Below are 55635 nucleotides of genomic sequence, written 5' to 3'. Positions count from 1 at the left end.
GTATTGGCGACGCTGAAGCCGATATAGGCGACCAGCATGACGATCTCGCCCTGGGCGAAATTCACTACGCCGGTGGATTTGTAGATGATGGCGAAACCCATCGCGACGAGGCCGTAGGCCGCACCGGTCACCAGTCCGGTGGAGATCAGCAGGAGCAGGAAATCCATCAGGCCGCACTCCCGTAAATCGTGGCGATCTCTTCGCGGAATTTCTGTTCGATGATCTTGCGGCGTACCTTCATAGTCGCGGTCAGTTCGCCGTCGTCGTGGTCGAGTTCCTTGTTGAGGATGACGAATTTCCTCACGTTCTCGACCCGCGCGAAACGATCGTTGACCCGCTGAACCTCGCCCTCGACCAGGCTGCGGACCTTGTCGTTCTCGGCGAGCGTACGGTAAGTCGTGTACTGGATTCCCTGCTGCTGCGCCCACTTGCCCGTGGTTTCGAGATCGAGCTGGAGCAGTGCCGCAAGGAAATTGCGCCCCTCGCCGAGCAGGATCGCCTCGCGGATATAGGGCGAGTCCTTCAGCGCGTTTTCGATCAGCGACGGCGTGATGTTCTTGCCGCCCGATGTGATGAGAATGTCCTTCTTGCGGTCGAGCACGAAGGTCTCGCCGTTTTCCGCGAATTCGACGATGTCGCCGGTATGCAGCCAGCCGTCGGTGAAGGCGCGTTCGGTGGCGGCGTCATCGAAGAGATAGCCCTTGAAGATGCTGGGACCGCGCAGCAGCAATTCCCCGTCGTCGGCGAGTTTCTGTTCGACCCCGTCGATGACCTGACCGGACGAACCGAGCGATGTGGCACCGGGCCGCTGGCTGTGCGACACGCCGGCGCTCTCGGTCATGCCATAGATCTGGTAGACAGGAATGCCGATGATCCAGAAGAACAGCAGCACTTCGGGCGAAACGGTGGCACCGCCGCAGAAGCTGGCGCGGACCCGGTTGAGACCAAGGAAATGCTGGAGGCTGCGGAAGCTGGCGATCCAGAGCAGGGTGAAGGTCAGGCGATCGGTGAGCGACGCAAACGTGCCGCCGTTCTTCAGCCGGCGTTCGGCGACAGGCCGACCGATTGCCATGCAGCGCTCGAACACCCAACGCTGGAAGGGCGTCGTGTCCTTGACGCGATAGAGCACGTTCTGGCGCATCTTTTCCCAGATGCGGGGAACGCCGAGAAAACCCTTCGGCGCGATCTCTCGCAGGTTGACGACGACGGTATCGACGGATTCGGCGAAGCTGACGCAGCAGCCGGTGACGATCTGCATGACGGCGGAGAAGCTCCGCTCTGCGACATGGCAGAGCGGCAGGTAGCAGAGCACGGAATAGGTCTCGTGCGTCAGTCCGTGGATTGCGCAGACCTGGCCCGCCGAGTGCAGCATGTTGCGATGGGTGAGCAGCGCGCCCTTCGGCATGCCCGTCGTGCCTGATGTGTAGACGATAATGGCGACGTCGTCGGGCTTGCCATTGTCGATGGCGGCATCGACCATCGGGGCGAATTCGACTTCCTTTTGGCGGCCGAGCTCGACCACCGATTCGAAAGACATCAATCCCGGTTCTTCGTAATGGCGCATGCCTTTCATATCGACGCAGATGATGGCCTCGAGATCGGGCAGGCCGCCGTCCTTCGCCTTCGCCTCGAGCACCTTGTCGGTCTGTTCCTGGTCGCCGCAGACGATGATGCGAGACTTGGAATGGCGCAGAATATATTGCAGCTCCGGCCAGGGATTGGTCGGATAGATGCCCAGGCACGCCCCGCCATTCATCTGGGCCGCGATATCGGAAAACAGCCAGGCGGGATTGTCGTCACCGGCGACGGCCAGCCGGTCTCCTGGGCGAAAGCCGAGCGCATGGAGGCCGATGGCGAGCCAGCGCGCATTATCGTAATAGCCGCGCCAATCCGTCCGGCGCCACAGGCCGCGTTCTTTCACCCGCATGGCCAGCATGTCGCCGGCTGCCAGTGCGCGCTGCTTGACGATCTGCGGCATCGTCATCGATTGGATGGTGGCGGCGTCCAGCATCATGCAGCGCTCCGCTTGGTTCCGAGATAGGCTTCGACGACGGCGGGATTGGCGGCGACTTCGGCCGGCGTTCCCTCGGCGATCTTGCGGCCGTGATTGACGACGCAGACATGGTCGGAAATATCCATGACGATCCCCATGTCGTGCTCCACCATGAACACGGTCATGCCGAGTTCGCCCTTGAGATCGAGGATGAAGCGGGCAATGTCCTCTCGTTCCTCCTGGTTCATGCCGGAGACCATTTCATCGAGCAGCAGCAGGCGCGGCTGGACGGCGAGAGCGCGGCCGAGTTCGACGCGCTTCTGCTGGCCATAGGAAAGCGTGCCGACCGGATGATCGCGGATATCCTCGATTTCGAGGAACTCGATGATCTCTTCCACCCGCTCGCGCGCCCTGATCTCTTCGCGCCGCGCCCGGCCCCAGAAGAACGCGGCCGACAGCGGATCGGTGCGGAGGTGGCAATGCATGCCGACGAGCAGATTGTTGACGACCGTCTCGTGCTTGAAGACCGCGAGATTCTGGAATGTCCGGGCGATGCCGAGGCGGGCCAGAGCATGCGTCGGCAGCCTTGTGAGTTCCTTGCCTTCGAACAGGATGCGGCCGCTGGTGGGCGGAAAGACGGCGCTGATCAGGTTGAACAGCGTTGTCTTGCCGGCGCCGTTCGGGCCGATGAGGCTATAGATCTGACCCTCACGCACATCGAGGCTGACATCGTTGATGGCGGTCAGGCCGCCGAAGCGCTTGGTGACGCCTTCGAGCGAGAGAAAGGCGGTCATGACAGCCACCTCTTTCGGCGCTTGTAGTGCTTGACGTCGCGCATCGACTTGCGCTCGCCGCCGGAGAAACCGAGGTAAAATTCCTGCACGTCGTCGTTGGAGCGCAGTTTCTCGGCCGGACCATCCATGACGATGCGACCGTTCTCGATGATGTAGCCGTAGGAGGCGACCTGCAAAGCGAGATGCGCGTTCTGCTCGACAAGCAGCACCGTCAGCCCGGTATCGCGGTTGAGTTCGACAATGGTTTCGAAGATGACATCGATGATCTGTGGCGCAAGGCCGAGCGACGGCTCGTCGAGCATCAAGAGCCGCGGCCGGCCCATCAGCGCGCGGCCGATCGCCACCATCTGCTGCTCACCGCCGGAGAGATAGCCCGAGATCTGCGTACGCCGGTCTTTCACGCGCGGGAACATCGTGTAGACGCGCTCCAGCACCTCGGCGCTTTCGGCGCGCGTCCGGGTGATGCCGCCCATCAGGAGATTTTCCTCGACCGTCAGCGTCGCAAACAGCGCGCGGCCCTCGGGCACCTGGATCAGGCCCTGGGTGATAATCGACTGGGGCGAACGGCCGGAGATCGCGCCGCCATCGAACTGGATGCTGCCGCTGACGATCTCGCCGTCTTCCCGGTAGAGAATTCCCGATATCGCCTTGAGGATGGTGGATTTGCCAGCACCATTCGAGCCCAGCAATGCGACCATCGCACCGGCGGGCACGTCCAGCGACACGTCGCGGACCGCCTCGATGGCTCGGTTATAGAGAACCTGAATGTTTTTCAGCGAAAGCAAATCGTCTATTCCGGTTGCAGGGCGAAGGTGCCCGTTCTGATTTGTTGATGAATTAGATTTATCAAAAGATGGTCAGGAATTACTGAAGCCGCGATTGAACGTGGCGCACGAACGCACCGCGAAAAGCCTTACGCATCTGAAAAGCGCTGTAAATCGCATGCAGGAAACCTCCTCACCCACAATCATCATCTTTGTCCTCCTCGACACAACTAAACGCTTGCCTGAAAGCGAACGATGATGAATGATGCTCATTAACGGGCAAAGCTTTTCGTTTGTCAACGGCAAAATGCCGGACAGGGGTCAAGCTTTTGGAGGCAAAGACATGAACAGGCTCAACCCTGATACACATGAACACGACCGCATAGACGTGCGGCTGGACTGGCCGATCGAGGATGTCGCGCTGGTCACGCTATCGAGCCCGCAGACGCTCAATACGCTGACCAACGAGATGGTCCTGGCGTTGGATACCGCCATCAAGGAGGCCACCGCCGCACGGGCGCGGGTGGTGATCATCACCGGCACCGGCAAGGCGTTTTGCGGCGGCGCCTATGTCAAATATTTCACAGATCCGGCGTCGCCATATTCCAATGATCCGATGGCGATCCGCGACCTCTATGTACGACCGATCATCGATCTCTTCCGCTCGCTGCAGCATGCGCCATTCGCGACGATCGCCGCGATCAACGGCTTTGCGCTGGGCGGCGGCTGCGAACTGGCGCTGGCCTGCGATTTCCGGCTGATGTCGGCCGATGCGAAGATCGGCCTGACGGAGGCGCGGCTGGGTGCCGTGGCAGGCGCCGGCGGCATCCAGATCCTGTCGCATATTCTCGGCCGAGCAAGGGCGCTGGAGGTGGCGCTGCTCGCCGACCAGTGGCCGGCGAACGATGCTCTCCGGATCGGTCTGGTCAATGCCGTGTACGAAGCCGATGCGCTCGGCGATGCGGCGCTGGCGCTGGCGCGGCGGCTGCTTCTCTGCAGTCCAATCACGATCAACCTCACCAAGCGAGGCATCTACCGCGCCGAGACGGCCTCGCCCGATGAAGCCGATCAGCTGGCGCTCGATACGGTGGCTGTCGCAGCGGCCGGGCCGGACTGGAAAGAGGGCATGACAGCGTTCCGGGAGCGGCGGGCACCCGCCTTCGCCGTCAACGGCGCAGGCATGGGCGGAGCGGGCATTGCGTGAACCGAACGGCAGACGGCAGGTATTCCGGCTTTCCCGCGAGCGGCGGGTCTCCGACATCATGGAAGCGGCGACCCAGGTCTTTCGCGAGAAGGGCTATGACGACGCGCTGATATCGGACATCGCGGAGCGCGCCGCAGTGGTGGAAGGCAGCATCTACCGCTATTTCGACAACAAGCGCGACCTGTTCATCAAGGTCATCGAGAACTGGTATCATGCCATGCTGTCGGATTACGACCGGCAGCTGACCGGCATATCGGGCACGCGGAACCGGCTGCGCTTCATGATCTGGCGCCATCTCGCGACGGTTCACGAGGACCCGGCGCTGTGCCGGCAGATGTTCCAGATCGTCCGCAGCGGATCGGAATATACCAATACCGCCGTGTTCGAACTGAACCGGCAATATACAAGGCGGACGCTGGATATCGTGCATGAAGGCATCGCCACCGGCGAGTTGCGCGCCGGCCTGTCGCTCAGACTGGTGCGTGACATGATCTATGGCTGCGTCGAGCATCGCACTTGGGCCTATCTTCGCGGCGAGGGTGATTTCGATCCTGATCACGTTGCCGACCAGATCGTCGATCTCGTGCTGGGAGGCCTTCAGACGCCGGGCGATTCGCCTGCCTTGGGCGGCCAGGCCGCGATGCTGCAACGCCTGGAGAACGCCGTGGAACGCCTGGAGAGATCGGCAGCGGCGGCGGCAGGCTAGAGCCTTGGACGGGAGGAAATCGAGGTGAAGGAAAGATCGCAGGTTCAGGCCAATATCGCGAAATCCGGCGCGCTCACCGTGTTCGGACTTTTCGCCGCCCGGGCCGAATATACACCCGAGGCGATCGCGATTGCCCAGGGCACGACGCAACGCAGCTACGCGGCGCTTCATGAGCGCGTTTTGAAACTGGCGGCTGCCCTGCAGGCGCTCGGCATCTCGCGCGGCGACCGGATCGCGCTCGTCTCGGAAAACCGGCACGAATATCTCGAATGGGAACTGGCTTCCGCCTGCATCGGCGCGATCCTGGCCTGCCAGAACTGGCGGCTGTCCCCTGATGAGCTGGAACACTGCATCAAGCTCGTCTCGCCATCGCTACTGGTGGTGTCGGAGCGCTATTGCCCGCGGATGGAACGGGTCGATCTCGGCGACCTGCCGGTCAAGGTGATCGAGGCGGACCATGAAGCGATGATCGCCGCACATACGGCGCTGGCGGAACTGCCGGAGGTCGATCCGGAAGACGGTCTGCTCATCCTCTATACCAGCGGCTCGACGGGGTTCCCGAAAGGCGCGCTGATCAGCCATCGCGCCGAGATCGCCCGCATGGCAGTGATGCGGATGGACATGCGCGTCACCGAGGACGACGGCTATATCGCCTGGGCGCCCTTGTTCCACATGGGCGGCAGCGATCCGTCGCTGTCGAGCCTGATGTCGGGATCGACGGTGCATGTCGTCGATGGCTATATGCCGGAAGAGATCGTCTCGATCATGGAGAGCGCCAGCCTTGGCTGGATGCTGCTGATGCCGGGGACGATTGAGCCAGTGGTCGCGATCCTGCGCGAGGGCAGGCATAGCGTGAAGAGCATACGCGCGGTCGGGGCGCTGGCCGATCTCGTGCCGCATGCCTTGATCGCCGAACTCTCGGGGCTGACCAACGCGCCTTATCTCAACAGCTTCGGCGCTACAGAGACCGGGTTAGCACCGATGTCTGCCGGGCTCATTCCGTCGGGAACCATTCCGACCTCGCTCTCCAAGCGCAAGAGTTCGCTGTGTGATGTGCGGCTGGTCGATGCCGAGGGTGCGGTCGTGCCAACCGGAGAACCGGGCGAGGCTGCCGTGCGCGGCCCAACCGTGTTCAGCGGCTATTGGAACGCGGAGTACACCAATATCAAGGATTTCAGCGGTGGCTGGTTCCGCATGGGCGACCTCTTCACCCGCAATCCGGATGGGACATTCGACTTCGTGGACCGCGCGAAATACATGATCAAATCGGGTGGAGAGAACATCTATCCCGCCGAGATCGAGCGGGTACTACTCGCCGATCCGCGAATCCTCGATGCCATCGTGGTGCGCAAGCAGGACGACCGATGGGGAGAAGTGCCCGTCGCCTTCGTCGCGCGGAAGAGCGAGAGCCTCACCGAGACCGATATCGAGACGATGTGCCGCCAGGCGCTGGCCGGCTACAAGCGGCCCCGGCAAGTGCATTTCGTCCCTTTCGAAGATTTTCCGCGCAGCACAACCGGCAAGATCGTGCGCGGAGACATGGAGATCAAATACAAGTCCCTGTTGCAGGGCTAGGTCAGGAAGCAGCCGCTAGCACGGGACATACGCAGTCATCGGTTCCATGCCGGTTCATCGGGAGTTTTGTTTTTCGTCATAATCTACATAATTGGTAGATTTATTCGCGCCCGACCGATGTTCCTGCTGTAGTAAATCCGTGGATCTAACGTTGAGAGGCATCCAATGAAATTGAACACCGTTTTCGCTACCGTCCTGGGTCTGGCGCTTGCCACCCCCGCCTTCGCCGCCGATGCCGTCAAGATCGGCAGCAAGAATTTCACCGAACAGTTCGTCGCCGCCGAAATCTATGCGCAGGCGCTGGAAAAGGCTGGCATCGAAGTCGAGCGCCATCTCAATCTCGGCGCCACGCTGGTTGCCCAGACGGCGCTGACCACCGGCGAGATCGATTTCTACCCGGAATATACCGGCACCGCGATGGCCGCCGTCGTCAAGGGTGACCTGTCGGGCTCCGCCGACAAGATTTATAGCGAGGTCAAGGACTATTACGAAAAGAACCTGCAACTGACCCTGCTCGAGCCGACCAAGATCAACAACGGCTATGCGATCATCACGCTTCCGGAGACGGCTGAGAAGTACAAGCTCAAGACGCTGACCGATCTCGGCCCGGTCTCCAAGGACCTGATATTCGGCGCCGAAGGCGGCTTCTCCGAGCGCAAGGACGGACTGCCCGGCCTCAAGAAGGTCTACGGCATCGAGTTCAGGGAATTCAAGGTCTTCGCCAAGCTCGGCATTCGTTACAGCGCCGTGATGAACAAGGATCTCGATGTGTCCTACGGCTTCACCACAGACTGGCAGATCGCCGAGAACAAGCTGACGATCCTCGAGGACGACAAGGCGCTCTTCCCTCCCTACTTCCTCGTTCCGGTCATTCGCCAGGATGCGCTCGCCAAGAACCCGAAGATCGCAGAAGTGCTGAACAAGGTCAGCCCCTTGATGACCAGCGACAACATGCGCGAGATGAACGCCAAGGTCGAGCGCGACAAGGAAGAGCCGGCCGACGTCGCCGCCGAATTCCTGAAGGAACAGGGCATCTGATCTTTCGTTTCTGATCGCTCCGACCGATAAGATGCGGGCGAGGCTCAACGAGCCTCGCCGGTTATTTTCCCGTGCCAACAGGATGTTTGCCAATTGCGCTGGGCTCACAAACATATTCCCGAAATCGCGCTCGCCGTCTGGCAGCATCTTCTGCTGTCGGTGACCTCGGTGCTGATCGGGCTGGCAATCGCGCTGGTTCTCGGCATTATCTGCGCGCGCCGGCCGAGGCTTTATGCCGTGGCGCTGACCGTCTCCAACATCATATTCGTCATTCCGAGCCTGGCGCTCTTCGCCCTGCTGATCCCGTTTCTCGGCCTCGGCATGGAGCCGGCGATCGTCGGCCTGTCGTCCTATTGCCTGCTGATCCTGCTGCGCAATATCGTGACGGGATTGCGCGGCGTGTCGCCCGATGTGCTCGATGCCGCCGACGGCATGGGCTACAGCAAGTGGCAGAGGCTTTTCCGCATCGAATTGCCGCTGGCGATGCCGCTTATTCTGTCCGGATCGCGGATCGCGCTGGTCACGACGATCGGCATCGCCACGATTGCGGCCTTCATCGATGGCGGCGGGCTGGGCACCATCATCCTGATCGGCATCGACCAGGAATATGCCGAGAAGATTCTGGTCGGCGGCCTGCTGACCGCACTTCTGGCCGTGTTCTTCGATCTTGTCCTGACCCGGGCCGAACGCCTGCTGGTCCGGTGGCAGTGAGGGGCATGCCATGCTGACATCCGCCGTCGAATGGATCTACAACAACCAGACCGCATTCCTGCGGGCGCTCGGACAGCACCTGACCATGTCGGGCATTTCCCTAGTGATCGCGCTTGCCATCGCGCTGCCGCTGGCCGTGCTGATCGTCAACCGCAAGGGTCTCGCCTTCGCCGTGATCAACACGATCAACGGGCTGCGCACCATTCCGAGCCTCGCGATCCTCGCCATCATGTTGCCGCTCCTTGGCATCGGGCTGATGCCCTCGATCGTGGCGCTGACCGTGCTGGCGCTGCCGCCGATCCTGCTCAATGCCTATGTCGGCCTGCGCGATGTCGATCCCGATTCGATCGAGGCGGCGATCGGCATGGGCATGACGACGGGCGAAGTGCTCCGCAAGATCCGCATTCCGCTCGCCGCACCCGCCATGTTTGCCGGCGCCCGGACGGCGGCGGTACAGGTGCTGGCAGGCGCCACACTCGCGCCGTTCATCGGCGGCGGGGGCTTGGGCGACTTCATCGCCACCGGGATCAGCGTCATGGATATGTCGCGGTTGCTGGTCGGCGCCGTGCCCATCGCGCTTCTGGCGCTCTCCGCTGAATTCATCCTCGGCCGGACCGAAAAAATCCTCTTTGCAGAAAGATCCGCCGCATGATCCGTATGGAAAACGTGACCAAGCGCTATGACGGCAGCCCTGTCGCCTCGGTCGACAACCTGACGATGGAAGTGCCCGAGGGCTCGACCGTGGCGCTGATCGGCCCATCGGGCTGCGGCAAGACCACGACCATGCGCATGATCAACCGGCTGATCGAGCCGAGCGAAGGCAAGATCTTCGTCAATGGCGCGGAGGTGACCAAGGGCGATCCGGTGGAACTGCGCCGGCATATCGGCTACGTCATCCAGAATGTCGGGTTGTTTCCACATATGACGATCGCGGAGAATATCGCCGCGGTGCCCAACCTGCTGGGCTGGGACAAGGCGAGGATCGCCAAGCGCAACGATGAACTGCTGCATCTCGTCGGGCTCGATCCCGCCGAGTTTCTCAACCGTTATCCCCGCCAGCTCTCCGGCGGCCAGCGCCAGCGCATCGGCGTGGCCCGCGCGCTCGCGGCCGATCCACCGGTGCTGCTGATGGACGAGCCCTTCGGGGCCATCGACCCGATCGTCAGGACGCGGCTGCAGGACGAATTCAAGCAGATCCTTAGCCGGGTAAAGAAGACCGTGGTGCTGGTGACCCACGATCTCGACGAGGCGATAAGGCTGGGCGACCGTATCGCCATCATGCGGACGGGCAAGATCGTGCAATACGATACGCCCGATGCGATCCTGTCGCGTCCCGCCGACCGGTTCGTCGCCGATTTCGTCGGCATCGACCGGGCGATCAAGCGGCTCGGTCTGTTTTCGGTCGCCGACGCCATGGAAGCCGGCGTTTCGTCGCAATCACCCGCCACTGTGCAAGCGGGCGTCAATTTGCGTGACGCGCTGTCCTTGATGGTCGCGGCCAATAGCGACGAACTGGCGGTGGTCGATGAGACCGGTACCGCCACTGGACGACTGACGCGAAGCGCCATCTTTTCGAAGTGAGCCGGAGGTTTCCGATGATCCATCTCGGTCTTTCCCTGACGCCCTTCGGGCATGACCCCGAGGCATGGCAGGGTGCGAAGCGCGAAGCGCTCGGTTTCGACGCCTTGCTGAAACAGGCCTTGCTGGCGGATGAGGCGGGCTTCGACTTCGTCTGGCTTGGCGACAGCATGGGCGAGCGGCCGGTCGATGCGCTTTCGCCAGTCGCCACTCCCTTCGAGCCCACAACACTCGCTTCGGCGCTGGCCACGAAGACAAAGAACATCGGCCTGATCGCCACCGCCGCGACGCACCAGCATGAGCCCTATAATCTGGCCCGCCGCTTTGCCTCGCTCGACTGGATCAGCCATGGCCGCGCCGGCTGGGCGATCGCTGCGGGGACAAACGACGTGCGGGACCGGGAATATGTCGAACTGGTCGGCGCGCTCTGGGATAGCTGGGAGGAGGATGCCTTTATCTACGACAAGGCGGCGGGACGGTTCTTTGTGCCCGAGAAGATGCATGTGCTGAACCACAAAGGCGCGAATTTCTCGGTTCGCGGGCCGCTGAATGTCAATCGCTCGCCGCAGGGCAAGCCGGTGTTGGCCGCGATCAGCAATTCGCCGGTTGCGCATCTGGCGGATGTGATTTTCGTGCTTGATGGCGCGCCGATCGCCCAGGTGGCGCGTGAGCGTGCAGAGGTGCGCGTTATCAAGAGCGTCACCGGCTTCACCGGCGGGGCGGCCGACGTTGCAGATATTTTCGAACGAGAAGCGGAAAGCGGGATCGATGGCTTTGTGCTCATGCCATCCACGACAGCGGAATTGGGTAGCTTCATCGAGACGATCCTGCCGGAATTGATCAGGCGCGGGCTGCTCCGGACAGCACTTAAGCGTGCGACATTGCGCGACCGCCTCGGCCTTTCCCGTCCAGTCCATCCGGCCAGCCTGGAGCGCGCATCATGAGCGATCACAAGATGAGACTCGGCGCCTTCCTGATGGCGGGAGGACATCACATTTCGTCCTGGCGGCATCCGGATGCCTATGCGCCGGCCGGCACGAGCATCGAGCATTTCATCGAGTTGGCTCAGATTGCCGAGCGCGGCAAGTTCGACATGTTGTTCGTTGAGGATGCAGCAGCGATCCGCGAGCGCAATCCAGATATGGCGAGCCAGGCCGCGCGGTCGACCATGTTCGAACCGCTCAGTCTGCTGGCGGCACTGGCCGTCAATACATCGCATATCGGCCTCGTCGCCACGGCATCGACGACCTATAACGAGCCCTATGGCCTGGCGCGGACCTTCGCCGCGATCGACCAGCTGAGCGGCGGCCGAGCCGGGTGGAACTTGGTGACATCGGCAAGCGAACTCGAAGCCGAGAACTTTGCCAGCAGCGGGCTCAGGCCGCACTCCGAACGCTACGAGCGGGCGGAGGAATTCGCCGATGCGGCGCTCGCGCTGTGGGATAGCGTGGAGGATGGGGCATATCTGGCCGGCGGGCAATTTGCCGATCCAGCGCGGCTTCACCCCGTTCATCACAAAGGCAAGCATTTCACGGTGGACGGCATTTTGGAAAGTCCGCGCTCGCCGCAGGGCCGACCGATCATGGTGCAAGCTGGCGCCTCCGATGTCGGCAAGGAACTGGCGGCACGGACGGCCGATGTCGTCTTCGCCGCGTCCCAGACGATCGGCGAGGCGCGAGCCTACTATGCCGACGTGAAGCAGCGGCTCGTCAAATACGGCCGGCAGCCGGACGACATCAAGATTTTGCCGGGCATCTCGCCGATCGTGGCCGAGACCGAAAGCGAGGCACGGGCGAAATACCAGGCTTTGCAGGAGTTGATCCCGGATGCGGTGGGCGTGGCGCTGCTCGCGAGCTATCTCAGCATCGGCGATCTCTCCGCCCATCCGATCGATGGACCGCTGCCGGATATCCCCCAGACCCAGGCCATGCAAAGCCGCCAGCAATTGATCGTCGATCTCGGAAAACGTGAGAACCTGTCGATCCGCGATCTCGCCCGCAATTTCGCCGGCGCGCGCGGGCATTGGCAGGTGTTCGGCACGCCAGCCCAGATTGCCGATGCGATGGAAGAGCGCTTCCTCGCCGGTGCCGCGGATGGTTTCAATGTGATGGCGCCGCTGTTTCCCTCAGGACTCGAAGATTTCGTGGCCATGGTGATCCCTGAACTCCAGCGGCGTGGACTGTTCCGGACCGAATATGAAGGCCGCACGCTGCGCGAAAATCTCGGCGTCGGCGCGCCGGCCAAGCGATAGGAAAGACTCGCATGAACCCGATCTATATCGATTATCTCAACGCCTTCGACATCGAGGCGCTCGCCATATCAGACGCGGAAATCCTCGCCGCGATCGAGACGTCGCTCGGTGCGCAGGGCAAGGGCGAGACGGTGATCGAACCGCGCGTGCATCTCGAACCAAACCCGGATTTCCACGGCCATTTCAATGTGTTGCGCGGCTATGTGGCGCCGCTCAATCTCGCGGGCGTCAAGATCGTCGGCGACTTTGTCGATAACTACAAGCACGGCTATCCCTCGGAATTCGGCGTGCTGAACCTGTTCGATCCGCGCACCGGCGTGCCGAAGGCGATCTTGGACGCGACCGTGATCACCGACATGCGCACCGGCGCGATCACCGCACTCGGCGCGAAATACCTGGCCAAGAAATCCTCCAAGGTGCTCGGCCATATCGGCGCGCGCGGCACGGCCTACTGGAACGTGCGGCTGCTCGACCATCTCTTCGATTTCGACGAGATCCGCGTCCACTCGCGGCGGCCGGAAAGCCGCGATGCGTTCGGCGCCAAGCTCGAAGCCGATCTCGGCAAGAAGATCACGGTCGTGGACAATTGGCACGATTGCGTCGAGGGTGCGGATATCGTGGTCGAGGCATCCCGCCTCAACGAGCCGACGCCGATGCTCAAGACCGAGTGGATCAAGCCGGGCGCGCTCATCGTGCCCTATGGCACGATGAGCGCGGTGGAACTCTCGCTGACCGATATCATGGCCAAGATGGTGGTGGACGATTGGGGCCAGTGCAAGGGCGGCAAGTTCGGTTCGCTGCGTGCCCATGTCGAGGCCGGCAAGCTCTCCGAACAGACGCTGCATGCGGAGCTTGGCCAGATCGTTGCAGGTCTCAAGCCCGGCCGCCAGAGCGACGACGAGACGATCCTGTTCTGGCATCGCGGCCTGTCGCTGAGCGATATCGCGCTCGGTTATGCGCTCTTGGAAAAGGCGAGAAGCGCCAGTATCGGCCAGAGGCTGCGCTTCGCATGAACGTGGTGCAGCTCAAGGGCAGCGGCGTGACGATCGGCGATATCGTCGATATCGCGCGTGGTGATGCCGTGGTCGAGACCGCGCCTGAAGTCTTCGACCGGTTGCGGAAGGCGCGAGAAATTCTTGAGGCCGCAGCCGCATCCGGCCAATCGATCTACGGCATGAATACTGGCCTCGGCGCCAACCTGAAGACGGCCGTCGAAAGCGACCATGCAGCGTTCCAGCGGCAACTGGTCCGGGGCCGGGGCGTGGCGGTGGGGCCGGTTCTGCCCAGGGATGCGACGCGGGCAGTCATCGCCGCGCGGCTCTCTATGCTGTCGGTCGGCGGTTCCGGCATTTCGCCGGAGACCTATCAGGCGCTGGCCGCCATGCTCAACGCCCATGTCCATCCGCAGATGCCGTCAATCGGTTCGATCGGCGCGGGCGATCTGGTCTTGCTCGCTGCCATGGCGCGCTGCCTGATCGGCGAGGGCCGTGCGGAGTTCGAACGGCAAATTCTCGACGCCGCCGATGCGCTGAAGCGGGCGGGACTTGCGCCCGCCAGCCTGAAGCCCAAGGACGGCATCTCGCTGATCAACGCATCCGCCGTATCGGTCGGCGAAGGTGCGCTGGCGCTTCACGACGTTAGAGACCTGCTCGCCGCCCAGCGACGAGCAGCGGCACTGAGCTTCGAGGCGCTGGGTGGCAATCCGTTGATCCTGACCCTCGCGATCCAGGCGGCGCGCCCGGCACCGCATCAAAGCAACGAGGCAGCGGCGATCCTCGCTCAACTCGAGGGCTCTTCGCTTTTCCAAAGCGCGGTCGCGATCCAGGATCCGCTCAGTCTGCGCTGCGTAGCACCCATTCATGCGGCGCTGGCCGATTCGCTCGAACGTGCCATTGCAATCGTCGAGATCGAACTGAATTCGGCTGCCGACAATCCGCTCGTCATCCTCGACGAGGAACGCGTGCTTTCGACCGGGAATTTCCATACGCCGGCCTTGTCGCTTGCCTTCGAGACGCTGGGTCTGGCGATCGCGCAGGCGGCTGCCGCTAGTGCCGCGCGCTTCATCCAGCTCACGGGCTCGGGACGCAATGGCCTGCCGCGCTATCTCTCCCCGGTCGGCGGCGCTTCGGCCGGCTTCGTGCCGATGCAGAAGGTGGTGACGGCGCTGATGGCGCAGATCCGCCATAAGGCCAATCCCGTCATGCTCGATTTCGTGCCCGTGTCGGAGGGCGTCGAGGATCATGCGACGCAAGCGGCGCTGACGGTGCGGAAATGTGCAGAGATGCTCGATCTCTGGCGCCAGCTGATCGCCTGCGAGATGCTGGCTGCGACCCAAGGGATCGACCTGAGGCCGGGCCATCGCTGCGGACAAGGGACCGCGAAGACGCATGCGTTGATACGCAAACTCGTACCGGTGCTCAACGAAGATCGCGCGCTGGGCGAGGATGCGATGGTGATCTTCGAGGCGCTGCCCTTCGAGACAGACGTCAGTTCATGATGCCGGTTCGAGCAGCGCGAGCGCCGTCACCTCGTCGGTGATAAGGACATTCACATATCCGGCGCGCAGGCATGAGAGGATCGCATCCCGCTTCGCCAACCCGGCCGCGACGCCGATCGACAAGGTTCGAGTACGGCAGGATTCGAGGCTGATGCCGATCGTCCGCGCGTCGAGTTCTGGATCGACAATCTCCCCCTCTGCATCGATATAGCGGCTGAGGATATCGCCAACGGCGCCCTTCCGTTTGAGTCGCTCGTGCTCATCCAGCGACACATAGCCGGACTGGATCAGCACCGAATCCGGCACCATGGCGCCGATGCCGAAACAGATGATCGGCACGCTTGCGGCGAAATCCAGCACGGCTGATATGGTCGGATCCTGTTCGAGCGCAGCCTTGGTGGCCGCATGGCCGAAGATCGCCGGCACGGGCAAAAGCATTGCCGATCCCCTGCCGGCGCTGGCGAAGAGTTCAGCGACATTGTTGGTCTGCGGGCCGGTCGAGCGGACGTTCATCGAGCCGTTCAGGAGCACGACCTCGACGCCTTCGTTCCAGTAGGGCGGTAGCCGGCGCGCGACCGCGGTCATCGTCCGCCCCCAGGAAATGCCGATCGCCGGAATCTTGCCGAGGCCTGCGAGATATTGACCCGCGCCACGCGCGACGGCATCGAGAACAAGTCCCTCGTCCTGATCCGCATTCGAGGGAACAATGACCGCTTCCTTCAGCCCGAAGGCGCGTTCGAACCGGCTTTCGAGGCCCGGCATGCGCGGCGTGTGCGGTACGATCTCGATGCGGACGAGGCCGGTCTCCTTGGCCTCGGTCAGCAGCCGGCTCGCCTGCCAGCGGGTCAGGCCAAGTTCGGTCGAAAGATCGCTCATCGTCATATCGAGATGGTAGTAGCGCTTGGCGACCTGGATCATCAGCTGCTCACGCCGCTCGGCGGAGAGATTGCGGAACTGGATGTCGCGTTCGATGCGGTCGGGTTTCATGCGAGCTATCCCCTGAGCTGGCTGGCCGCCAGCCGCCGCGATTGCGGCATCAGCAGTTTTGTAGCCTCAAGATATTCGCCGAGCAATTGCTTGTAGATTTCATGCGCCGCGAGATCGGGTTCGATAACAGTCGTCTCCTGCCGCACGGCATCCGCCGCGGCGAAGAGATCTGGCACGAGGCCGGAGCCGGTCGCGGCCGAGGCGGCGGCGCCGATGATGGTGAGATTGGCCTCCCGGGGCAGTTCGACCGGCATGCCGATCGCATCGACCGTCGCCTGTAGCCAGAGCCGGTTCTTCGCATAGCCACCCGAGGAGACGATGCGCTCGACGGGGACCTCCAGTTCGCGCACGCGCTTGAGGACATTGGCGGAGGCCAGCGCCACGCTTTCGATCGCCGAGCGATAGAGGCTGGCCCGGTCATGGCCGAGCGAAAGGCCGATGATGGCACCGCGCAGCAGCGGTTCGCGATAAGGCGTGCGGTTTCCCATGAAATAGTCGAGCGTCACGAGGCCGGTGCCGCCAACCGGCATGGCGGCGGCTTTCTTGCGCAGAGCCGCACTTCCCGCCGCATCGAGTTCGAACAGGTTCTTCTCGAACCAGGTCAGCACCGACCCGGCCGAGACCTGGCCGGCTTCGACCAGCCAGTGATCATCGACCAGCGCGTGCGGATAGGGGCCCCAGAAGCCATCCATCGGCCGCTGGCTGTCGAGCTGGAAGAGCTGGACGATGGACGTACCGCCGATCATCAGCATTTCGCCGGGCTTCATGGTGCCGGCCGCCACCATGCCGATATGCGCATCGACGCCGCCCTGCGACAGGATGGGGCGATTGGCAAGGCCGAGATGTTCGGCGGCGGCGGCGCTGACGATCTCGACCGGCGCGCCAACCGCGAAAATATCGGGCGGCAGCTTGGCCTCCAAGCCTTCCACACCGAATTCGGCATAAAGCTCGGACGGAAACCGCTTGCTGACGGAATCGTAGTTCCATTTGCAGGTGGCATTCATGCGCGAGCCGACCCAGCGGCCGGTCAGCATGAAATTGATATAGTCGAGGCATTCGCAGATGATATCGGCATCCGCGTAGATCGCCGGCTCATGACCGGCGAGCCACATCGCCTTGGAGATCAGCCATTCCGAAGCATTGGCGCCACCGACATAATCCATGACGGGGTTCTTCGACCGGCTGCTGCGCTCGGCCTCGTCTGCGGCGCGGCAATCCATCCAGAGCAGCGCGGGGCGGAGTGGCGCACCGTCGCGCTTGCAGGCGACCACGGTCGATGCGGTGGTGGCGGCGCAGATGCCCGCGATCTCAGGCGAGCCGAGTTCGCGCATCAGGGCGCGGCAGGCGCCGCCGAGCGCGTCCCACCAGTCGAGCGGCGATTGCTCGGCCCAGCCGGGACGCGGATAGGCGGTCGCATACTGCTCCTCGTGCTCGCCCAGCATGCGGCGCGTTTCGAGGTCGAACACGCCGACCCGGATGCCGCCAGTGCCGAAATCCAGACCGAGAAGTTTGGCCATGCGCGCGAAACTCCTTGGCTTACGGCCGGAACATGATTTTCGAGAAGAATTCGCTTTTGTTTTTGATTTTCTCGAACATTCCCGGCAGCGCCTCCAAGCCAAGCTCATGGGTGATCATGAACTCCCACTTGAGCCTGCCGCTCGCGAGGCTGTCAAGCGTCACCGTCCATTGCTTACCCGGATAGGGCGCGCCGAAGGAATTCCATGCGCCATGCAGCGAGACTTCCTGACGGAGGAAATGCTGGAAGGTCTTGTTCTCCAGCGTGATGTCTCCCACCGGAATGCCGATGAAGACGACATGGCCGCCGGAGGCTGCGAGCTTGGCCGCGACGTTGATCGAGGAATTGTGCCCCGCCGCCTCGACGATGATATCGCATTTGAGCTCAGTGGGAATCTGTTCGGTGACGAGGAAAGTCTGGTCGGCGCCGGCTTCCCTGGCCTGCGCAAGTTTTTCCTCCGAAACATCGATCGCGACGACCTCCGTGCAGCCCATCAGCTTCATCCACTGGATGGCGAAGAGGCCGATCGGGCCGCAGCCGATGACCGCGCCGCGCTGGCCTGCAGTAGGCGGTGCCTTCCAGATGGCGTGCAGCGCAATGGAAGCCGGGTCGATCATCGCCGTGGCGCGTGGGTCCATGCCTTCTGGCGCGCGCAGCAGGTTGCTGACGGGAACCGCGACGAATTCGGTATAGGCGCCATCACGGCGCGAGCCGAAATAATCATAATCCCGGCAGCGGGAGAAATTGCCGGTCATGCACTGGTCGCATTTGTAGCAGGGCAGCATGGGCGGCACGCCCATCAACTCGCCGACCGAGAAGCCTTCGACGCCGTCGCCGATCTCGGTGATGTGGCCAGAGAATTCATGGCCGCAGACGATCGGCATCCTGTGGGCGCCCTTGATCAGCATGCGGGGGATGTCGGACCCGCAGACCCCGACGGCCGCCACCCTGAGCACGACATGGCCCGGCTTCAGTTCGGGCTTCGGGATATCTTCGAGGCGAATATCGCCGGGTGAGTACATGACGGCTGCGCGCATGGGAGTGGTCCTGTCTTGCAAGAAAATTCGTCAGCCCTTGAAGCTGCTGGTGAAGGCGTCGGTCGCGATGATCGCATCGCGGACGATGGCTACGGAGAGCGGCACCGCCACTTTCCATGTCGGCGAACCCTCGGCGAGGGCTGCTTCAGCCACCCGCTCGATATCGGCATGGCTGACGGAGCCCAGGTTGAGATCGGCGAGCCGGGTCGGAAGCCCGAGCGCCCGGCAGAACGCGGTCATTTCGCTGATCTCGGCGAGCGGCCGGCCCTCGAGCATCAACAGGCAGAGCACGCCGAAAGCGACCTTTTCGCCATGGAAGAAGCCGTGGGTCTCATCGAGCACGGTAAGGCCATCGTGGATGCCATGGGCAGCGGAGACGCCGCAATTTTCGAAACCGAGGCCGGAAAGAAGCGTATTGGCCTCGATGATATTCTCGACGGCCGGCGTCAGTGCGCCCTTTTCGGCCGCGAGCTTGGCGGCGAGCGCATCGCGCATCAGCACGTCATGGCAGGCGCGCGCGATGGCGATGCCGGCAGCGGGCGGCAGCATATTGGGCCGCACCAGGTTCTTCGAGTTGGAATCAAGATTGGACCGGGCCTCGAACCAGGTCGAGAGCGCATCGCCGATGCCGGCCACGAGAAAGCGTACCGGGGCGCGGACGATCACCGCGCTGTCGACGACGACGATATCGGGATTGCGGCCGAGGAAATGCGCTTCCTGATAGACGCCTTCATCGTTGTAGCGCACTGCAATCGCGCTGCAGGGCGCATCGGTGGAGGCAATAGTCGGCACGATGACGATCCGGCCGCCGGTGGCAATAGCCGCCATTTTGGCGGTGTCGGCCGTCTTGCCGCCACCGATGCCGACGACGACACCCGCACCGGAGGACTTTACGAGCGCTGTGACGCGGTCGATCTCGCGCTCGGAGCATTCGCCGTTGAAGCGCTCGAGCTGGTAGGCGAGAGCCGCCTTCTCCATGCTTGCCTTCAGGGTCGAGCCATACTGATCGAGCACGAAGGGATCGGCGAGCAGGAACGCCTTGTCACCAAGCCCGGAGACGTGCTCGCCGAGTCGCGCCAGTTCGCCGGCGCGCTGGATGTATTTATTCGGTCCGCCGAATGACCGGCCGCCAGCGTTTTCACTAGCCATGGAGACACCTCTTTTATGCACAATCGTGCATCAACTTTACATTTGTAGACAAGCAGGCGCAGTTCGCCTGCATGCGGGGTCGCGGTCGGCTACCAGCCGCCGTTCACATAGCCGCCATCGACGGGCAGCGTGGTGCCGGTGACATATAGCGCGGCGGGAGATGCCAGGAACAGGCAGGTTCCGACGAGGTCATCGACGGTGCCCCAGCGCTTGAGCGCGGTGCGATGTTCGATCTTGCCGGCATATTCCGGCACCGACCAGAGATCCCGGGTCATCGCGGTCTTGTGATAGCCGGGCGCGATGGCGTTGACGCGGATACCATCGGGGCCGAACTTATGCGCGAGTGCCCGTGTGAGGCCGACGATGCCCGTCTTGCTGGCGCAATAGGCAGGAACCCGGTCGTCGGCGAGATAGGACAGCATCGAGGCCGTGTTGATGATGGCGCCCCTGCTTTGCTTGAGCAGCGGATGCGCCGCCATGGCCAGCCGCATGGCGCTGTTCATGTTGACGTCGATCACTTCGAGATAGGCGTCTTCGTTGAACTCGTCATCCGGCTTGACGATGCCGGCGGCATTGACGAGCACAGAGAGCGAGCCGAGTGCCGGGACGAACCTGTCGATCGCCGCGCGGTCACGCACATCGAGAAGCTCGAAGCGGATGCCGGCGAGCGCCGGATCAGCCTTGATCTTGTCGAGCTTCGCCTGCGACGTGCCGGTGGCGATCACCTCGGCGCCCATGCCGGCAAAGCCTTGCGCGATCGCCAGGCCAATGCCGCTGGTGGCACCTGACACCAGCACCTTCTGGCCGGCATAAAGGTCCTTGCGGAACGTATCCAATATCTCTTTCATCAAATTCTCCTCAAATTACCAGGCAGTGTAGCTGCCATCGGCGGTAACGATGGAGCCGGTCATCAGGCTCGATGCGTCGGACGCCAGGAACAGGATGACGGCCGCGACTTCCGGCGGCTGGCCCATCCGGTTCATCGGCGTATTGCCGACCCAATGCTTCATCATCTCGGGGTCGTCGTAGACGTAGCGGGTCAGTTCGGTCTCGATATAGGTCGGGGCCACCGCATTGACGCGGACATTGCGGGTCGCCCATTCGGCGGCGAGCGAACGCGTCAGGTGGTGCACGCCGGCCTTGGAGGCGTTGTACTGCGCCTGCTCCTGCGGCCGGTTGACGATCTCGGCCGACATCGAGCCGACATTGACGATGTTGCCGCCGCCCTGTTCCAACATCGCCTTGCCGAATGTGCGGCAGCACCAGAACAGGCCGTTGAGATTGACATCGATGACCTTGAGCCAGGTCGGATCGTCCATGGTCTCGGCGGGACGGTTGGAAATGGCGATGCCGGCATTGTTGACGAGAATATCGACGCGGCCGTGCCTGGCGACGATCGCGGCATGCACGTGCTCGACGGCGCGCGGATCGGTGACATCGAGCGTCTCGCTATCGACCGAGCGGCCCTTGGCGCGGATTTCCTCGGCTGCCTTCGCCGCTGCCTCCCCGTTCATGTCGGTGATGATGACCGTGGCGCCGGCTTCGCTGAGCGCATCGGCCGTGGCAAAGCCGATACCGCGCGCGGCGCCCGTGACAACTGCCGTCTTGCCCTTGAGGCTGAACAATTCGAGATACATTCTTTCCTCACACGTCCTGCAATGATGGATCGGCCAGCGCGTCGAGATCGTCATAGAGCGCTTGGCTGTTGAAATAGAGCTTGTCGAAGATCGGCTGCATCCTGGCATAGCGCTCCTGCCAGGCCGGATCGGGCAGGATTTCGTCGGCATAGCGGACATAGGCCGAGATGGCTTCATCGAGCGACGACATGGCGCCCGTCGCGACCGCGCCCATCGCAGCGCATCCGAGAATGCCGCATTCCTGCTCCTCGGGCACCACGATCGGCACGCCATAGATGCTCGCCTTGATACGGAGCCAGAGTTCTGTCTTGGCGCCGCCGCCGGAGGCGATGACGCGCTCGATCTTCTGGCCGGAGGCGTTCTCCATGATTTTCAGATGCCGGGCGCCGGCAAAGGCGACGCCCTCGAGAATGGCGCGGTTGAGATGGCTCAGGCCATGGGCGGCGCCGAGGCCGAAGAACTGGGCGCGGGCATTGCGATGCGCGCCGAGCCGTTCGCCGGTTAGGAACGGCAGGAAGAATAGACCATCGGAACCCACGGGCGCAGCATCGGCGCGGGCGACGAGTTGGTCGTAGCTCTCCTTGCCTTCGTGCAGGGCACGGCGCGCCCAGCGCATGGCGTCACCCCCGGTTTCTAGCAGCACGAAGGGACCCCAATTGCCCTCGACCGTCGCGACATTGGATATATCCGAATCGAGCAGCGGTGCGCGGGCGATCAGGGTCAGGATGCAGGATGTGCCGGTGACGTCGGAGACGAGGCCGGGCCGCGATGTGCCGGAGCCGAGCAGTGCCACGGGATAATCCGCGCCACCGACCAGCACCGGCGTGCCACCGGCGAGGCCGGTTTCAGCAGCGGCCGCCTCGGTGATGGTTCCCAGGATTTCCAATGGGTTGCGGATCGGCGGCAGCTTCGACGCATCGAGGCCGAGCCGCTTCACCATATCAGGGGACCAGGCCCGCGTGCCGGGGTTCATCAGAAAGGAACAGGACGCATCGCCCTCATCCATGGCGATCTCGCCGGTCAGCCGGAGATTGATGTAATCCTTCGGCATGATGACATGGGCGGCCTTGGCATAGGCTTGCCGGTCATTGTCGCGCAGCCAGGCGAGCTTGAAGCCGGGCCAGGCCGGCGTCGGCGGATTGCCGCTTTCGGCGAGATAAGTCAGAGGCGCATTGGCGCGTTCGAAATCGCGGACGAGGTCGATCGTGCGCTTGTCGTTCCAGAGCGGCACGGTATCCCGTGTCAGGCGGCCATCGGCATCGACCAGCACGGTGCCGTGCATCTGGCCGCAGGCGACGACGACGGAGATGCGGCTCTTCGCATTAGGTACTTCGGCGAGCACATTGCGGATTGTGGCCACCACGCCCGCCCACCAATCCTCGGGACGTTGTTCGGCCCAGCCGAAGCGCGGCACGATCTGGTCGTGCTCGCGGGCGGCGATCGTCACGATTGCGCCCTTGCCGTCGACCAGGGCGGCGCGAACGCTTCCCGTGCCGACATCGATGGCGAGCGTGAGGGCGGAGGTCATGCGGGTTGCCACTCCGGCCTCAGCGCTTCAGTGAACCGGTGCTGTATTGCAGCAGCATGGCGACGACGATGATGGCGCCCATATAGACCTGCTGGTGGTAGCCCGGCACGCCGGCGAGGTTCATGATGTTGGCGATGATGCCCATGACCAGCGCGCCGAGCAGCGTGTTGATCACCCCGCCCTTGCCACCCATGAGGCTCGCGCCACCGATGACGACGGCGGCGATGACATTGAGTTCGGCACCGACGCCGACCTGTGCCGAGCCGACACCGGTACGGCTCGATGAAATTATGCCGGCGACGGCAGCCAGCACGCCGGAGATCATATAGACGGCCAGGATATAGCGCGGCACGGCGATACCCGAGAGCCGGACGGCCTCCTCATTCGAGCCGATCGCGGTGATGATGCGGCCGAAGCGGGTGAAATTGAGCACCACGCCACCGACGATGAAGACGGCGAACATCAAAAGCACGGGCTGCGGGATGCCGAACAGGAAGCCGGAGCCGAAGCGGCTGAAGGCGGCACCCGCTTCATCGAGCGGTATCGGCCGGCCCTCGGAGATAATGAGTGAAAGACCGCGCGCAATCGCCATCATCGCCAGTGACATGACGAAGGACGGCAGGCGCAGATAAGCGATGAAGCCGCCGGTCACCAGGCCGCAAAGCGCGCCGCAGGCGAGAACCATGAGAATAGTGGGTACGGTTCCGTAACCTGAAATGGCGCAGAAATATCCGGTAAGAACCGAGCCCAGCGCCATGACCGAACCGACCGACAGATCGATGCCGCGCGTCAGGATGACGAACAGCATGCCGACCGCCATGATGCCCGCGCTCGATGCGACCTGGCGCAGCACGTTGAGGATATTGCCGCGGCTGAGGAAGTTTTCCGACCACATGGTGGCGACGACGACCAGAACGAGGAAGATCGCCAAGGTGCCAAAGCGCTGGATGATCGAGCGATAGTCGACCTTGATCTTTTCTTCCGGCTGCTTGGCGGTGTCTGTCGTGCTTGTCATGCCTGGCTACCCTGATTTGCTGTTAGTGCGCCGCCCGTCATCGACAGGCCCAGCAGGTTTTCTTCGCTATAGGTCTCGGGCGTGAGTTCGCCGCGAATGCGACCCTGCCCCATGGCGAGCACGCGGTCGCAGAGACCGAACAGTTCCTGATGCTCCGACGAGATGACGAGCACGGCCTTGCCATCCTCGGCGAGCTTGTTGACCAGTGCGTAGATCTCGCTCTTCGCGCCGACATCGACGCCGCGCGTGGGTTTATCGAGAATGATGACATCGCCATCGGCGTGGAACCACTTGGCCAGCACCACCTTCTGCTGGTTGCCGCCGGAGAGGCTGGAGACCGGCGCATCGACACTCGATGCCTTCAGCCTGAGGCTCTTGCCGAGCGCGGTGACATCGGCACGCTCCTTGGCCCGCTTGAGGAAACCGAAAGCGTTCACCACCGACGACATCCTGGCCATGGTGGCGTTGACGCGGATCGGCTTGTCGAGGATGACGCCCTGCTGCTTGCGGTCCTCCGGCACCAGGCCGATTCCGGCTTCAACGGCGTCCTTCGGCGATCTCGGCTTGAGCACCTTACCCTTGAGCGTGATCGTGCCGCTTTCCAGCGGATCGGCGCCGAAGATAACGCGCGCGACTTCCGTACGGCCCGAGCCGATCAGCCCGCCGAGGCCGACGATCTCGCCTGATCGAACGGAGAAACTGACATCGCGCACCATGCGCCCGGCGTTGAGATGTTCGACCTTGAGCATTTCCTGGCCGATGACGCGCTTGCCGCGCTCGGGGAACATGGCCGCGATCGGCCGGCCGACCATCATGCGGATGATGTCGTCGATCTTGACGTCACCCGTCGCGACGGTGCCGACGGTCTGGCCGTCCTTCATCACGGTCATGCGGTCGGCGATATCGAAGACTTCGTCGAGCCGATGGGAGATATAGACGATGCCGACGCCCCGATCTCGCAGACCGCGAATGATCTCGTGCAGCTTCATCGCATCCTGCGCCGCGAGCACGGCGGTCGGCTCGTCGAAGACGATGATCTTGATATCCTGCGACAGGGCCTTGGCGATCTCGACCACCTGCTGGTGGGCGACCGCGAGCGTGCCGGCGATGCGGCCGGGATCGATCTTGAAGCCGAGCCGATCGATGAGTTCCTTGGCCCGCTTGCGCAAGCTGGCATGGGAAATGATACCGGGCAGTTCGCCCAAGAAGATATTCTCCGCCACGGTCAGGTCCGGCGCCAGCGCCAGTTCCTGATGGATGACGACGATGCCGAGTGCACGCGCATCCCGGGGATCGCGGAAGACGACAGGCTTGCCATCGATGACGACTTCGCCATGGCTGGGGCTCATCTCGCCGCCAAGCACGCGCATCAGCGTGGATTTTCCGGCGCCATTTTCGCCGAGAAGCGCGTGAACCTCGCCCGGCCGCACGTCGAAATCCACCGATTTCAGCGCATGGATGCCGCCAAACGACTTGGAGATTGACTTGAGTTTGACGAGTTCAGTCACTGCGACTCTCCGGACAGAAGGCAATGAGACGACGGAGGTTGGCCCCGCCGTCTCATCTTCACGACTTGTACAGCCGTCTCGGGAGGAAAGGTATCAAAAGACAGCGTCGGCGCGGTAGTACTTGTCGACATTGTCCTTGGTGATGACGTCAGGTGTCGTCAGGTTGAGCTTCGGGAAGTTGTCCGGCAGCTCGCCCTTGACCGCCTTGAGGCCGATATCGACTGCGGTGCGGGCCACGAGATCCGGATCGTTGAGGCCGGTCGCGCCGTACTTGCCTTCCTTGATCAGGGCGTACGCTTCCTTCTGGCCGTCGGCGGCGGCGAGCGCCAGCACGTCGGTCTTGCCCTGGGCTTCCAGCGCCTTCATCGCGCCGAGTACCATGGAGTCGTTCTCGCCGAGCACGACGTTGGCATCGGGATGCGCGGTCAACAGGTCTTCCATGGCGGCGAGGCCGCCTTCATGGGCCCAACCGCCCCAACCCTGACCAACGACTTCGAAGCTGACCTTGCCTTCATTGACCAACTGGCCTTCGACCAGGCCCTTGAAGACGCCGAGGCGACGGTCGCGGCCAACTTCGTTGCCCTTGTCGCCCGAAAGAAGAATGATCTTCATCGGCTTGCCCTGCATCGTCTTGGCAAGCCACTGGCCGACGAGATAGCCGTTCTGGTCGTTCGACGAACGGACCTGGGTGATGACATTGGCTTTCGTGTTGATCGAGGAATCCATCACCACGACCTTGACGCCGGCAGCGGAGGCGGCATCGGCAGCGGCCACGAGGCCTTCCGGATCACGCGGATTGAGGATCAAGAGGTTGACGCCCTTGGCGACCATGTCTTCGACGTCGGCGATCTGCTTGGCCATGTCATTCTGGCCATCGGCGCTTGTCACTTCGCAACCGGCTTTCTTGGCCTGGTCTTCGGCGGCAGCAACCTGAGCGGCGAAATAGGGAGCGCCGAGCGTGTACATCGCGATGCCGACCTTGCAATCGGCAGCCTGTGCGGCACCGAACGAACCGACACTCATGACGGCAGCCAGCACGCATCCTGATAGGGTAATTTTCATGGGGTTTCTCCTCCGATTTCCATGACGTGGAAGCAATGCGGCCTCCTTTTTGTAGTTAAAATACATTTCTATAATTCCGTCAAGCGGTTATTTTCTCCCATTTTTGATTTGTTAGCACAATAGTGACGCATATTGCATTGCAATGCAGTCATTTTGCACTGCAGCAGGCAAATTGGATCGGATTAGCGCGTTCGGACGCTTGCGCATCAATCGCAATTATGTAGTATAACTACCGATAACGAATTGCAGGAGAATAGCAATGGCTTTGTTCGAGCCGGGCATCGGATATGTCGACATCGCAGCCGGACAGCTGAAGGGCGCCACCAACCGCTATGTGAAGACATACCGTGATCTCGATGGGCTCTACGAGGATGCCGAGGCATTCGCCACCGTTCTCGCCGAGCGCGGCGACGCGGTTGCCTATGAAGTCACGGACTACAAACCGTCGGCCAATGCCGGCGATATCATCATTGGCGTGACCCGCATGGAGCCGGGCAAGGTGGGCCACGAATACTACATGACGCGCGGACACATCCATGCGCGGCCGAACCGGCCCGAGATGTATTATGGCGAAAGCGGGCTCGGCGTAATGCTGCTCGAAAGTCCGGCGGGCGACATCCGCACGGTCGAGATCGGCCCGAAGACCATGTGCTATGTGCCGCCGTTCTGGATCCATCGTTCCGTCAATGTCGGCCAGGAACCGTTGGTGATGACCTTCGCCTATCCCGCCGATTCCGGCCAGGATTACGACATCATCGCCAAGGCGGGTGGCATGAAAAGGCGCATCGTCGATGACGGCAAAGGCGGATGGAAGGCGATCGACAACAAGGCCTACACGGGCCGCCCGCAGGCGTTGGTTGACAGCATCATGGCCAAGCTCGATTGATCGACACGGGGAGGATCACGATGACCGATTATCTTCCGGCGACCCGGCCGACGCTCTATTTCATCGGCGTGACGACGGGCAAGAGCTCGATCATGAAGGTGTTTCCGGCCTGGGCCAATCATCTCGGGCTGAAGGGCGCTGACATCAAGGGCATCGACTTTCCGCTACATGCGGAGCCTGAAGCGTACCGCAAGGCTGTCGCCTTCATCCGCGACGATCCGATGTCGCTCGGTGCGCTGGTGACCACCCACAAGATCGACCTGTTCAATGCCTGCAAGGACATGTTCGACGAGATCGACCCGCATGCGCGGCTGATGGACGAGACGAGTTGCATTTCCAAGCGCGATGGCAAGCTGGTCTGCCATGCGAAGGACCCGATTTCGTCCGGTCTGGCAATGGACGCCTTCCTGCCCGACGGCTATTTCGAGCGCACCGGCGCCGAGCTTTTCTCGATCGGCGCGGGTGGTTCGACCATCGCGCTGACCTGGCACATGATGCATAAGCGGCGCGCGGGCGACCGGCCATCGCGGATCGTCGTCTCCAATCGCAGCCAGCATCGTATCGACGAGATCAGGCGCATCCACAATGCCATGGGCAGGACAGTGCCGGTCGACTATGTGCTGGCGCCGCAGGCAACCGAGAACGACGCGATCGTTGCGGGATTGAAGCCGGGCTCGGTGGTGATCAATGCCACCGGCCTCGGCAAGGATGCACCCGGTTCGCCGCTGACGGATGCAGTCACGTTCGCCGAAAACGGCGTCGTCTGGGATCTCAATTATCGGGGCGAGCTGATCTTTCTCGACCAGGCACGGGCGCAGAAGGAAGCGCGCAACCTGCAGATCGAGGACGGTTGGGTGTATTTCATCCACGGTTGGACGCAGGTGATCGCTGAAGTCTTCCATATCGACATACCACCGAGCGGACCCGGATTCGACGCGATCTCGAAGATCGCGCTTGACGTGACGAAAGGCTGAACCATGGGTCACAAAGTGCTCGTCACGCCGCGCTCGCTGACCGAGGCGCCACATCCCGCGGTCGAGGACATGGCCCGCCATGGCGTCGAGATCGTCTACGCGACTCCCGGCAAGCTGCCGGATGAGGCGGAACTGCTGCGGCTGGTACCCGACATCGCGGGCTGGCTGGCCGGGGTGGAGCCTGTATCACCAAAGGTCATCGCTGCGGCGTCCCGGCTTCGCGTCGTCAGCCGCAACGGCACGGGCCTCGACAACCTGCCGCTCGGCGAATTGAAGTCGCGCGGCATCGCGGTGCGCACGGCCGATGGCGCCAATGCGCGCGGCGTGGCGGAACTCGCCATCGCCATGATCTTCTCGGCCATGCGCCATCTGCCCTACACCGACCAGGGCCTGAAGGCCGGGGGCTGGCCGCGCCGGCGCGGTATCGAGTTCTTCGGACGTACGATCGGCATTATCGGCTGCGGCGCGGTCGGCGGCACGGTCGCGCGGCTGGCGGCGGCGATGGGCGCGCATATCATGGCCTTCGATCCCGCCCGGCCCGATCTCTGCATCGACCCAACGCGTTTCCGCTGGGCAACGCATGAAGAAATTTTCCGTCAGGCCGATATCCTGACGCTGCATTGTCCGCCAAGCCGCGATGGCGCACTGGTCAACCACGATATGCTCGCGACGGTGAAGCCGGGCCTTATCCTGGTCAATACGGCCCGCGCGTCATTGGTCAATGAAGCCGCCTTGATCGAAGCGCTCGATGCCAAGCGGCTGCTGACCTATTGCGTCGATGTGTTCGACCCCGAGCCGCCGGTATTTCCGGGTCTAGCCTCGCGACCGGATGTCATCGCAAGCTCGCATATTGGCGGCTACACTGAGGAAAGCGTCAACCGCGCGACCGAGATGGCGGTCTTCAACCTGATGGAATCGCTCGGCCTGAAACAGCATGCGCTGACGGCGTGATGCCATGGTGACGCTGCGCGCCACCCCTTTCGACGAACCGCTCGCGGTCAGGCTCGCCAAGGGTCCGGGCGACGGTGTGTCGCTTTACTGGCTCGGACAGGCCGGTTTTGTGATCGATGCGCAGGGCGAGCGCATTGTCATCGATCCCTATCTCTCGGATTCGCTCGCGGTCAAATATCGCGATGCAGCCTTCTCGCACGAAAGAATGGCGCCCGCGCCGCTGAGGGCGGATCAGCTAGGGCCGGTCGATCTTATGCTCTGCACCCATCATCACACCGACCACATGGATGGCGAGACGCTGAACCTGCTGGCGAAACGCCTGCCCGGATTGAACTTCGTGGTGCCCGCCGCCGCGTGGGAGCTTGCCATGCAACGGATCGGTGTCGATGCGAGCCGGTTGATCAAAATCGATGCGGGAGATCGCATGAAGATTGGAAATCTAGAGCTTCATGTCATGCGGGCTGCCCATGAGACATTGGAACGCGACGAAGCCGGCCGCCACCGCTTTCTCGGCTATGGCCTGGAATTCGGCAAGGTGAAAATCCTCCACTCCGGTGACACGATTCCCTTTCCCGGGCAGGACGAGGAGATCAGGGCCTTAGCACCCGATCTGGCATTGCTGCCGGTCAATGGACGCTCGGAAGCATTGCGAACATCGGGCTTCGCTGGAAACCTCACACTTTCTGAATCCATCGCACTTTGTGCCCGCTGCGGCATCGGCGCAATGATCGCGCATCATTACGGCATGTTCGCATTCAACACGATCGCGCCCGATGAGATCGAAAATGCCGTCGCGCAGGCGCCAATCGCGCTTCGGCGCGCCCGCTACGGCATCGAGTTTCGCCTTGACGATGCGTAGGGCACGGTGGCAGGAAATCTGTCATGGCATATGAAGAAATATCCAGCCGCAATACCGGGCAAAACATCCTAGAAATCGTGCGGCAGGCCTTGCCTGACCTTCGCAAGTCCGAACGCAAGGTCGCCAACCGCGTGCTGGAGGATCCGAGTCGTATCCTCAATGCCGCACTGGCGGAAGCAGCAGCCCTCTCAGATGTCAGCGAACCGACCGTCATTCGGTTCTGTGTGGCGATCGGCTGCAGCGGCTACCAGGAGTTCAAGCTCCGGCTCGCCCATAGCCTGGCACTCGGCACGACCGCGACGCATTCGGTGCTTTCGAAGGACGACAGTACGTCCGAACTGGTCGAGAAGATCTTCGGCTATACGATGACCAGCCTCGACTGGGCGCGCAGCCATCTCGACACCAAGGCGCTGGGTGAAGCGATCGCGCTGCTCAGCGAGGCCCGCAGCATAGAATTCTTCGGCCTGGGCGCCTCGGGCATCGTGGCGCTCGATGCACAGCAGAAGTTTCCGCTGTTCGGCGTGCCCTGCGGCGCGCAGGCCGACACGCATCAGCAGTTGATGACAGCATCGATGATGCGGCCCGGCGATGTTGCGGTGATTTTCTCCAATACCGGCCACACGATCGCGATGATCGAGGTGGCGAAGGAAGCGCAGGCCGGCGGCGCCAGGGTGATCGCGGTTTCCGGCTCGCGCTCGCCGCTGCTCGACCATTGCGACGTGGCAATCCTGGTCGAGACGCTCGACAATACCGACATCTACACGCCGACGATCTCGCGTATCGCGGCCCTCGTCGTCGTCGATATCCTCTGTTCGGCGGTCGGTCTTCGACGTGACGCCGAACATGGGCAGCGCTTTGAAAACATGAAGCAATTGCTGCGCAACCAGCGCATCAACGGGCCTGCCAAGCAATCCTGATCATACGCCCCTAATACCCCGATCCTGCTGAAACCGCATCTCGGTTGCGACGGCATGTCTGACCCTTGCTCGGAGTTGGTTGACAAGGACCGATTCGTCGGAAATGCTAGGATGTCAGACCAATTTAAAGCCGCTCGATTCAAGAAGCGGCGTCGACAGGGGAAATCGCCGGATGACGGCAGATGTAAACGGCAGGCCGCAATTCATGCCATTGCCGCCGCTCGACAGGGCGGCGCAGGTCATCGACGCGCTCGCCACCTATATCGACAGCGCCAGCCTGAAAGCCGGCGACCGGTTGCCAGCCGAGCGCGAATTGATGTCGGCGCTCGCCGTCGGCCGCTCGACCATCCGCGAGGTCATCCGTCATTTCCAGGCGCTCGGCGTCATGGAAACCCGCAAGGGCAGCGGCACGTATCTGCTCAAGCCCGTGTCTCTCGCCACGATCCACATGCCGCTGTCGCTCAATGCGACGCATCTGCGCGATGTGCTGTTGCAGACGCTGGAAGTACGGCGCGGCATCGAATGCGAAGCCGGCATGGTCGCGGCGCGCCGCCGCACGGCGCAGGACCTCGTCATGATCGAGGAAAAGCTCAACGAGATGGAGCGCGTGCATATTGCCAAGGGCACGTCGGGGCCGGAGGACCTGGCCTTCCACCTTGCCATTTACGATGCCACCCACAATCCGCTGTTCGCGCAATTGCTGGAGCAGATGCGTGGCGCATTCGAGCGGTTCTGGACACACCCCTTCGACCGGGTGGATTTCGCCCGCCGCTCGTTTCCGTTCCACCGCACGCTGTTCAACGCGATCGTCGCCCAGGACACCGAGGCCGCGCGGCGCGAGACGCTCAAGATTCTCGACGTGGTCGAGGAAGATATCAAGGAAATGTCGAAATGAATGACGGGCTGGATCCGTTCGAACTTGCTTCGCTCACCGTCGCGCATGACGAGGGCAACTATGCGGAGGCCGTGGTGCCGCCGATCTTCCAGACGTCGCTCTTCACCTTCTCCGATTACGACGACATGATTTCCTCGTATCGCGGCGAGAAGGTGCGGCCGATCTATACGCGCGGCCTGAACCCGACCGTCCGGATGTTCGAGGAGATGCTGGCCAAGCTTGAAGGTGCGGAGGATGCACTCGGCTTTGCCAGCGGCATGGCGGCAATCTCGTCCACGGTGCTGAGCTTCGTCGAACCGGGTGACCGCATCGTCGCGGTCCGCCACGTCTATCCCGATGCCTTTCGCCTGTTCGGCACGATCCTCAAGAAGCTCAAGGTCGAAGTGACCTATGTCGATGGCCGCGACGAGGAAGCGGTTGCCAGGGCGCTGCCCGGCGCCAAGCTGCTTTACATGGAAAGCCCGACAAGCTGGGTGATGGAAGCCCATGATGTCGGCGCGCTTGCGGCGCTCGCAAAGCGGCATGGTCTGATCACCATGATCGACAACAGCTGGGCGAGCCCCATCTTCCAGCAACCGATCAAGCTGGGCGTCGATCTTGTGCTGCATTCCGCCTCTAAATATCTCGGCGGTCATAGCGATGTCGTCTCGGGCGTCGTCGCGGGCTCGAAGGAGCTGATCGGCCGCATCAAGGCCGAGGCCTATCCCTATCTCGGCGCCAAGATGTCGCCGTTCGATGCGTGGCTGCTCATTCGCGGCCTGCGGACTCTGCCGATCCGCATGAAAGCACACGAAGCCTCCGGCATGGAGATCGCACGGCGGCTGCAGGATCATGCGCTGGTCGAGCAGGTGTGCCATCCGGGTCTCGCCAATCGCCTGCCGCCGGGATTGAACGGCACTTCGGGCCTGTTCTCTTTCATTTTCCGCGAGGGCGTCGATATCCGCGCCTTCGCCGATCACCTCTCGCTCTTCAAGCTGGGTGTCAGCTGGGGCGGACATGAAAGCCTGATCGTACCGGGCGAGGTCGTGCTTCAGCAGAAGGCACAGCCGAATTCCGCGCATGCCTTTGGCATCAATGCGCGGTCCGTACGCCTCCATGTCGGCCTCGAGGGAACAGAGGCGCTATGGAGCGATATCGAGGCGGCGATGGCAGCCGCAACGTGAGATCAATGAACCGAAACTGGGAGAAACGGACATGATGAAAAGACTGATTACCGCAGCACTCTTCGCCACGATGATGGCGGGAACCGCCATTGCCGACACGACGCTGAAACTGGTGGAAGTGATCACCAGCCCCGAGCGCACCGAAACGCTGAAATCGATCGTCGCCAAGTTCGAGACGGCCAATCCCGGCACCAAGGTCGAGATCATCTCACTGCCGTGGGGCGAAGCCTTCCAGAAGTTCGCCACCATGGTCTCCGCCGGCGACACGCCCGACGTGATGGAAATGCCCGACACCTGGCTGTCGCTCTATGCCAATAACGGCATGCTCGAAAGCCTTGAGCCTTATCTCGAAAAGTGGGAGCACACCGGCGACCTGACACCGCGCGCACTGGACCTCGGCCGCGACGTCAAGGATACGGCCTATATGCTGCCTTACGGCTTCTATCTGCGCGCCATGTTCTACAACAAGAAGCTTCTTGCAGAAGCCGGCGTGAAGGAGCCGCCGAAGACCCTCGATGAATTCACCGCGGCTTCAGCAGCGATTTCCAAGCTCCCCGGCAAATATGGCTACTGCATGCGCGGCGGTCCCGGCGGGCTCAATGGCTGGATGATCTTCGCCGCCTCCATGGCCGGCGACAATACCTACTTCAAAGAAGATGGCACCTCGACCATGAACAGCGAAGGCTGGGTCAAGGGCTTCGAGTGGATGGTCGATCTCTACAAGAAGGGCTACGCGCCGAAGGACAGCATCAACTGGGGCTTCAACGAGATCGTGGCCGGCTTCTATTCCGGTACATGCGCCTTCCTCGACCAGGATCCGGACGCGCTGATCGCCATTGCCGAACGCATGAACAAGGACGATTTCGGCGTCATGCCGCTGCCCAAGGGGCCGGATGGCAAGTCCTATCCGACGATCGGCTATGCCGGCTGGTCGATGTTCTCGACCACCAAGGACAAGGATCTTTCCTGGAAGCTGATCGCCACCCTCGAAGGCCCGGAAGGCAATATCGAGTGGAACAAGCGCGTCGGCGCGCTGCCGGCGCTGAAGTCGGCCGAGAAGGACCCTTTCTACGCGGGTGACCAGTTCAAGGGCTGGTTCGAGGAACTGGCGGATCCGAACACGGTTCCGACCGTGATGCCGACCTATCTTGAGGAGTTTGCCTTCTTCAAGGATTCGATCGCGATCAAGACCTCACAGCAGGCGCTGCTCGGCGAGATCACGCCGAAGGAACTGGCTGACCAGTGGGCCGAATATCTGACCAAGGCCCAGCAGAAACATCTCGCCAAGAAGTAAGCAGGGCGAGATCGGCGGCGGGCGGCTGGGGTAGCCGGCCGTCGCCAACTTTCACGGGGTAAGACCGGCGCGAAGACGCCGCGAAAATGACAGCGAAAGACGCTGCAATACATGACGGCGAAGGCGCCGCATGAGGGAAAGCTTGGCTGATGACCATTCCTGCCGATACGATCGACCGGCGGCACGACCGCAAGCCGTGGCTGAAGCGCCTCGCCGACGGTTCGACGCCCTATTTATATAGCGCGCCATCGCTGATCCTGATTGCCGGGGTGATGCTGGTGCCGCTGGTGATCGGCATTTCCTATGCCTTCCGCGATATCGTGCTGCTCAATCCCTTCTCGGGCGGCTTTATCGGGCTGGATCATTTCCGGACCCTGTCCAAAGATGCCGCATTCTATGGAGCGCTGAAGAACACGCTCTGGTGGACAGGCGCTTCCGTCCTCCTGCAATTCATCTTCGGGCTGATCCTCGCGCTTTTGCTCGACAAGCCGTTTCGCGGCCGGGGCATCGTCCAGGCGCTGGTCTTCCTGCCCTGGGCCGTGCCGAGTTTCCTCGCTGGCCTGAATTGGGCATGGCTCTTCAATCCTGTTATCGGGCCTATTCCGCACTGGCTCTTTGCGATGGGCCTGATGAACGAGCCGGGCAATATCCTGTCCGACCCGCATTATGCGATGTGGGGGCCGATCATTGCCAATGTCTGGTGGGGCATTCCCTTCTTCGCCATCACGCTGCTGGCAGCACTGCAGGCAATCCCGCGCGATCTCTACGAGGCCGCCTCGATCGATGGTGCCGGCTGGTTCCAGCGCTTCCGTTCGATCACGCTGCCATTTCTCGCGCCGACCATCGCGGTCACGGTGCTTCTGCGCACCGTATGGGTCTCGAATTTCGCCGACCTGATCGTGGTGATGACATCGGGCGGGCCGGCGGACCGGACGCAGATCGTCGCCAGCTACATCTTCACCCAAGCCTTCAGGGCGCTCGATTTCGGCTACGCCTCAGCGATCGCGCTGGTGCTGCTGGTGCTGCTGCTCGCCTATTCGATGCTGATCATCCTGCTCCGCCAGATGCTGTTGAAGGATTGAGACCATGAGATCAGGCAGCATAATTCCTACCATTGCGCACCGACTGGCGATTCTCGTCTATATCGTCTTCGCGCTGTTTCCGCTGTTCTGGCTGCTTAAGGTTTCGGTGACGCCGAACAAGCTGCTCTATAGCGAGGGCGTGCGGATGTGGCCGTCAGAGATGACCTGGGAACACTATTCCTTCGTGCTGCGCCACAGCGCCTTTCCGACCTTCTTCAAGAACAGCCTGATCGTCTCGGCATCGACGGCGGTTGCCGTGACGGTCTGCGCGTCACTCTCCGGCTATGCGCTGTCGCGCTTCTCCTTCCCTGCGAAATACTGGATCGTGGCGCTGATGCTGCTGACACAGATGTTCCCATTGGTCATGCTGGTGGCGCCGATCTTCAAGATCCTGTCGCCGCTCGGGCTGACCAACAGCCTGACCGGTCTCATCATCGTCTACACTGCCTTCAACGTGCCCTTCGCGACCTTCCTGATGCAGTCCTTCTTCGACGGAATTCCACGCGATCTCGAAGAAGCCGCGATGATCGACGGGGCCACCCAATTCGTTGCGTTCCGCCAAATCATCCTGCCGCTGACGCTGCCGGGCATCGCCGCGACGCTGGGCTTCGTGTTTACCGCCGCCTGGAGCGAGTTGCTCTTCGCCCTGATGCTGATCAACGGCAATGATGCCGCGACCTTCCCGGTCGGTCTGCTCACTTTTGTGTCGAAATTCTCGGTCGATTTCGGGCAGATGATGGCAGCGGGCGTCATGGCGCTCATTCCGGCCGGCCTCTTCTTCCTGCTCATCCAGCGCTATCTCGTCCAAGGCCTCACGGCCGGCGCGGTCAAGGGTTAAACTTATGGCTTCCATCAATATCCAGAATGTCCAGAAGAGCTTCGGCAAGGTGCATGTCCTGCACGGCGTCGATCTCGATATCAGGGACGGCGAATTCATCGTGCTGGTCGGCCCCTCCGGTTGCGGCAAGTCCACATTGCTGCGGATGATTGCGGGGCTCGAGGAGGTCAGCGGCGGCGATATCAGCATCGAGGGCAAGCGGGTCAACGATCTCGCGCCCAAGGATCGCGATATCGCCATGGTGTTCCAATCCTATGCGCTCTATCCGCATATGAATGTGGCCAACAACATGAGCTACAGCCTGAGGCTTAGGAAGCAGGCGCAGGAGAAGATCGCAAGCGCGGTCGCTGCTGCGTCCGCCAAGCTCGGGCTCGATCCCCTACTGGAGCGTCGGCCCAAGGCACTCTCCGGTGGCCAGCGCCAGCGCGTCGCCATGGGCCGCGCCATTGTGCGCCAGCCCAAGGCCTTCCTGTTCGACGAACCGCTTTCCAATCTCGATGCGCGCCTGCGCGAACAGATGCGCGCCGAGATCAAGAAACTGCACGCCGACCTCAAGGCGACTTCCATCTATGTAACGCATGATCAGATCGAGGCGATGACGCTGGCCGACCGGATCGTCGCCATGCATGGCGGCGTGGTGCAGCAAGTCGGCACGCCGCTCGATCTCTACGATCGCCCCGCCAACCTGTTCGTCGCGGGCTTCATTGGCTCGCCGGGGATGAATTTCCTCGAAGCGCAGTGCGTGTTCTCTGGCGAGAACGCGACGATCAAGCTAGCCGACGGCACTGAGTTGCCGGTGCGAACCAAGAGCGGCATCGCACCGAATGCGCCGGTGACACTCGGGGTTCGGCCCGAACATGTCGCGGTCGTCAGCGAAGGTGGGATGACGGCAAGTGTCGAACTCATGGAGCCGACCGGTTTCGGGATCATCGTGCATGCCTCGCTGCACGGCTTGCCGTTCAAGCTGTTCACGCTCGATCGCGCGATGCTCGCCGCCGGCCCGAAGATCCAGGTCGCCTTCCCACCCCAGCACCTGCATGTCTTCGATGCCGACGGGCGTAGGATCGATTGAACGGTATCGGGACCGGCCTTAGGATTGACGCTCAGGCTATCGTGACGCTATAAAGCGCGAAATGGCGATCGACCGTCAGCAGACTCAGGTTCTCTGTCATCGCCTGGGCGATAAGCATGCGATCGAAGGGATCGCGATGGTGATGCGGAAGAGTGCGGACCGCCTCGATGGCTGCCGTGCTCACAGGGAGAAGCTCAATATCGCCCTCCATCAAGGCATCCACGACATCCTTTCGGACATCAAGTTTCCCGAGAGATTGCTTGATGGCGATCTCCCACAGCGATGCGATGCTCACATAGCATTTCGCGCCGTCTTCTATGATAGGAACATATTGGGCCGGGAGACGCGCATCGCCGTTCAGAGCCCAAATGACGATGTGTGTGTCTAGAAGAAAAAGGCGTGATGTCATTTAGTGTACTCGTCCCATTCGGGACCGAGTTCATCGAAGTCATCCGCCATCCATATTTGGCCACGCATCGCTCCCAGGATGCTCTTCTTGACCGGCGCTGCTTCTGCGAGGGTAGGCTCGACCTTCGCGAAAGGCTTGCCGTCGCGCGTCAGCGTCACGTGTTCGCCAGCCTCGATGCGGCGCACGATGTCTTCTAGAGAAGTGTCCTTGATCGCGATGTTCATTGACAATCCTGATAGCAGCAGTTGGCACTGAGCCAACAATATAATTCGCGGCTACCGATTAGGCAAACAGGGCGTGATCAACCCTTCGAAAACACGTAGTCCGTTTCCTGCCTCAGCACCTCGCCCGGCCGGAGTACGGCATTGGGGAAGCCCGGCTGATTGATGGCATCCGGCCAGATCTGGGTTTCCAGGCAGAAGCCCGCACCGGGCGGGTAGCTTAGCCCATCCAATCCCGGAACCTCCACGTTCATTTTGAACGCTGCATAGAACTGGACGCCGGGCTCGGACGTGTGGACATGCAGGTTGATGCCGGATTTCCGGCTCATGGCGTGAGCAACGAGGCGCTTCGTGACGCGCTCGTCCGACAGGCAGAAATTGTGGTCGTAAAATACGCGCTCGCCGTTTTCCACCTGAATGATCGATTTCATCACGCGGAAATCGAAGGGCGTGCCTTCGACGGATTTGGGTCCGCCTTCGGGGATCTGCAATGCATTTGTCGGCAGGTAGCTATCGGCTGCGATCATTAGCTCGTGGTCAGATGTATCGTGGCCGTCGGTCAGTGAGAAATAGCTGTGCTGGCAGATATTGGCGATCGTCGGCGCATCGGTGGTGCTTTCATAGGCCACGGAAAGCACGCCGCCCGGCTTCAGGTGATAGATCGCGGTAACAGTGCAATTGCCGGGATAGCCGGCGCGGCCCGAGGGATCGACGACCCTGAGCGTCACGCGATCATCAGTGAGGTCGATGATCTCCCAGTTCTGGTTGGCGATCCCATCCGAGCCGCCATGGAGATGGGTCACACCCTTCTCGTTGCGTTCGAGCTGGTATTCGTGGCCGTCGATCGTGAAGCGGCCATTGGCCAACCGATTGGAAGAACGGCCCGGCGTCACGCCGAAATAGGGCGAATGGTCGAGATAATTCGGCATGTTCTCGTGGCCAAGCACCAGTGGTGCGGCATGGCCTTCGAGCCTGATATCCTGGATGATCGCGCCCCAGGTCAGCACTTTGGCGGTCAGCCCACCGCCTTTGAGGAAAACACGGGTCACGGTTTCCCCGTTACGGCCTGTGCCGAATGTCTCGCTCTTTGCCATCTGGCCTCACTCCCGGAATGCTCGGCAGGGAAATTGTATGATTTTTCAGCCAGCCGCAACAACAGAAAACCCCTCTCGACGCCGAGACGTCAAAAAGGGGTTGATAAACATCTGGATATCCCGTGATCAGCGGGTGGGAACGGGGACGGCGCCGCGATAATCGTAGAAGCCGCGGCCGGATTTGCGGCCCAGCCAGCCTGCTTCGACATATTTGACCAGCAGCGGGCACGGCCGGTATTTCGAGTCGGCGAGACCGTCATGCAGCACCTGCATGATAGACAGGCAGGTGTCGAGACCGATGAAATCGGCAAGCTGCAGCGGACCCATGGGATGATTGGCGCCAAGCTTCATTGCCGTGTCGATCGCATCGACCGAGCCGACGCCCTCGTAAAGCGTATAGATCGCCTCGTTGATCATCGGCAGCAGGATGCGGTTGACGATGAAGGCCGGGAAATCCTCGGCAACTGTGATCGTCTTCTCAAGCGAGCCAACGAATTCCTTGGCGGCGGTAAAGGTCTTCTCGTCGGTGGCGATGCCGCGAACCAGTTCGACCAGCTTCATTACCGGCACGGGATTCATGAAATGGATGCCCATGAACCGCTCCGGCCGGTCCGTGGCCGAGGCCAGCCGCGTGATGGACAGCGACGAGGTATTGGTGGCGAGGATCGCCTCTGGCTTCAGGACAGGACAGACCTGGTTATAGATCTTGCGCTTGGTGGCCTCTTCCTCGGTGGCGGCCTCGATGACGAGGTCGGCCGAAGCGAGGTCGTTGATATCGGAGGAGCCGGAGATACGGGCGAGCGCCGCCTTGCGCTCTTCTTCCGTGATCTTGCTGCTTGCGACCTGACGCGCCAGGTTTCCATTGACGGTGGCGAGCGCGGTCTCGATCCTCTCCGCCGAGAGGTCGTATAGTTGCACGCGGTACCCGGCGGCGGCGGCCACCTGGGCGATGCCGTTGCCCATCTGGCCCGCACCGATCACGCCAATCGTCTTGATTTCACTGCCCATCATGTTTCCCGTCGAACGTCCGGCGTGCTTTTTTGCTTGAAGTACCGGATAATAGATGCCGGACATGCCATTTCGCAAGTCCAGCCATTGATACTTCCCTTCCATGACCATTTCCAGCCTTTTTTCGCATTTGCGAAATGACTTGTCCGGCATGGTGAAGACGCACGGCGAAGCAAAACAAAACCCCCGGGGCGGACTGCCTTGCCGGGGGTTCTGAATGCTTTCGGATCAGGCTCAAAGCGCCTTTTCGAGCTCAGGCAGGGCCAGGAAGAGGTCTGCGACGAGGCCGTAATCGGCGACCTGGAAGATGGGGGCTTCCTCGTCCTTGTTGATGGCGACGATGACCTTGGAGTCCTTCATGCCGGCGAGGTGCTGGATGGCGCCCGAAATGCCGGCGGCGATGTAGAGGTCGGGGGCGACCACCTTGCCGGTCTGGCCGACCTGCCAGTCATTGGGTGCGTAGCCGGCATCGACGGCGGCGCGGGAAGCACCGACGGCGGCACCGAGCTTGTCGGCGACCGGCAGGATGAACTCCTTGAACTTCTCCGCCGAGCCGAGAGCACGTCCGCCCGAGATGATGATCTTGGCCGAGGTGAGTTCCGGACGATCCGACGACGACAGCGCATCGCCGACATGGGACGAGACGCCCGGGTTGGCTTCGGCGGCGATCGTCTGGACGGTGGCGGAGCCACCTTCCGCAGCGGATGCGAAGCTCGCGGTCCGGACGGTGATAACCTTCTTGGCTTCGGTCGACTGCACTGTCTGGATGGCGTTACCGGCATAGATCGGGCGCTTGAACGTGTCGGCGGACACGACGTCGGTGATCTCGGAGATCTGCGGCACGTCGAGCAGGGCTGCGACGCGTGGGAAGACGTTCTTGCCCGATGTGGTCGCGGCCGTGATGATCGTGTCATAGCCCGCCGCCATTGCAACGATCAGCGCGGCGAGCGGCTCGGCCAGGAAATGGCCATACTCGTCACTCTCCGCAAGCAGGACCTTGGAGACGCCGGCGAGCTTGGCAGCCTGGTCGGCGACTGCCTTGACGCCCTGGCCCGCGACCAGAACGTGGACATCGCCACCGATCTGGGTGGCGGCGGTCAATGCCTTGTTGGTCTGGTCCGAGAGATGAGCGTTGTCGTGATCGGCAACAAGAAGAATAGTCATTGTTATTGTTCCTTATCTTGCTTGTTGTGGATCAGATGATGCCGGCGGACTTGAGCTTTTCAACCAGCTCGCCGACCGACTTGACCTTGACACCGGACTTGCGGCCCGAGGGCTCCTCTGTCTTGACGACCTTGAGGCGCGGCGTGACATCGACGCCGTAATCGGCGGGCGTCTTCTTGTCGAGCGGCTTCTTCTTGGCCTTCATGATGTTGGGCAGCGAGGCGTAGCGCGGTTCGTTGAGGCGGAGGTCCGAGGTGACGACCGCCGGCAGCTTGACGTTGATCGTCTGGAGGCCGCCATCGACTTCGCGGGTGATGTCGGCGGAGCCGTCCTTGATCTCGACCTTGGAGGCGAAGGTCGCCTGGGCCCAGCCGAGCAGTGCCGACAGCATCTGGCCGGTCTGGTTGGAATCGTCGTCGATCGCCTGCTTGCCGACGATGACGAGGCCAGGCTGTTCGGCTTCGGCGACGCCCTTGACGATCTTGGCAACGGCCAGAGGCTCGACCAGTTCGTCGGTCTCGACCAGGATGGCGCGATCGGCGCCCATGGCGAGCGCGGTACGCAGCGTCTCTTCGGCCTTCGCCGGACCGACGGAAACCACCACGACTTCCTCGGCCTTGCCCGCTTCCTTCAGGCGCAGCGCTTCCTCAACCGAGATTTCGTCGAACGGATTCATCGACATCTTCACATTGGCAAGCTCGACGCCCGAACCATCGGGCTTCACACGGATCTTGACGTTATAGTCAACAACCCGCTTCACGGTCACGAGAATCTTCATGGAGGTCCTTCCCTAACAAGAGTCCGGCGGAAAATGCGCTATCTGCGCCTTTCCCTGATTGTCTAGGCGCGGCATCGGCATGCGCCATTCTCGCCATCTGCTTGTGAATTCCCAGCATCCAGCGATGTCGCAACCGGAATATAGAGCGGCTACACCAAGGTCAACATTGCCAGCAGGCGCTTCAATCGATTTTAACGACCCCAATTGGGCGGAGTTTTTTGCGGCGCCTCGACCGTGGCCGGATCGGCCTCCTTGTGCTCCACCGCCCTGGGGCTGACGATGGTGCGATCGAACAGCGGCACCGCCCAGCGCTTCAGCACGGGGGTCAGCACCAGCCCGGCAAGAATACCGCCGGCATGCGCCGCCCAGGAGACATTGCCCTCATTGTCCACGACCAGCATGTAGAATTGTTGCAGGATCCAGAAGATTAGCGGGATAAAGGCCGGCAACGGCAGCGGAATGCGCCACAGGATCAGCACCCATATCCGCACTTTGGGATGAAGCAGGAAATAGGATGCGACGACGCCCGAAATCGCGCCCGATGCGCCGATCAGCGGACCGGTCGAATGCGGATCGAGAAAGCCGTGGAACCAGGCCGCCGCGGCAGCACAGAGCAGGTAGAAGATCAGGAATTTCACATGCCCCATCGCATCCTCGACATTGTCGCCGAAGACCCAGAGGAACAGCATGTTGGTGGCGATATGCCAGAAATCGCCATGCAGGAAGGCATAGGTGATGTAGGTATAGTCCTCGGGTATCAGATAGAGCGAGGGATCGAGGTGCCGGTTGTCGAACAAGAGCGCGGGGATATAGCCCAGACCCATCGAGGCGCGGCCCGAGAACTCATCGGTCGCGGCAAAGCCGGTCACCAGCCAGACGGCGACATTGATGACGATGAGCGAGATGGTCACATACTGGACGCGGATATGTTTCAGCGCATTGACGTCATAGAGCGGCACGAACATCTGCGGCTTGGTCTCCTCGGTCACTGTGCTTCAACGTGAAATATGTCATAGCCATTTGCAAGTCGCTGCCCTTATCTTCGCCGGCAATTCTAAGCGCGCAACGTCCGCCGCGGCGAAACGTTGTGGACTGGGAAATAACGCGCTAAACTGCACAGACAGTTCGGAGACCGATGCATGACGACGGAAACTGTGAGCCTCGATTTCCTGGCCAAGCAGGCCAAGTCCAATATGGATGAGATGCGTCTTGTCCGGAAGGACGTCGCCGATATGATGCGCCTAGTCAACGCGAGCTACGAACTGACCAGGCGGATCGAGCGACGACAGGGCGAACTTCGCGATGACATCGAACTGATGATGAAGATGGAACTCGGCGGTTCCTTGGCAAATATTCAAACCTCGATCGAAGCGTCGCTTTCGAAAATCGAAGAAAGCGTCAGCGACATTGCGCGACGTGTAGAGGCTGTAGAAAGAGAGCGTTGATTTCTACGCCTACCGATTCTTCCCCGGCACCCAAAGCACATCCGCCTCACCCTTGCGGTTGGCATGCCGGGCCGCGACGAACAAGAAATCCGACAGCCGGTTGGCGTATTTCAATGCCTCGGGGCTGACGATCTCACCCTCGCGTTCGCCCAACGCCACCATCAGCCGCTCGGCGCGGCGTGAGACCGTGCGCGCCAAATGGAGATAGGCCGAAAGCGGCGAGCCGCCCGGTAGGATGAACGAATTGAGCGGCTTGAGCTCGCCGTTGAGGAGATCGATCTCCTGCTCGATGCGTTCCACCTGCGCCGCGACGATGCGGAGCGGCTCCCACTCCATCTTCTCGCCGGTATCCGGCGTGGCGAGGTCGGCCCCGAGATCGAAGAGGTCGTTCTGGATGCGCGGCAGCATTTCGCCGAGGATGGGATGGGCGCCGACATGCAGCATGGCGAGGCCGAGTGTGGCATTGGTCTCGTCAACCGCGCCGAAACACTCGATGCGGAGATCGCTCTTGGAGCGGCGCGGACCGGTGGCGAGGCCGGTCGTGCCGTTGTCGCCGGTGCGGGTGTAGATCTTGTTGAGTTTTACCATGCGTTCAGCGCGTCCCCCCGAGGCTGCCGTCGAAAATCAGGTCGGCCGCCCGCCGCCGGTCAGCCACAGCGTCAGCATGATCAGCGCCACCGCGATGGCCTGCAGCACGACGCGCGCCTGCATCAGCTTGTTCGAGGTATTGCCGGACCCGCCGCGCAGCATGTTCACGAGGCCGCGTATCAGCACGACGACGACCGCGAACATCACCACGATGGCGAGGAAATAGGTTACGGTACCCATGTCAGTTCGTCCTTATAGATAGTCAGCCCAGGCTTCCCATGATCCTGTAGAACAGCCGGGAGGGCAGAAGCCGCTTGAGCAGCACACCGCGCTTTGCGGGTTTCGTGACTATATAATGGGGCTTGGGCTTCGGCGACGTCAAGGCGTGCTTGAGGACTTCATAAACCGCTTCCGGCCCGAGCTTGCCTTTTGCCCCGGACAATTCGCCGCGGAGACGCTTAAGCTGGCGCGCGTACTCGACTTTGTGGACGGTATTTTCCAGGTCGATATGCGCCTCGACGGCCTTGAGGCAATTCGCCATGAACTCGGAACGGATCGGCCCGGGCTCGATCAGGCTGACCTCGATGCCGGAGCCGCGAAGCTCCATCATCATGGTGATCGTCAGGCCCTCGAGCGCGAATTTCGAGGCGTTGTAAGCGCCACGCCAGCGAAACGGCACCAGGCCGAGGATCGACGAGCAATTGACGATGCGGCCATGGCCCTGGGCGCGCATGACCGGGATCAGCCGCCGCGTCAGCTCGTGCCAGCCGAAGACATTGGTCTCGAATTGCAGCCTCAGCACATCGGTGGGCAGATCCTCGACCGCGCCGGGCTGGCCATAGGCGCCGTTGTTATAGAGCGCATCGAGCCTGCCGCCGTTGCGGGCGAGAACCTCGTCGACCAAAGCATGTATCGAGGCTTGATCGGTATAATCCATCACGAAGGTCTCGATGCCCTCGGCTTCGAGACCTGTGCGGTCCTCCTCGCGCCGGACGGTGGCGAACACCCGCCAGCCATCTTGGCTGAGCGCCCGGGCACAGTAAGCCCCGATGCCCGTTGATGCGCCCGTGACGATGATCGCCGGTTTTTGATCCATTTGCCGATGCTTCCTGTACAATCGGGTGGTTGTTTCCCATATTCGGCATTGCCTGCGCAATGGCCTCAACGAAAGCGCGTCCTGGCGCGTTAAATGCATGAACAGACCCAGCGAGGTGGAATGCCGCTTTTTGTCCGGATCACATGGAAAGTCTGCTTCGACGCATTCTGGCACTTCACCGAGGATGACGGCTGGGCAATGGCGAGCCATGTCGCGCTGTCTATTCTGCTCGCGATTTTCCCCTTCCTGATCTTCGGCACGACGCTGGCAACGTTCCTCGGCGCCGACCAGTTTTCGGCAACCGCGGTCCACCTGATCTTCGATAACCTGCCCGCGACGATCGCCGACCCGATCGCACGCGAGGTGACGCAGGTGCTGACCATCCCGCGCGGCGGACTGCTGACCATCTCGGTGCTGGCGGCCTTCTACTTCGCGTCCAATGGGGTGGAGGCGCTGCGCATCTCGCTCAACCGCGCCTACCGAGTCGTGGAGCCGCGTCCGTGGTACATCACCCGGCCGATCAGTCTCGGCTATGTGCTGGCGGCGGTCATGGCGCTGGTCATGCTGTCAATTTTCCTGGTGGCCGCGCCGCTTGCGCTCAAATATGCCGGGCGCTGGGTGCCGTGGGCAACGGACCTGCTGATCGTGGTCGATAGCTGGTCGAGTTGGGGCGCATTCGCGACGGTGCTGATCGCATTGCTCGTCTGCCATCTCTACCTGCCGGCCGGTCGAAGACGGTTCCTCGATGTCGTCCCGGGCATTGTCCTGACCATCATCGCCTGGATCGGCGGCGCCTTCATTTTCGGCTACTATATCGGCAGCTTCGCCAATTATGCCGCGACCTATGCCGGCCTGGCCTCGATCATGATCGCGCTGGTGTTTCTCTACATGACCGGGGTGATCTTCATTCTCGGCGCCGAGATCAATGCCGCACTGCTGAAATATCGCGTCCGCGATATCATCAAGCGCGCGTCACGCGGCCAGGAGTCCGAGCCGGCGACGGATCCCTGACGGCGTCTCGCCGGCCTCGCGTAAGGTGCGAAGCCCGGTCGAGGCGATGCTTTTCGAGAGCTTCTGGCCTGATTCATCCTTGATCAGCGGATGGTGGTGGTAGATCGGCGCCTGCAAGCCGAACAGGACCTGCAGCAGGCGGTGGACATGCGTGGCGTGAAACAGGTCCATGCCGCGCACAACGTGGGTCACGCCCTGGAGGGCATCATCGAGGACGACCGAGAGGTGGTAGCTCGACGGCGCGTCCCACCGCCACAGCACGACGTCGCCCCAGACGGATGGGTTCGCGGGGGTGACGCGCTCCTCGCCCGAATTTGCCTCGGTCCATATCAGAGAGTTTTCGCTTACCCCCCTCTGGCCTGCCGGCCATCTCCCCCTCAAGGGGGGAGATTGACTCGCAGCACTTTCACCGCCTTCAATAAGCTGCCGAATTTGCGGCAAACTCGACGTTTCTGATGGCCGAGGCGGACCCTCCATCCAATCTCCCCCCTTGAGGGGGAGATGGCCGGCAGGCCAGAGGGGAGTGTCCCCTTGCACGAAGGCCAGCGCCTTTTCCATATTCAGCCGCCACATATGCCGGTCGCCACGGGCAATCCGCGCCTCGGCGTCTGCTGGGTCGAGATATCGCTCACCTGTCGGATAATGCGGCGAACCATCTGGATCATATTTCCAGCGGCCGCAATTCCTCTCGTAGTCCGAGACATGCGCCTTAACCTCGGCGCGTGAGAGAAAGGCCGGGTAGACCAGCCCCCGCGATTTCAGATCATCGAGCACTGCCTGATACTCCGCCACATGCTCGGATTGCCGCCGAACCGGCTCTTCCCATTCCAGCCCGAGCCAGCGCAGATCATCATAAATCTGCGCCTCATATTCCGGCCGGCAGCGGGCCGGATCGATGTCCTCAATGCGGAGAAGGAAGCGGCCGCCCACCTCGTTCGCCATGTCGAAATTGAGGATCGCCGACAGGGCATGGCCGAGATGCAATTCGCCGTTCGGGCTCGGCGCAAAGCGAAAGACCGGCTGTTCCGTCATGCCGCCTTCTTCTTGAAGACCGTGCCGGAGACCGCGAGCAGGGCGCCGCCCGGAACCAGGACGCAGGCGAGCAGCACCTGCCATGTGGCATCGGCAAAGCCCGCCGCGATCAAGGCAAGCGTGGACAGAACCGGCGCAGCGTAGCTCGCCACGCCGAGAAGCTGGATGTCGCCCTTCTTGACGCCATGGTCCCAGGCGTAGAAGGCGAGCCCGACCGGGAATATGCCGAGGCCCAGGATCGCCAGCCACTCGGTCGATGCGGTGGGCCAGACCGTCGTCTCGAGAAACAGATGGCTGATCGCCGACAGGACCGCCGTCGCCAGGCAGAAGCCCGTCACTGCATCGGTCGGCACATCGCCGAATCGGCGGCTGAGCAGTGAATAGCTTGCCCAGGTGATCGCGCAGGCAAACGCCGCGGCATAACCCATATAGCGCTGGGCGTCGGTGAACTGCTCCGATCCGCCGACACGGCCTGAGAGAATCAGCGCGGCACCGGCAAAGCCGATCAGCGCGCCGATGATATGGACAGCCCTGAGCCGCTCGCCCGGCAGCATGGCGGAGCCGAGCACGATGAACAGCGGCCAGAGATAGGCGATCATGCCCGCTTCGGCCGGCGGCGCGTTCCGGAGTGCGGTGAAATAGAGGAAGTGATAGCCGAACAGCCCGATGATACCGGTGGCCCAGGCCGCCACCGGCTGCTTCAGCAGTTTCAGCCGCTCAGGCCGCGCGATGAAAAGGACAATTCCCGGCAGCGAACCGATGGCGAAACAGATCGCGGACAGCTGGAAGGGCGGCATCTTGCCGGAGGCGGCTGTGAACAGCGCCAGCAGCGACCACATCAGGATCGCGGAAAAACCTATCGATGTCGCACGCATATTCACGGATAAGCTCTCCCTTCGAAGCCGATCATCCGTCGAAATGCGTGGCCTTCATGGTGAGGGTGCCAAACCTTGTCGGGACGGAGAAAAACACCGGAGCATATACATTCATTCGCTCCGTTTTCGCAAACCAGATCTCCATGCTCTTCAGGCGGCGCAGGAATTCGGCCTCGGTGCTGCCCTTGCGATAGCCCGCGAGCGGCTTGTACTGCATGCCGCAGACCACGACCTTGCCGTCGAAACCATCGGTCTTGAACGTATCCTCGCGCCGAGGTTCCAGGGTCAGGTCAAGCCGGGTTTCGCCGTCATAGACAGGAATCAGCGGCTTGCATGGATCGCTGCCGCCGGGCTGGATCAATCCCGCGAGCGGGTCGGTCACGGCCTTCAAATCTTCCGGCATGACCGGCACCCAGTTCTTCTGGCGCGAGCGGTCGCGCTGGGGCTCGATGCGGGTCGAGACGACGTCGCCGTCCTTGAATTCGGTCTCGAACAGTCGATGCCGCTTGCCCTTGCGATACTGAAGATAATAGCGCTGGGACTGCAAGCCACCGTTTTCGATCACACCGGTGGAGACGAGCTCGGCCGTCAGGTCCGAAACCATGTGGCCGACGCCCGCCGATTTGAAATCGACCTGGATCTCATAAAGATTGTCATCGCGCCGGGAGTTGAAGCTGGCGCGCGCGAAGGGCAGTCCTGCCAGCTGGATGTCGAAATCGGCGCGATGCCGGACCGGCTCCGCCCCTGCCGCTAGAGGCACGAAAGCTGTGCAAAACGACAGGAATGTAGCGGCAAAAGCTTTGACCATGATAACGCCCTGCAACGAATGACCCGCACTTACGGATTCTTTGTGTTTTTTCTGCGTGACATATAGGAAGGCTTTGTCAGGAAGGCTGTGTCCTGTCAGAAAATTCCTCGAAATCCAAGGATAGTCTTGACAGGCCCGGCCGCTCCAATTATGGAACCGCAACTTCAAAAACAGGCCAGCGGCGCGCGGGCCCGAATTTCGGGTCCGTTTTTAGTTTGTCCGGCCGGATAAAAGAATAGGTGATACCATGTCCCGAGTTTGCGAACTGACCGGCAAGGGCGTCCTGGTTGGAAACAATGTCAGCCATGCGAACAACAAGACCAAGCGCCGCTATCTGCCGAACCTTTGCCAGGTGACGCTGATCTCCGACGCGCTCGGCCAGCGTTTCCGCCTGCGCGTTTCGGCACATGCCTTGCGTTCGGTCGAACATCGCGGCGGTCTCGATGCCTTCCTCACCAAGGCCGATGCCAGCGAACTGTCGATCCGCGCTCGCCTGCTGAAACGCCAGATCGAAAAGAAGGTCGCTGCCTGATATCAGGCATCCGGTTTTCCGACCCAAGGCTTGACCGGGCAACCGTTCAGGCCTTTTGTCATTCTTACGTGGGCACCTCGCCCATCCCATCGTTCCTCCAACTGGTGGCATCACCCAGGATAAAAAAATGCTGACCCAGCGCTATACCCTCGTCTACATCATGCTGATGACGCTTGTCGTCGTCGCCTCCAATATCCTCGTGCAGTATCCGGTGCAGGGCATGCTCGGCGCGATCAACCTCGCCGACCTCTTGACCTGGGGTGCCTTCACCTACCCCTTCGCCTTCCTGGTGACCGATTTCACCAATCGCCAGTTCGGGCCTAGATATGCGCGCATCGTCGTGCTTTGCGGTTTCGTCGTGGGCGTGGTGTTGTCCTGGTACCTTTCTCTTCCGCGTATTGCGATCGCGTCGGGCCTCGCCTTCCTTCTCGGCCAGATGCTCGATATCTCCGTCTTCAATCGGCTCCGTCGGCAGAGCTGGTGGCACGCGCCCCTCGCGGGCTCCATGCTGGGCTCGATCCTCGATACGGTGCTGTTCTTTTCGTTCGCGTTCGCCCCGGCCTTCTCGGTCTTCGGCCCGAACGATGCCTATGCGATCGAACACGCACCGATCCTCGGTGTCATGACGGAGGAAGCCCCACGCTGGATCTCCTGGGCGCTCGGCGATCTCTCGGTGAAGATGCTGTTTGCGATCGTGCTGCTGCTGCCCTACGGCGCGCTGATGAGCACGTTGAAGCCGATGCCTGGTGTGGCGAAGGTTTGACGCGGTTTTCAGGCAAGTAAGACCCCGCCGTCACCGCTTGCTCGGAACCATGTTCTCGAAATAGCGGAATGCGACGACCATGATGCCGGTCAGGATCATATAGATCAGGGCGAGCAGCAGCAGCGGCTCATAGGTCAGGTAGGTCGCCTGCCTGACCTTCGAAATCACGCCATAGGCATCGACGACGGTAATCGTCGCCACCAGCGGCGTCGATTTCAACTGCAGCACGGTATCGCCGGTCAGGGTGGGCAATGCGCGGTGGAGCGCGCGCGGCAGCCAGATGCGGCGGAACATCGTCCAACGGCCCATACCATAGGACTTTGCGGCCTCGAGTTCGCCACGCGGCACGCCCTTGAAGGCGCCGCGCATCACCTCGCCCTCATAGGCGGCGAACGAGAGCATCAGCGCCAGGAAGCCATAGGGCCACGCCTGCCTGATATAATAGAATATCTCGGGATATTCCTTCCGGAAATCGGGGTTTGCCGCCAGGATCGAACCCAGGCCGTAATAGAGCAGCCATAGCTGCAGCAGCAGCGGCGTGCCGCGGATGATGCCGCAGAAGCCGGCTGCGAGCCAGCCGAGCGGCCTCGGACCGGTCACCTGGGCGAGACCAAGCGGAATGGCGAAAAGCATGCCGACAATGGCGCTCGAGAAAAGCAATGCCAGCGTCCGCCCTATGCCAACCAGCAATTGGTTTTGATACTGCGGGATCCAGTCCCATCGCATGGTCGTCGCGGCCAGGATGACGAGACCGGCCGCAACCAGCATCATGATAACCCGATGCGGCATGAACCAGTTGACGCGTTTGGCAACATCGACAACAGCGGTGCTTTGGACGGTGGTGGTGTCGCTCATCAGGTTGGCCTCACCAGACCGCGTCCGAAGCGCGCTTCGATGATCTTGATGACAATGCCCGACAGGATCGAGACTGTCAGGTAGATCGCGCCTGCGGCGAGAAAGAAGGTCATGTAATGCTTAGTGGCGCCTGCCGCCTGCCGGGTGGCCAGCGTCAGCTCGGTGAAGCCGACAACGGCCAGAAGCGCCGTATCCTTCGTCGTCGTCAGCCAGTAATTGCCGAGGCCCGGAAGCGCATGCGGCAGCATGGCGGGAAATATGATGCGGCGGAAAATCTGAAACGGCCCCATGCCATAGGAGCGTCCCGCTTCTATCTCGCCACCCGGAACCGCCTTGATCGCGCCGCGTATGACCTCTGTCAGATAAGCCCCAAGCACGACTCCGATAACCACAATGCCAGCAACCAGGCCGCTGATATCGACCTGGCCGATGCCGATGCGGATCAGCACGGCATTCAGCGCCTCGGTGCCGGCGTAGTAGAGTATGAGAATGAGAACGAGTTCGGGCACGGCCCGGACGACGGTCGTGTAGACTTCGAGGAGATCGCGGGTGACGACACCGCCATAGAGCTTGCCCGAAGCGCCGAGCAATCCGATCACCATGCCGAGCGCATAGCCGCCGAAGGCGATATACATCGAATTGATTAAGCCCGCGAGGAGCACAGCACCCCAGCCGGGGGGCTCGAATGCCAGAACGCTCAGATCCGAAAGGGCCGTCAGGGCTTCATACATGCGCGATGTCGCCGCCTGGAGGAAAAGGTGGCGCGCGACCGGAACCGCGCGCCGCGTTCAGAAGACATCACTCGCCGTAAATGTTGAAGTCGAAATGCTTCTTCGAGAAAGTGTCATAAGTGCCGTTGGCGCGGATCGCCTTGATCGCGGCATTCAGCTTTTCCTTGAGAGCACCTTCGTCCTTACGGATGCCGATGCCGACACCGGCACCGAGGATCGCCGCATCGTCCGCGACATTGCCCTTGTGGTCGCAGCAGGCGCCGGCTTCCGACTTGAGGAAGGCGTCGAGCGCGATGGCGTCGGCCTGCACGGCATCGACACGGCCGGCGGCAAGATCCTGGTTGGCTTCGTCCTGGGTCTGGTATTCCTTGACCTCAGCGGCCGTCGGGCCGAAATGCTTGGTGGCGTAATCCTGGTGGATGGTCGAAACCTGGACGCCGATGATCTTGCCCGCGAGGCTTTCCGGCGTCGCGTCGAACTTGTCGTCCTTGCGGCCGATGATGCCGGTCGGGGTGTTGTAATACTTGTCCGAGAAGTCGATCGTCTTGAGGCGTTCCTCGGTGATCGACATCGAGCCGACGATCATGTCGATCTTCTTGGTGGTGAGTGCCGGGATGATGCCGTCCCAGGCAACTGGCGTGATCACGCAATCGAGCTTGGCTTCCTTGCAGATCGCATCGGCGAATTCGACTTCCCAGCCGACCCACTTGCCCGACGCGTCAAGCGAGGTGAAGGGCGGATAGGGTTCGGCGGCAAAGCCGACCTTGACCTGTTCAGCCATTGCCGATGCACCGCCCGAGATGCCGATTGCGAGAGCGAGGGCTGCGACTTTCAAACCGTTTTTCATACTGTTCTCCCAGTTTCTGGTTTGGCTTGTTGATTAGTGGACCGAGCTGATGAAGCGTTTCAGATGCTCGGACTGCGGGTTGCCGAACAGCTGTTCGGGCGGTCCCTGTTCTTCGACGATGCCCTGCCGGAGATAGACGACGTGGCTGGCCACGTTGCGCGCGAATTTCATCTCGTGGGTGACGAGGATCATCGTGCGTTTTTCCTTGGCGAGATCGCCGATGACGGCGAGCACCTCGCCCACCAGTTCCGGATCGAGCGCCGAAGTCGGCTCGTCGAACAGCATGGCGAGCGGCTCCACGGCGAGTGCCCGGGCAATTGCCGCGCGCTGCTGCTGGCCGCCGGACATGAAGCCGGGATAGACATCACGCTTTTCGTAAAGCCCGACCCGCTTGAGGATGGTTTCAGCCCGCGCCATAGCCTGGTCCTTCGGCACGCCGAGCACATGGATCGGCGCCTCGACGACGTTCTGGATCACGGTCATGTGCTGCCAGAGATTGAAGTTCTGAAACACCATGGCCAGTTGCGAACGGATGCGCTGGACCTGCTTCCGGTTTGCAGGCATCAAGCCGCCATGGCCATCCTTCTTCATGTCGATCCTCTCGCCATGAATGGTGATCGTGCCCGCGCTCGGAAGCTCCAGCATGTTGATACAGCGCAGGAAGGTGGATTTGCCCGAACCGGAACCGCCGATGATCGCGATCACATCGCCTTGCCGGGCTGTCAGCGACACACCCTTCAGAACTTCCAGGGGGCCGAATTTTTTATGCAGATCAGCGACTTGAATCGCTTCCGCCGACTCACTCATGAAAACCGCCAATACCGGATTTTGGATCTATCCGTGTTCATTCTTGTTCCCCAGTTTATGTTTTTACGATGAAAGCCACTGGCCTCTTTCGTCGCGTTAAAAATCAGTAAATCACTTGTTCTTAAATTATTCAAGTGTATAATCCACTTTCCGTCACAAGGACCGGATGCAATCGGCCGGTTACCACATCCATGGAGAAAATAATGAACGCCTTCGGTTCCCAGGCGATGTCCAGTCCGCTTGCCCGCGTGCTGATGCGCCGCCCCGGCAAAAGCCTGCTTGAGGCCGATGCGTCCGAATGGCATTACGGTCCAACCTTTGATGGCGAGAAGGCAATCGCGCAGTATGCGACGTTCGCGGCGCTTGTGGAAAAGTCCGGCGCGGTCATCCAGTGGATGGAAGATGCCGGCGACGGCCTGGCCGATTCGATGTTCACCCACGACCCCTCGCTGATGACCGACCAGGGTGCCATCATCCTGCGCATGGGCAAGCGGCTGCGGGTTCCCGAGGGCAAGATGCACGAGGATGCCTACAAGGACGCCGGCATCCCGATCCTCGGCCGCATCAAGGCGCCGGGCACGGTCGAAGGCGGCGATTGCGTCTGGGTCGATTCGAAGACGCTCGCCATCGGCCGTGGCGTCCGCTCCAACCAGGCCGGCATCGAACAGATGCAGGAAATCCTGAAGCCGCTCGGCGTTACCGTCCTCTGCTTCGACCTGCCGCTCTGGCAGGGCGAGGAAGCCTGTCTGCACCTGATGAGCGTGATCTCGCCGCTGGCCGATGACCTTGCTCTGGTCCATGCACCGCTGCTGCCGGCTGCTTTCTACATGCTGCTCAAGGAACGCGGCATCCGCATGATCGTTGCGCCCGCCGAGGAATTCGCCGCTTCGAACGGCCTCAACCTCAATGTCCTGCCGACCTCGCCCAAGCACGTGATCATGGTCGACGGCTTCCCGCTGACCAAGGCGGCCATGGAAGCCGAGGGCTGCGTCGTCGAGACCTTCGAGGCCGATGCGCTCTGCATCGCCTGCGAGGGCGGCCCGACCTGCCTTACCCGTCCCGTGCTCAGGGCAGCCTGATATGACGCGGCGGTCCTTCCATCATGAGAGCGTAGAAGTGCGGCGTCAGGACCTGATCGCCGCGACGCTGGATGCGATCGCCGAATCCGGGATCCAGGGTGCGACCGTGCGCGAGATCGCCGATCGCGCCGGCGTGACGCCTGGCCTGATCCGCCACTATTTCGTCAGCAAGGAACTGATGTTCCAGGCCGCCTATCGCGCGATCATGAACACCATGTTCGAGACAGCAAACGACGCCGCCGAGGAACTCGGCACGGATGCCGTCAGCCGGCTCAGGATTTTCGTCATTGCGAATTTCAAGCCGCCTATCATCGATCCGCGCAACCTGTCGCTCTGGGCGACCTTCATCTCGCAGATCACGGTGGACGAGGCGCTGGCCGCCATTCATCGCGAGGGCTATCTCGCCTTCCGCGACAAGCTCGAGGCGCATATCGGTGCCGCACTCGAAGAGACCGGCCGCAAGCTCGCGCCGGGAGAACTGCGCTATCTCGCCATCGCCATCAACGGACTGATGGACGGGCTCTGGCTCGAAGGCTCGATGGCCGCCGATATGTTCGGCGAGGGCGAACTCGCCCATGTCGCGCTGTCATCCGTCGAGCGGTTGCTCGGCATTTCGCTCGCCGAAAAGAAGTAAGAGAAATCCGGAAAGGAACCGCCATGCGCTATGCATCCATCACCGACAGGCTTTCAGGACTGGGCTCCGGCAAATGGGCGCTGCATATCCAGGCCCGCGCCATGGCCTCCTCAGGCATTCCCATCATCGAACTGACCATCGGCGAGCCCGACCTGCCGCCGGATCGCGCCCTGCTCGATGAGGCCGCGCGCGCCATGTATGCCGGCCGCTATAAATATTCCGACGGGCGCGGCGAGCGGCCGGTGGTCGCGGCACTGGTCGAAAAATACCGCAAGCGCCGCGCCGACGTGACCGAAAGCAACATTCTCTGCTTTCCCGGCACCCAGACCGCGCTGTTCGCGGTGATGTTGGGTCTTGCCGAAGCCGGCGACGAGGTG

Annotated in this window: 60 protein-coding genes (2 of these 60 running past the window's edge); 29 read left to right on the top strand and 31 right to left on the bottom strand. The window is 61.8% G+C overall.

All coding sequences use genetic code 11. The features are described from left to right. The 4 genes in view from IHQ71_RS27670 to IHQ71_RS27655 are tightly spaced (each overlapping or abutting the next) and all read right to left on the bottom strand, a layout consistent with a single transcriptional unit that may run on beyond the window. A protein-coding gene (locus tag IHQ71_RS27670) for a branched-chain amino acid ABC transporter permease (RefSeq protein ID WP_258159604.1) crosses the window boundary here: on the bottom strand, positions 1–167 show its 5' portion. Its footprint begins 706 nt before the window's first position; the window shows 167 of its 873 coding nt (coding positions 1–167); its start codon is at positions 165–167; its stop codon lies beyond the left edge, outside the window. Continuing rightward, complete coding sequence (locus IHQ71_RS27665; RefSeq protein ID WP_258159603.1) at positions 167–2014, bottom strand: long-chain fatty acid--CoA ligase; 1848 nt, start codon at positions 2012–2014, stop codon at positions 167–169. The genes IHQ71_RS27670 and IHQ71_RS27665 overlap by 1 nt, the downstream gene beginning before the upstream one ends. Beyond that, positions 2011–2787 carry an ABC transporter ATP-binding protein gene (locus IHQ71_RS27660; RefSeq protein WP_258159602.1) on the bottom strand — a complete coding sequence of 259 codons (777 nt, stop codon included), beginning with the start codon at positions 2785–2787 and terminating at the stop codon, positions 2011–2013. Before IHQ71_RS27660 ends, IHQ71_RS27665 begins: the two co-directional genes overlap by 4 nt. Beyond that, positions 2784–3572 carry an ABC transporter ATP-binding protein gene (locus IHQ71_RS27655; RefSeq protein WP_258159601.1) on the bottom strand — a complete coding sequence of 263 codons (789 nt, stop codon included), beginning with the start codon at positions 3570–3572 and terminating at the stop codon, positions 2784–2786. The genes IHQ71_RS27660 and IHQ71_RS27655 overlap by 4 nt, the downstream gene beginning before the upstream one ends. Positions 3573–3894: 322 nt before the next feature. Here IHQ71_RS27655 and IHQ71_RS27650 point away from each other — a divergent pair, with 322 nt between their 5' ends. The 11 genes from IHQ71_RS27650 (at position 3895) to hutH (ending at position 15111) form a co-directional block, all read left to right on the top strand. After that, positions 3895–4755 (top strand): enoyl-CoA hydratase/isomerase family protein, encoded by an 861-nt coding sequence (locus IHQ71_RS27650; RefSeq protein ID WP_258159600.1) that lies wholly within the window; start codon positions 3895–3897, stop codon positions 4753–4755. Beyond that, positions 4748–5461 (top strand): TetR/AcrR family transcriptional regulator, encoded by a 714-nt coding sequence (locus tag IHQ71_RS27645; protein ID WP_258159599.1) that lies wholly within the window; start codon positions 4748–4750, stop codon positions 5459–5461. The genes IHQ71_RS27650 and IHQ71_RS27645 overlap by 8 nt, the downstream gene beginning before the upstream one ends. A gap of 24 nt (positions 5462–5485) precedes the next feature. After that, a complete protein-coding gene (locus IHQ71_RS27640; protein WP_258159598.1) occupies positions 5486–7036 on the top strand; it encodes a class I adenylate-forming enzyme family protein in 1551 nt (516 codons plus the stop codon). Between the two features lie 165 nt (positions 7037–7201). Further along, positions 7202–8074: a glycine betaine ABC transporter substrate-binding protein gene (locus tag IHQ71_RS27635; RefSeq protein ID WP_258159597.1), complete on the top strand. Its 873-nt coding sequence runs from the start codon at positions 7202–7204 to the stop codon at positions 8072–8074. Positions 8075–8167: 93 nt separating this feature from the next. Continuing rightward, complete coding sequence (locus tag IHQ71_RS27630) at positions 8168–8785, top strand: ABC transporter permease (RefSeq protein WP_258159596.1); 618 nt, start codon at positions 8168–8170, stop codon at positions 8783–8785. Between the two features lie 10 nt (positions 8786–8795). Continuing rightward, positions 8796–9437, top strand: coding sequence for an ABC transporter permease (locus IHQ71_RS27625; RefSeq protein ID WP_258159595.1), 642 nt, complete (start codon positions 8796–8798; stop codon positions 9435–9437). Continuing rightward, positions 9434–10366, top strand: coding sequence for an ABC transporter ATP-binding protein (locus IHQ71_RS27620; RefSeq protein ID WP_258159594.1), 933 nt, complete (start codon positions 9434–9436; stop codon positions 10364–10366). Before IHQ71_RS27625 ends, IHQ71_RS27620 begins: the two co-directional genes overlap by 4 nt. Before the next feature lie 14 nt (positions 10367–10380). Then, a complete protein-coding gene (locus IHQ71_RS27615; RefSeq protein WP_258159593.1) occupies positions 10381–11307 on the top strand; it encodes an LLM class flavin-dependent oxidoreductase in 927 nt (308 codons plus the stop codon). Next, positions 11304–12614: an LLM class flavin-dependent oxidoreductase gene (locus tag IHQ71_RS27610; protein ID WP_374989926.1), complete on the top strand. Its 1311-nt coding sequence runs from the start codon at positions 11304–11306 to the stop codon at positions 12612–12614. Before IHQ71_RS27615 ends, IHQ71_RS27610 begins: the two co-directional genes overlap by 4 nt. An 11-nt stretch (positions 12615–12625) precedes the next feature. After that, complete coding sequence (locus IHQ71_RS27605) at positions 12626–13627, top strand: ornithine cyclodeaminase family protein (RefSeq protein ID WP_258159592.1); 1002 nt, start codon at positions 12626–12628, stop codon at positions 13625–13627. Beyond that, positions 13624–15111: a histidine ammonia-lyase gene (gene hutH, locus IHQ71_RS27600; RefSeq protein ID WP_258159591.1), complete on the top strand. Its 1488-nt coding sequence runs from the start codon at positions 13624–13626 to the stop codon at positions 15109–15111. Before IHQ71_RS27605 ends, hutH begins: the two co-directional genes overlap by 4 nt. On the opposite strand, the gene IHQ71_RS27595 is transcribed toward hutH, so the two are convergent. The 10 genes from IHQ71_RS27595 to IHQ71_RS27550 all read right to left on the bottom strand — a co-directional run bounded on the left by IHQ71_RS27595 (position 15106) and on the right by IHQ71_RS27550 (position 26550). Next, on the bottom strand, positions 15106–16098 hold the full coding sequence (locus tag IHQ71_RS27595) for a sugar-binding transcriptional regulator (protein WP_258159590.1): 993 nt from the start codon (positions 16096–16098) through the stop codon (positions 15106–15108). The genes hutH and IHQ71_RS27595 overlap by 6 nt on opposite strands. A 5-nt stretch (positions 16099–16103) precedes the next feature. Next, positions 16104–17615, bottom strand: coding sequence for a ribulokinase (locus IHQ71_RS27590; protein WP_258159589.1), 1512 nt, complete (start codon positions 17613–17615; stop codon positions 16104–16106). Between the two features lie 19 nt (positions 17616–17634). Then, a complete protein-coding gene (locus IHQ71_RS27585; RefSeq protein WP_258159588.1) occupies positions 17635–18651 on the bottom strand; it encodes a galactitol-1-phosphate 5-dehydrogenase in 1017 nt (338 codons plus the stop codon). Positions 18652–18681: 30 nt separating this feature from the next. Further along, a complete protein-coding gene (locus IHQ71_RS27580; RefSeq protein ID WP_258159587.1) occupies positions 18682–19800 on the bottom strand; it encodes a glycerol dehydrogenase in 1119 nt (372 codons plus the stop codon). 89 nt (positions 19801–19889) lie between these two features. Next, on the bottom strand, positions 19890–20648 hold the full coding sequence (locus IHQ71_RS27575; RefSeq protein ID WP_258159586.1) for an SDR family NAD(P)-dependent oxidoreductase: 759 nt from the start codon (positions 20646–20648) through the stop codon (positions 19890–19892). Between the two features lie 15 nt (positions 20649–20663). Beyond that, positions 20664–21437 carry an SDR family NAD(P)-dependent oxidoreductase gene (locus IHQ71_RS27570; RefSeq protein ID WP_258159585.1) on the bottom strand — a complete coding sequence of 258 codons (774 nt, stop codon included), beginning with the start codon at positions 21435–21437 and terminating at the stop codon, positions 20664–20666. A gap of 7 nt (positions 21438–21444) precedes the next feature. Then, the gene (locus IHQ71_RS27565) at positions 21445–22965 is read right to left on the bottom strand and encodes an FGGY-family carbohydrate kinase (RefSeq protein WP_258159584.1); all 1521 of its coding nucleotides are present in this window, start codon (positions 22963–22965) and stop codon (positions 21445–21447) included. A gap of 19 nt (positions 22966–22984) precedes the next feature. Beyond that, positions 22985–23980 (bottom strand): ABC transporter permease, encoded by a 996-nt coding sequence (locus IHQ71_RS27560; RefSeq protein ID WP_258159583.1) that lies wholly within the window; start codon positions 23978–23980, stop codon positions 22985–22987. After that, on the bottom strand, positions 23977–25488 hold the full coding sequence (locus tag IHQ71_RS27555; protein ID WP_258159582.1) for a sugar ABC transporter ATP-binding protein: 1512 nt from the start codon (positions 25486–25488) through the stop codon (positions 23977–23979). The genes IHQ71_RS27560 and IHQ71_RS27555 overlap by 4 nt, the downstream gene beginning before the upstream one ends. Positions 25489–25581: 93 nt before the next feature. Next, complete coding sequence (locus IHQ71_RS27550; protein ID WP_258159581.1) at positions 25582–26550, bottom strand: substrate-binding domain-containing protein; 969 nt, start codon at positions 26548–26550, stop codon at positions 25582–25584. 259 nt (positions 26551–26809) lie between these two features. Here IHQ71_RS27550 and IHQ71_RS27545 point away from each other — a divergent pair, with 259 nt between their 5' ends. The 11 genes from IHQ71_RS27545 (at position 26810) to IHQ71_RS27495 (ending at position 37481) form a co-directional block, all read left to right on the top strand. After that, positions 26810–27436, top strand: a complete 627-nt coding sequence (locus IHQ71_RS27545; protein ID WP_258159580.1) for a glucose-6-phosphate isomerase — start codon at positions 26810–26812, stop codon at positions 27434–27436. Between the two features lie 20 nt (positions 27437–27456). Continuing rightward, positions 27457–28410 carry a shikimate dehydrogenase gene (locus tag IHQ71_RS27540; RefSeq protein ID WP_258159579.1) on the top strand — a complete coding sequence of 318 codons (954 nt, stop codon included), beginning with the start codon at positions 27457–27459 and terminating at the stop codon, positions 28408–28410. Between the two features lie 3 nt (positions 28411–28413). Then, positions 28414–29361, top strand: coding sequence for an NAD(P)-dependent oxidoreductase (locus tag IHQ71_RS27535; RefSeq protein ID WP_258159578.1), 948 nt, complete (start codon positions 28414–28416; stop codon positions 29359–29361). A 4-nt stretch (positions 29362–29365) separates the two neighbouring features. Continuing rightward, a complete protein-coding gene (locus IHQ71_RS27530; RefSeq protein ID WP_258159577.1) occupies positions 29366–30220 on the top strand; it encodes an MBL fold metallo-hydrolase in 855 nt (284 codons plus the stop codon). 23 nt (positions 30221–30243) lie between these two features. Next, the gene (locus IHQ71_RS27525; protein ID WP_258159576.1) at positions 30244–31137 is read left to right on the top strand and encodes an SIS domain-containing protein; all 894 of its coding nucleotides are present in this window, start codon (positions 30244–30246) and stop codon (positions 31135–31137) included. Between the two features lie 172 nt (positions 31138–31309). Continuing rightward, positions 31310–32032 carry a FadR/GntR family transcriptional regulator gene (locus IHQ71_RS27520; protein ID WP_258159575.1) on the top strand — a complete coding sequence of 241 codons (723 nt, stop codon included), beginning with the start codon at positions 31310–31312 and terminating at the stop codon, positions 32030–32032. Continuing rightward, the gene (locus IHQ71_RS27515; protein ID WP_258159574.1) at positions 32029–33195 is read left to right on the top strand and encodes a PLP-dependent transferase; all 1167 of its coding nucleotides are present in this window, start codon (positions 32029–32031) and stop codon (positions 33193–33195) included. Before IHQ71_RS27520 ends, IHQ71_RS27515 begins: the two co-directional genes overlap by 4 nt. Positions 33196–33229: 34 nt before the next feature. Then, a complete protein-coding gene (locus IHQ71_RS27510; RefSeq protein ID WP_258162971.1) occupies positions 33230–34489 on the top strand; it encodes a sugar ABC transporter substrate-binding protein in 1260 nt (419 codons plus the stop codon). 149 nt (positions 34490–34638) lie between these two features. Next, complete coding sequence (locus tag IHQ71_RS27505; protein WP_258159573.1) at positions 34639–35571, top strand: carbohydrate ABC transporter permease; 933 nt, start codon at positions 34639–34641, stop codon at positions 35569–35571. 4 nt (positions 35572–35575) lie between these two features. Then, entirely contained in the window at positions 35576–36409 is an 834-nt protein-coding gene (locus IHQ71_RS27500) for a carbohydrate ABC transporter permease (protein ID WP_258159572.1), read from the top strand. A 4-nt stretch (positions 36410–36413) separates the two neighbouring features. Next, entirely contained in the window at positions 36414–37481 is a 1068-nt protein-coding gene (locus IHQ71_RS27495; protein ID WP_258159571.1) for an ABC transporter ATP-binding protein, read from the top strand. 31 nt (positions 37482–37512) lie between these two features. Here the strand turns inward: IHQ71_RS27495 and IHQ71_RS27490 are convergent, their stop codons facing one another. The 7 genes from IHQ71_RS27490 to IHQ71_RS27460 all read right to left on the bottom strand — a co-directional run bounded on the left by IHQ71_RS27490 (position 37513) and on the right by IHQ71_RS27460 (position 43120). Further along, the gene (locus IHQ71_RS27490; protein WP_258159570.1) at positions 37513–37890 is read right to left on the bottom strand and encodes a type II toxin-antitoxin system VapC family toxin; all 378 of its coding nucleotides are present in this window, start codon (positions 37888–37890) and stop codon (positions 37513–37515) included. Further along, positions 37887–38114 carry a type II toxin-antitoxin system Phd/YefM family antitoxin gene (locus IHQ71_RS27485; protein WP_258159569.1) on the bottom strand — a complete coding sequence of 76 codons (228 nt, stop codon included), beginning with the start codon at positions 38112–38114 and terminating at the stop codon, positions 37887–37889. The genes IHQ71_RS27490 and IHQ71_RS27485 overlap by 4 nt, the downstream gene beginning before the upstream one ends. Positions 38115–38191: 77 nt before the next feature. Beyond that, the gene (locus tag IHQ71_RS27480; protein WP_258159568.1) at positions 38192–39205 is read right to left on the bottom strand and encodes an aldose epimerase family protein; all 1014 of its coding nucleotides are present in this window, start codon (positions 39203–39205) and stop codon (positions 38192–38194) included. A gap of 126 nt (positions 39206–39331) precedes the next feature. Beyond that, entirely contained in the window at positions 39332–40216 is an 885-nt protein-coding gene (locus IHQ71_RS27475) for a 3-hydroxybutyryl-CoA dehydrogenase (RefSeq protein WP_374990063.1), read from the bottom strand. A 231-nt stretch (positions 40217–40447) separates the two neighbouring features. Beyond that, entirely contained in the window at positions 40448–41377 is a 930-nt protein-coding gene (locus tag IHQ71_RS27470; RefSeq protein ID WP_258159567.1) for an electron transfer flavoprotein subunit alpha/FixB family protein, read from the bottom strand. Between the two features lie 31 nt (positions 41378–41408). Continuing rightward, positions 41409–42155 (bottom strand): electron transfer flavoprotein subunit beta/FixA family protein, encoded by a 747-nt coding sequence (locus IHQ71_RS27465; protein ID WP_258159566.1) that lies wholly within the window; start codon positions 42153–42155, stop codon positions 41409–41411. 191 nt (positions 42156–42346) lie between these two features. Further along, positions 42347–43120: a rhomboid family intramembrane serine protease gene (locus IHQ71_RS27460; RefSeq protein ID WP_258162969.1), complete on the bottom strand. Its 774-nt coding sequence runs from the start codon at positions 43118–43120 to the stop codon at positions 42347–42349. A 174-nt stretch (positions 43121–43294) separates the two neighbouring features. Between IHQ71_RS27460 and IHQ71_RS27455 the strand changes: the two genes are divergently transcribed. Beyond that, positions 43295–43600 carry a hypothetical protein gene (locus IHQ71_RS27455; protein WP_258159565.1) on the top strand — a complete coding sequence of 102 codons (306 nt, stop codon included), beginning with the start codon at positions 43295–43297 and terminating at the stop codon, positions 43598–43600. A 9-nt stretch (positions 43601–43609) separates the two neighbouring features. On the opposite strand, the gene IHQ71_RS27450 is transcribed toward IHQ71_RS27455, so the two are convergent. From IHQ71_RS27450 to IHQ71_RS27440, 3 genes are read right to left on the bottom strand one after another with little or no spacing between them, the layout of a single operon-like run. Next, positions 43610–44188 (bottom strand): cob(I)yrinic acid a,c-diamide adenosyltransferase, encoded by a 579-nt coding sequence (locus IHQ71_RS27450; protein WP_258159564.1) that lies wholly within the window; start codon positions 44186–44188, stop codon positions 43610–43612. 36 nt (positions 44189–44224) lie between these two features. Continuing rightward, positions 44225–44428 (bottom strand): twin transmembrane helix small protein, encoded by a 204-nt coding sequence (locus IHQ71_RS27445; RefSeq protein WP_258159563.1) that lies wholly within the window; start codon positions 44426–44428, stop codon positions 44225–44227. 22 nt (positions 44429–44450) lie between these two features. Continuing rightward, positions 44451–45284, bottom strand: a complete 834-nt coding sequence (locus IHQ71_RS27440; RefSeq protein WP_258159562.1) for an SDR family oxidoreductase — start codon at positions 45282–45284, stop codon at positions 44451–44453. 120 nt (positions 45285–45404) lie between these two features. Between IHQ71_RS27440 and IHQ71_RS27435 the strand changes: the two genes are divergently transcribed. Beyond that, the gene (locus IHQ71_RS27435; protein WP_258159561.1) at positions 45405–46295 is read left to right on the top strand and encodes a YihY/virulence factor BrkB family protein; all 891 of its coding nucleotides are present in this window, start codon (positions 45405–45407) and stop codon (positions 46293–46295) included. Here the strand turns inward: IHQ71_RS27435 and IHQ71_RS27430 are convergent. Genes IHQ71_RS27430 through IHQ71_RS27420 form a run of 3 tightly spaced genes read right to left on the bottom strand, consistent with a single transcriptional unit; the run spans position 46257 to position 49010 of the window. After that, positions 46257–47327: a glutamate--tRNA ligase family protein gene (locus IHQ71_RS27430; RefSeq protein WP_258159560.1), complete on the bottom strand. Its 1071-nt coding sequence runs from the start codon at positions 47325–47327 to the stop codon at positions 46257–46259. The two genes, IHQ71_RS27435 and IHQ71_RS27430, sit on opposite strands and share 39 nt — an antisense overlap. Further along, positions 47324–48208 carry a DMT family transporter gene (locus IHQ71_RS27425; protein WP_258159559.1) on the bottom strand — a complete coding sequence of 295 codons (885 nt, stop codon included), beginning with the start codon at positions 48206–48208 and terminating at the stop codon, positions 47324–47326. Before IHQ71_RS27425 ends, IHQ71_RS27430 begins: the two co-directional genes overlap by 4 nt. A gap of 25 nt (positions 48209–48233) precedes the next feature. Further along, positions 48234–49010 carry a DUF3108 domain-containing protein gene (locus tag IHQ71_RS27420; RefSeq protein ID WP_258159558.1) on the bottom strand — a complete coding sequence of 259 codons (777 nt, stop codon included), beginning with the start codon at positions 49008–49010 and terminating at the stop codon, positions 48234–48236. Positions 49011–49257: 247 nt separating this feature from the next. Here IHQ71_RS27420 and rpmB point away from each other — a divergent pair, with 247 nt between their 5' ends. Both rpmB and IHQ71_RS27410 read left to right on the top strand, forming a co-directional pair. Then, positions 49258–49542: a 50S ribosomal protein L28 gene (gene rpmB / locus IHQ71_RS27415; RefSeq protein ID WP_258159557.1), complete on the top strand. Its 285-nt coding sequence runs from the start codon at positions 49258–49260 to the stop codon at positions 49540–49542. Positions 49543–49669: 127 nt separating this feature from the next. Then, positions 49670–50305 (top strand): VUT family protein, encoded by a 636-nt coding sequence (locus IHQ71_RS27410; protein ID WP_258159556.1) that lies wholly within the window; start codon positions 49670–49672, stop codon positions 50303–50305. A gap of 30 nt (positions 50306–50335) precedes the next feature. Here the strand turns inward: IHQ71_RS27410 and IHQ71_RS27405 are convergent, their stop codons facing one another. The 4 genes from IHQ71_RS27405 to IHQ71_RS27390 form a co-directional block, all read right to left on the bottom strand. Beyond that, positions 50336–51163: an ABC transporter permease subunit gene (locus tag IHQ71_RS27405; RefSeq protein WP_374990062.1), complete on the bottom strand. Its 828-nt coding sequence runs from the start codon at positions 51161–51163 to the stop codon at positions 50336–50338. Beyond that, positions 51160–51891, bottom strand: coding sequence for an ABC transporter permease (locus IHQ71_RS27400; protein ID WP_258159554.1), 732 nt, complete (start codon positions 51889–51891; stop codon positions 51160–51162). Before IHQ71_RS27400 ends, IHQ71_RS27405 begins: the two co-directional genes overlap by 4 nt. 67 nt (positions 51892–51958) lie before the next feature. Continuing rightward, entirely contained in the window at positions 51959–52738 is a 780-nt protein-coding gene (locus IHQ71_RS27395) for a transporter substrate-binding domain-containing protein (protein WP_258159553.1), read from the bottom strand. Positions 52739–52771: 33 nt separating this feature from the next. Then, complete coding sequence (locus IHQ71_RS27390) at positions 52772–53545, bottom strand: ABC transporter ATP-binding protein (protein ID WP_258159552.1); 774 nt, start codon at positions 53543–53545, stop codon at positions 52772–52774. A gap of 203 nt (positions 53546–53748) precedes the next feature. Here IHQ71_RS27390 and IHQ71_RS27385 point away from each other — a divergent pair, with 203 nt between their 5' ends. The 3 genes in view from IHQ71_RS27385 to IHQ71_RS27375 are tightly spaced (at most 23 nt apart) and all read left to right on the top strand, a layout consistent with a single transcriptional unit that may run on beyond the window. Then, on the top strand, positions 53749–54624 hold the full coding sequence (locus tag IHQ71_RS27385) for a dimethylarginine dimethylaminohydrolase family protein (RefSeq protein WP_258159551.1): 876 nt from the start codon (positions 53749–53751) through the stop codon (positions 54622–54624). 1 nt (position 54625) lies between these two features. Beyond that, positions 54626–55258, top strand: coding sequence for a TetR family transcriptional regulator C-terminal domain-containing protein (locus tag IHQ71_RS27380; protein WP_258159550.1), 633 nt, complete (start codon positions 54626–54628; stop codon positions 55256–55258). A 23-nt stretch (positions 55259–55281) separates the two neighbouring features. Then, positions 55282–55635, top strand: partial view of a pyridoxal phosphate-dependent aminotransferase gene (locus IHQ71_RS27375; RefSeq protein ID WP_258159549.1) — the start only. 837 nt of this gene lie beyond the right edge of the window; the window shows 354 of its 1191 coding nt (coding positions 1–354); its start codon is at positions 55282–55284; its stop codon lies beyond the right edge, outside the window.

The organism is Rhizobium sp. TH2, from assembly GCF_024707525.1.
GTDB lineage: Bacteria > Pseudomonadota > Alphaproteobacteria > Rhizobiales > Rhizobiaceae > Rhizobium_E.
The sequence above is the reverse complement of the archived record's forward strand: the minus strand, read 5'-3'. Positions and strand labels throughout refer to the sequence as shown.

Coding starts and splice junctions, on each gene's coding strand:
- IHQ71_RS27665 (WP_258159603.1), bottom strand. CDS start 2,014: ATGATGCTGGACGCCGCCACCATCCAATCGATGACGATGCCGCAGATC.
- IHQ71_RS27660 (WP_258159602.1), bottom strand. CDS start 2,787: ATGACCGCCTTTCTCTCGCTCGAAGGCGTCACCAAGCGCTTCGGCGGC.
- IHQ71_RS27650 (WP_258159600.1), top strand. CDS start 3,895: ATGAACAGGCTCAACCCTGATACACATGAACACGACCGCATAGACGTG.
- IHQ71_RS27635 (WP_258159597.1), top strand. CDS start 7,202: ATGAAATTGAACACCGTTTTCGCTACCGTCCTGGGTCTGGCGCTTGCC.
- IHQ71_RS27625 (WP_258159595.1), top strand. CDS start 8,796: ATGCTGACATCCGCCGTCGAATGGATCTACAACAACCAGACCGCATTC.
- IHQ71_RS27620 (WP_258159594.1), top strand. CDS start 9,434: ATGATCCGTATGGAAAACGTGACCAAGCGCTATGACGGCAGCCCTGTC.
- IHQ71_RS27615 (WP_258159593.1), top strand. CDS start 10,381: ATGATCCATCTCGGTCTTTCCCTGACGCCCTTCGGGCATGACCCCGAG.
- IHQ71_RS27610 (WP_374989926.1), top strand. CDS start 11,304: ATGAGCGATCACAAGATGAGACTCGGCGCCTTCCTGATGGCGGGAGGA.
- IHQ71_RS27605 (WP_258159592.1), top strand. CDS start 12,626: ATGAACCCGATCTATATCGATTATCTCAACGCCTTCGACATCGAGGCG.
- hutH (WP_258159591.1), top strand. CDS start 13,624: ATGAACGTGGTGCAGCTCAAGGGCAGCGGCGTGACGATCGGCGATATC.
- IHQ71_RS27595 (WP_258159590.1), bottom strand. CDS start 16,098: ATGAAACCCGACCGCATCGAACGCGACATCCAGTTCCGCAATCTCTCC.
- IHQ71_RS27590 (WP_258159589.1), bottom strand. CDS start 17,615: ATGGCCAAACTTCTCGGTCTGGATTTCGGCACTGGCGGCATCCGGGTC.
- IHQ71_RS27585 (WP_258159588.1), bottom strand. CDS start 18,651: ATGCGCGCAGCCGTCATGTACTCACCCGGCGATATTCGCCTCGAAGAT.
- IHQ71_RS27580 (WP_258159587.1), bottom strand. CDS start 19,800: ATGGCTAGTGAAAACGCTGGCGGCCGGTCATTCGGCGGACCGAATAAA.
- IHQ71_RS27575 (WP_258159586.1), bottom strand. CDS start 20,648: ATGAAAGAGATATTGGATACGTTCCGCAAGGACCTTTATGCCGGCCAG.
- IHQ71_RS27570 (WP_258159585.1), bottom strand. CDS start 21,437: ATGTATCTCGAATTGTTCAGCCTCAAGGGCAAGACGGCAGTTGTCACG.
- IHQ71_RS27565 (WP_258159584.1), bottom strand. CDS start 22,965: ATGACCTCCGCCCTCACGCTCGCCATCGATGTCGGCACGGGAAGCGTT.
- IHQ71_RS27560 (WP_258159583.1), bottom strand. CDS start 23,980: ATGACAAGCACGACAGACACCGCCAAGCAGCCGGAAGAAAAGATCAAG.
- IHQ71_RS27550 (WP_258159581.1), bottom strand. CDS start 26,550: ATGAAAATTACCCTATCAGGATGCGTGCTGGCTGCCGTCATGAGTGTC.
- IHQ71_RS27545 (WP_258159580.1), top strand. CDS start 26,810: ATGGCTTTGTTCGAGCCGGGCATCGGATATGTCGACATCGCAGCCGGA.
- IHQ71_RS27540 (WP_258159579.1), top strand. CDS start 27,457: ATGACCGATTATCTTCCGGCGACCCGGCCGACGCTCTATTTCATCGGC.
- IHQ71_RS27535 (WP_258159578.1), top strand. CDS start 28,414: ATGGGTCACAAAGTGCTCGTCACGCCGCGCTCGCTGACCGAGGCGCCA.
- IHQ71_RS27530 (WP_258159577.1), top strand. CDS start 29,366: ATGGTGACGCTGCGCGCCACCCCTTTCGACGAACCGCTCGCGGTCAGG.
- IHQ71_RS27525 (WP_258159576.1), top strand. CDS start 30,244: ATGGCATATGAAGAAATATCCAGCCGCAATACCGGGCAAAACATCCTA.
- IHQ71_RS27520 (WP_258159575.1), top strand. CDS start 31,310: ATGACGGCAGATGTAAACGGCAGGCCGCAATTCATGCCATTGCCGCCG.
- IHQ71_RS27515 (WP_258159574.1), top strand. CDS start 32,029: ATGAATGACGGGCTGGATCCGTTCGAACTTGCTTCGCTCACCGTCGCG.
- IHQ71_RS27510 (WP_258162971.1), top strand. CDS start 33,230: ATGAAAAGACTGATTACCGCAGCACTCTTCGCCACGATGATGGCGGGA.
- IHQ71_RS27505 (WP_258159573.1), top strand. CDS start 34,639: ATGACCATTCCTGCCGATACGATCGACCGGCGGCACGACCGCAAGCCG.
- IHQ71_RS27500 (WP_258159572.1), top strand. CDS start 35,576: ATGAGATCAGGCAGCATAATTCCTACCATTGCGCACCGACTGGCGATT.
- IHQ71_RS27495 (WP_258159571.1), top strand. CDS start 36,414: ATGGCTTCCATCAATATCCAGAATGTCCAGAAGAGCTTCGGCAAGGTG.
- IHQ71_RS27490 (WP_258159570.1), bottom strand. CDS start 37,890: ATGACATCACGCCTTTTTCTTCTAGACACACACATCGTCATTTGGGCT.
- IHQ71_RS27485 (WP_258159569.1), bottom strand. CDS start 38,114: ATGAACATCGCGATCAAGGACACTTCTCTAGAAGACATCGTGCGCCGC.
- IHQ71_RS27480 (WP_258159568.1), bottom strand. CDS start 39,205: ATGGCAAAGAGCGAGACATTCGGCACAGGCCGTAACGGGGAAACCGTG.
- IHQ71_RS27475 (WP_374990063.1), bottom strand. CDS start 40,216: ATGATGGGCAGTGAAATCAAGACGATTGGCGTGATCGGTGCGGGCCAG.
- IHQ71_RS27470 (WP_258159567.1), bottom strand. CDS start 41,377: ATGACTATTCTTCTTGTTGCCGATCACGACAACGCTCATCTCTCGGAC.
- IHQ71_RS27465 (WP_258159566.1), bottom strand. CDS start 42,155: ATGAAGATTCTCGTGACCGTGAAGCGGGTTGTTGACTATAACGTCAAG.
- IHQ71_RS27460 (WP_258162969.1), bottom strand. CDS start 43,120: ATGTTCGTGCCGCTCTATGACGTCAATGCGCTGAAACATATCCGCGTC.
- IHQ71_RS27455 (WP_258159565.1), top strand. CDS start 43,295: ATGACGACGGAAACTGTGAGCCTCGATTTCCTGGCCAAGCAGGCCAAG.
- IHQ71_RS27450 (WP_258159564.1), bottom strand. CDS start 44,188: ATGGTAAAACTCAACAAGATCTACACCCGCACCGGCGACAACGGCACG.
- IHQ71_RS27445 (WP_258159563.1), bottom strand. CDS start 44,428: ATGGGTACCGTAACCTATTTCCTCGCCATCGTGGTGATGTTCGCGGTC.
- IHQ71_RS27440 (WP_258159562.1), bottom strand. CDS start 45,284: ATGGATCAAAAACCGGCGATCATCGTCACGGGCGCATCAACGGGCATC.
- IHQ71_RS27435 (WP_258159561.1), top strand. CDS start 45,405: ATGCCGCTTTTTGTCCGGATCACATGGAAAGTCTGCTTCGACGCATTC.
- IHQ71_RS27430 (WP_258159560.1), bottom strand. CDS start 47,327: ATGACGGAACAGCCGGTCTTTCGCTTTGCGCCGAGCCCGAACGGCGAA.
- IHQ71_RS27420 (WP_258159558.1), bottom strand. CDS start 49,010: ATGGTCAAAGCTTTTGCCGCTACATTCCTGTCGTTTTGCACAGCTTTC.
- rpmB (WP_258159557.1), top strand. CDS start 49,258: ATGTCCCGAGTTTGCGAACTGACCGGCAAGGGCGTCCTGGTTGGAAAC.
- IHQ71_RS27410 (WP_258159556.1), top strand. CDS start 49,670: ATGCTGACCCAGCGCTATACCCTCGTCTACATCATGCTGATGACGCTT.
- IHQ71_RS27400 (WP_258159554.1), bottom strand. CDS start 51,891: ATGTATGAAGCCCTGACGGCCCTTTCGGATCTGAGCGTTCTGGCATTC.
- IHQ71_RS27395 (WP_258159553.1), bottom strand. CDS start 52,738: ATGAAAAACGGTTTGAAAGTCGCAGCCCTCGCTCTCGCAATCGGCATC.
- IHQ71_RS27390 (WP_258159552.1), bottom strand. CDS start 53,545: ATGAGTGAGTCGGCGGAAGCGATTCAAGTCGCTGATCTGCATAAAAAA.
- IHQ71_RS27385 (WP_258159551.1), top strand. CDS start 53,749: ATGAACGCCTTCGGTTCCCAGGCGATGTCCAGTCCGCTTGCCCGCGTG.
- IHQ71_RS27380 (WP_258159550.1), top strand. CDS start 54,626: ATGACGCGGCGGTCCTTCCATCATGAGAGCGTAGAAGTGCGGCGTCAG.